This window comes from Saccharopolyspora phatthalungensis (assembly GCF_014203395.1).
GTDB classification, from domain to species: domain Bacteria; phylum Actinomycetota; class Actinomycetes; order Mycobacteriales; family Pseudonocardiaceae; genus Saccharopolyspora; species Saccharopolyspora phatthalungensis.
In genome coordinates this window covers 3,530,273-3,587,751 of the sequence record NZ_JACHIW010000001.1, presented here as the reverse complement: position 1 = coordinate 3,587,751, position 57,479 = coordinate 3,530,273, and the positions used below count along the sequence as shown (strand labels likewise).

Genomic DNA, 57,479 nt, shown 5'->3' with positions numbered 1-57,479 from the left:
GTCGCGGGTCCCGCGGATACCGGGTAGACCGGGGAGTTCGCCCACCGAACGGCCCCGGATTGCGCCGGTCCTGATGGTGGTTCGCGTGCAGTTCCAGCAGTAGGACGTCCGGGTTCTCCCCAGCGTGGCTGCGCCACAGCATCCGCAACAGCTCGTCCTCGGCGAGCGCCCAGCGACGGCCGAACACGTCATCGTCACTCATCGCGACTCCAGCATCCCCGCGTTTGATTACGCAGCGTGCATGTGTGTTCTCCCCCTGTACACCATACCCCGGACCCGGCCCGCGCCGGCGGAAACTTCCGGGGCTGTGGCTGACCACCCCCAGAAGGTCAGCCACAGCACCGAGGCGCGGTGGTCGCCCGGGCCCGAACCGGCGCGGATAACTGCGGCCGAGCCAGTTCGGAACTCCGGGCTTCCACCGCATCGCTGGGACGCAGTGCGGGACGGTTTCGCTCCCGTTTCCTGAATCTTTTCGCGGCCGCACCCATTCGGGCCCGGCGGCCGCACCCATTCGGGCGCATGAAAAAGGCCCCTTCCGCGAGAGTCGGGGTCGTCGCGGAAGGGGCCTGGTCACCGATCGTCAGGCGATGATGCGGATCGGGTCCTCCAGCAGGCCGGTCAGCTGCTGGAGGAACGCCGCGCCGACCGCGCCGTCCACCGCCCGGTGATCCGCCGACAGCGTCACGCGCAGGATCTTGCGCGCCACGAACTCGCCATCGCGCACCTGCACCTCGTCGCGGGCCGCGCCGACCGCCAGGATCGCCGCCTCCGGCGGGTTGATCACCGCACTGAACTGCTCGATGCCGAACATGCCCAGGTTGGAGATCGAGAAGGTGCCGCCGGACATCTCGTCCAGCTTCAGCTTGCCCTCGCGGGCCCGCCCGGCCTTCTCCCGGCTCTCGGCCGCGATCTCCGAGACGCTCTTGCGGTCGGCGTCGCGGATCACCGGCACCACCAGGCCGTTCTCGATCGCCACCGCGACCCCGAGGTGAATGCGCTTGTGCTGGAGCATCTTGTCGCCGGCGAACGAGACGTTCACCGCCGGGTTCGCGCGCAGCGCGGTGGCCACCGCCTTGACGATCAGGTCGTTGATGCTGACCTTCGGACCGCCCGCGGCCTGCAGCCGCTCGTTGAGGTTCGCCCGGAACGCCACCAGCTCGGTGACGTCGATGGCGCTGGTCAGGTAGAAGTGCGGGGCCTGCTGCTTGCTCTCCGTCAGGCGCTTGGCGGTCACCTTGCGGATGTTGCTGAGCGGGACCTCTTCGACGTCCTCATTGGACACCACCGGGGCGGCGGCGGGGGCCGCCGGAGCCGCCGGAGCGCTGGGGGCGGCCGCAGCGGCGGCCTCGATGTCGGCGCGGATGATCCGGCCACCGGGGCCGGTGCCCTGCACCGTCGCCAGGTCCACGCCCTTCTCCCGGGCGACCGCCTTGGCCAGCGGCGACGCCTTCGGCTTCGCGCCCTGCTCGGCAGGAGCAACCGGCGCGGACGGCGCGGGAGTCGAAGCGGCGGGCTCAGCGGGCGCGGCCGGAGCGGCCGGAGCCGGAGCGGCTTGCGCCGCGGCACCGGAGCCATCGCCGAGGACCGCGATCGGGGTGCCGATCGGCACCGTCGCGCCGGCCTCGACGAGGATCTTCTCCAGCACCCCGTCGTCGTATGCCTCCAGCTCCATGATGGCCTTGTCGGTCTCGATCTCGGCCATCACTTCGCCGCGACTGACCTGATCGCCGACGTTCTTACGCCAGGTCGAGATGACGCCCTCCTCCATCGTGTCGGAGAGCCTCGGCATCTGAATCTCAGTCATGGTCTTCCTCGGGTGAGCGCAGGCCTCAGCGGCGGCGGCCGACCGCCTCCAGCGTCTGGTGGACGGCAGTGGTCAGGGATTCGGCGGAGGGCAACGCGGCGCGCTCCAGCGGTTTTGCGTAGGGCAACGGCACCTCGGCCGCCGCGACCCGGCGCACCGGGGCGTCCAGGTAGTCGAATGCGCCGTCGGAGATCGACGCCGCGATCTCCGCGCCGATGCCGTAGGTCAGCCAGTCGTCCTCGGCGATCACGGCACAGCCGGTCTTGCGCACGGATTCAACCACGGTCTCGCGGTCCAGTGGCCGCAGGCTGCGCAGGTCCACGACCTCGGCGTTGATGCCCTCGTCGGCCTGCAACTGCTCGGCGACCTGCTGGGCGACCATCGCCATCCGCGAGTAGCCGATGATGGTGATGTCGGTGCCCGGCTTGGACACCTTCGCCTTGCCGATCTCGGCGGGCTCGACGACGTCCGGAACCTCGCCCTTGGTGTTGTACAGCGCGAGATTCTCCAGGAACAGCACCGGGTCGTTGTCCCGGATGGACGCCAGCAGCAGGGCCTTGGCGTCGGCCGGGGTGCTCGGCGCGACGACCTTCAGACCCGGCACGAACGCGTAGTACAGCTCGATGTTCTGCGAGTGCGTGGCACCCAGCTGCTGGCCACCGCCGCCCGGGGTGCGCAGCACCATCGGCACGCTGGTCTGCCCGCCGAACATGCCGTAGATCTTGGCGGCGTGGTTGACGATCTGATCCAGCGCGATCAACGAGAAGTTGATCGTCATCAGCTCCACGACCGGTCGCAGGCCGAGCATGGCCGCGCCGACCGCGGCGCCGACGAAGCCCTCCTCGGCGATCGGGGTGTCGCGCACCCGCTTCTCGCCGAATTCCTTGAGCAACCCGGCGGTGATCTTGTAGGAGCCTTCGAAGACCCCGATTTCCTCGCCGATGAGGAACACGTCCTCATCGCGGAGCATTTCCTCGCGAAGCGTGTCGTGCAACGCTTGGCGATAGGTGATGACGGCCAAGAGTGTTTCTCCTGCACAAAGGCATCGGGGAGCCCGTGGATCCGTCCATTGGCGTCGGGAAAGATCCACGGCTCGGTGTGGCGGGGTGTCGCGAAAAGCGCGGCGGGTACCTCAGAAAACCGGGTCGGCCGGCAGGCGCCGCGAGTCGTTGGCCACCGGGGTGGCGTAGGTGTAGTCGAACAGCGTCGAGGGGTCCGGGTGCGGGCTGTCGTCGGCGAAGGCGACCGCCGCGTCGGCCTCGGCCTGGGCCTTGCGCTCGATCTCCACCGCGGCGTCCTCGTCCAGGATGCCCGCCTCGATCAGCTCGGCCCGGAAGTTCGCCACCGGATCGGCCTGCTTGGCCTGCTCCACCGATTCCTCGCTGCGGTACTTCGCCGGGTCGACCACCGAGTGGCCCTTCAGCCGCTCGCTGACCGCTTCGAGCAACGCCGGACGGCCGGTCTCGCGGGCCTGCTCGACGAGTCGGCTCGCCGCGTCGCGGACGGCCAGCACGTCGTTGCCGTCCACCCGCTCGCCGTGCATCCGGTAAGCCGAGGCGCGCTTGTACAGCTCCGACTCGGCGGAGGACTTGTCGACCGTGGTGCCCATCCCGAGCTTGTTGTTGATCACCACGAACACCACCGGCAGGTTCCACAGCGCGGCGATGTTCAGCGCCTCGTGGAAGGCCCCGATGTTGGTGGTGCCGTCGCCCATCTGGCACATCACGACCTGGTCGCCGCCGCGGTAGTCGATGGCCAGCGCGGCGCCGGTGGCCAGCGGGATCTGGCCGCCGACGATGCCGTAGCCGCCGAGCAGCCCCGCCTCCACGTCGAACATGTGCATCGAGCCGCCCCAGCCCTTGGAGGTGCCGGTGGTGCGGCCGTACAGCTCGGCCATCACCCGGCCGGGCTCGATGCCCTTGGCGATCGCGTAGCCGTGCTCGCGGTAGTTGGTGAACAGCAGGTCGGTCTTGCGCAGCGCGCGCATCAGGCCGACGACGGTGGCCTCCTCACCGAGGTTGAGGTGGCAGTAGCCGCCGATCTTGGCCTGCGTGTAGCCCTGGGCCGCGCGCTCCTCGAAGCGGCGGATCAGGGTCATCTCGTAGAAATAGTCCTGCAGGAGCTCGGGCGATTCGCCGGCGAACCGGCCGCCGCGGCGTACCGAGCCGCGGCGCGGCTTGGTGGTGCCGCGGGTGGCCGGTTTGGTGCGGGTGGCAGTCTGTGCCATCACAGATCCCCTTCTCGTTCGCTCAGCGCTTCTTCGGCGGCGCGACGTGGATCGGCAGGCCCAGCGCGGCCATCGCCGCCTCCATGCCGATCTCACCCAGGGTCGGGTGCGCGTGGATGGTCTCGGCGAGTTCGTCGAGGGTGGCTTCCAGAGCCATGGCGAGGGCGCCCTCGGTGATCAGGTCGCTGGCCGACGGGCCGATGATGTGCACGCCCAGCACCTCGCCGTACTTCTTGCCGGCGACGATCTTCAGGAAGCCCTCGGTGTCGCCGTAGCTCTGCGCCCGGCCGAGCGCGGCGAACGGGAACTTGGCGGCGACCACCTCGTGGCCCGCCTCGACCGCCTGGGCCTCGGTGAGGCCGACGCTGGCGATCTCCGGGTGGGTGAAGGTGGCGGCCGGGATGACGTTGTAGTCGATCGCGGCGTGGTGCCCGGCGATGGTCTCGGCGGCGACCACGCCCTGGTGCGATGCGACGTGCGCGAGCAGCGCCTTGCCGGTGACGTCGCCGATCGCGTAGACGTGCTCGACGTTGGTGCGCAGCTTGTCGTCCACGGCGATGAAGCCACGCTCGCTGGTGGCGACGCCGGCCTTGTCCAGGTCCAGGTTCGCGGTGTTCGGCTTGCGGCCGACGCCGACCAGGACCACGTCCGCGTCGATCCGCTGCGGCTTGGCACCGTCCACGGTGACCTGCAGGCCGTCGGCACCCTGGTCGATCCGGGACACGGTCGCGTCGGTGAGCACCTTGATGCCGCGCTTGCCGAACGAGCGGCCCAGCGCCTTGCCGACCTCGACGTCCTCGGCGGGCACCAGGGTCTTCTGCATCTCGATGATGCTGACCTCGCTGCCGAGGGTGGCGAACAGGGTCGCCCACTCCGCGCCGACCGCGCTGCCCCCGATGATCGCGATGCGCTTGGGCACCTCGGTAAGCCCGAAGGCGCCGTCGGAGGTGATCACGCCGGGCAGGTCCGCGCCGGGCAGCGGCAGCTGCACGGGGACCGAGCCGGTGGCGATGATGACGTCGCGAGCCTTGGCCTGCTCGATCGGCTGCGCGCCGGCCGGTTCGGCGGCGTAGCGCGGGCCGTCGGCGCCCAGCGGCGACTCGCCGGTGGCGTACACGTCCACCGTGGTCGGGCCGGTGAACCGGGCGTGGCCGTTGAGCACGGTGACGCCGTTGGTCTTCAGCAGGCCCGCGACCCCGTCGGTCAGGCCCTTGACGACGCTGTTCTTCCGGCGCGTGATCGCGTCGTAGTCGAGGCTGACGTTCTCCACGTTCACCCCGAAATCGGCCGCGTGCAGCACGGTTTCGTACACGTGGGCCGAGCGCAGCATCGCCTTGGTCGGGATGCAGCCCCAGTTCAGGCAGACCCCGCCGGGCCGCTCCTTTTCCACCACGCCGACCGAAAGGCCACGCTGTGCGGCCCGGATCGCGGCGACGTATCCGCCGGGACCGCCGCCCACCACGAGAAGGTCGAACTCCTGCACTTCGCTGTGCTCCTTTGACTGCACGCGCCGGTTACGACAAGGCCCGGAATGAGCGGGCGATTCTCACAGTGAGTGTCGTGAGCGCGACCACTTCCGCGCTATGCCCGCTCGCCCAGACTTGGGTCAGCGCAAATGTGCAGAGCGCACATTTCCCAACGTGGCTAGTACCGCGCGTAACAAGATCATCACCGAATGTGTCGGAGACGGCGATCACGCCCGAAGATCCGGCCGGGCACAAAAGGGCAAGAGGCGGGGCCGATCGCACACCGTGACCAGCCCCGGGAATCCGAAAAGACTGAGTTGTCCGACTGCTGTCGTTGCACAGTCGACACCGGTGCCCGACACCTCAAGCGCGGTTCTAGTCGCGGAGGCCGTCGCGAAGGCGCAGCGCCGACAAGGCCAGCGAAAGCGACACGTAGGCCGTGCGGCCGTAGAGCGGCTGGCCGATCAGGGACGTGATCCGGTGCAGGCGGTTGAGGACCGTGTTCCGGTGGCAGTGCAGGCGGACCGCGGCGTTGGCCGTCGAGCAGTTCTCCTCCAGCCAGGCCGTCAGGGTGTCGAGCAGCATTTCGCGCTCCTTGACCGGTAACTCCAGCACCGGGCCCAACTGCGACTCCAGCATTCGCTGCGCCAGATCCGGGGACTGCACCAACAATGCCTCGGGGAAGCGTTCCTCCAAGGTCACCAGTTCCGCCGCCCCGTACGACGAAGTGCCCATCGTGGTGAGGGCGAGTTGGTGGGCCAACCCCACCTCCGCGAGGCCGCGGACCGACGGCGACACGGCGACGCGGCCCCGCGCCAGCGGTCGCAGCGCGTCCAACGCGACGTTCTTGTTCCGCTGCTCCAGCGCCACTAGTCCCACCAGCGAGTCAGCGCGCACCTGCCAGACCGAGCGGAAGTGCAAGGCGCTCAAGGCATCCTGCTGCCCGCGCAGCGCGAAACCGCCGTCGCTGGTCGTGTCGGCGACGATCACCAGGTACAGCCCGCCGGTGGGCAGGTCGAGTTCCTTCGCGGTGCGCTGCGCGAACGCGATGTCCCGCGCGCGACCCGAGAGCAGGTCCTCCACCAGTGCGTGGCGCCGCTGGTCGTCGCGGCGCAGTCGCTCCAACTCGGTGTTGCGATAGGACGTCGACAGCGTCGAGGACAACCCGTCGATGACCGTCCAGATCGACGTCGCAACGCCCAGCACCGAGTCGGGGTCGGCACCGTCCTGGTGGGCCTGATCGACCAGCGCCTCCCAGGCAATCCGGCCGCCCAGCCGGAACGTCCGCAGCATCACCTCCAGCGGCACGCCCTGCTCGGCGCGGCGGCGGCCGATCGCGGCCGCCACGTCGTCGCCGTCCGGCCCGGCCACCGCGCCGCTGAGGATCTGCAGGATGCGTTCGAGGTACTGCCGGCAGCCCTCCCAGAGGTCTTCCTTCTGGACCGGGCTGTAGTCGGTCCATTCCGGGTTGTCGGTGAAGATGGCCGCCATCAGCCGCTCGGTGAGGGCGGGAACGTCATCGAGCCGCGCCCTGGCCAGCGCGGCGGCGGAATCGGCAGGATCAGCTACCACAACCTGAAACGATACCGCTCGACCCCAAGCGCCCTTGCTCACCTGGGAGTTCCGCGTCACACCGGGAACACGGCCCGGTCGGCTAACGTTGTTGCTCCCCGTGGCGACACCCCATGCGGGACGCCAAGCTCGGCGTTCGCCGAAATCGTCTTATCCCTACGCAGGAAATTCGGGGGCAACAGCCATGCAGAGCAACAGCCGCACCATCGTGTCGGTTGTCGGAACGGTACTGATGGTCATGACGACCGTTCTGCTCGCGACGTGGAACCCCCCGCAGACGGAGACATCGGTGCTACCGGCCGCCAACGAGGTGCCGGTCCTCCTCGACCGCTAGGCCTCCCGGACCACGTCCTGTGGGCGTTTGTCGTTGCGCAGTCCCGAGAACCTCGGGTGGCGCAGCTTGCCGTCGTCGGTCCATTCGGTGAATCCGATCTCCGCGACCAGCTCCGGCTCCACCCAGTGCGCGCCGCGTTCGGGCACCGGGTCGGCGAACGGCGAGCCGTGGCGGCTCAGCTCGTCCAGCCGATCGCGCAGCTCTCGCAGCGTCCGCTCGTCGTACCCGGTGCCGACCTTGCCGGCGTAGCGCAGCTTCGATTCCCGGTAGTAGCCCACCAGCAACGCGCCGAAACCGAACCGCGATCCCTTGGGGTCGGTGTAGCCGCCGATGACGAATTCCTGGTCGGCGACGCATTTGAACTTAAGCCAATCGCGGGTGCGCCCGCTGCGGTAGGGCTGGTCGGCGCGCTTGGCGATCAGCCCTTCCCAACCGCGCCGGCAGGCTTCGCGGTAGAACTCTTCGCCGTTTCCGGTACGGTGCGCGCTGAACCGCAGCGGATCGGTGAAGTCAAAGCAATCGCGCAGCAGGCGTTTGCGGGTTCGCAGCGACAGCCTCGTCAGGTCCACGCCGCCGAAGGCGATCAGGTCGAACACGTAGTAGTAGACCGGCACCCCGGTCCGCCGGGCCGCCCGCGGATCGGTCAGGTGGATGCGCTTTTGCAGCCGCGCGAAACTCGTCTGGTCGCCTTCGAAGGCGACCATCTCGCCGTCCAGCACGAACCGGTCGGTGCCCTGGGCGGCGAGCGCGTCGATGATCTCCGGGTAGGCCGCGTCGACCCGCTTGTGGTTGCGTGACCACAGCACCGGCCGGTCCCCATCGCAACCGGCGATCACCCGCGCCCCGTCCAGCTTGCGCTCGAAGACCCAGTCCGGGTCGGAGAACCGGCGGTGCGTCAGCGTCGCCAGGGCGGGCTCCTGCCAGGTCCCGCCGGGCCAGGATCGCAGCCGGCCGCGTTCGGCATCGTCGAGCAGGCGCAACGGATCGTTCATCGATCGTTGAATACCCGGCGAATTCGGCGCGGCAAACCAGCCCAGCTGAGAGCCGGCTGTGAACGGGCTGTGAGTTCGACCCCGGGAGAAATCCCTATCGGGTTAATGCGAGAAAATAGACCCGTCGTCCTCCCGCCGCACGAGCGGACCCGACCGCCGAAGGTGAAAGCACGCCATGCCGAAGAACAATAATCCGCTGACCAGGAAAAGCTGGCTGTCCACGAACCTCATTCTCACCATCACGGTGATCATCGTCGCCGTCCTGGTGTTCGGCGGCGTGCTGTTGTTCAGCCGGAGCGGCAACAACAACACCAGTTCGGGAGGCCAGACGGTGGCGGCCGAGGTGCTACGCAAGCCGGACAGCCACGTGCTGCTCGAGTCGCCCGGCAACAAGGTCACGGTGGTGGAATTCCTCGACTACCAGTGCCCGGCCTGCCACCAGTACTACGAGGCGTTGACCAAGCAGGTCGAGAAGGACTACGCGGGCAAGATCACGTTCATCACCCGCAACTTCCCGCTGAGCATTCACCCGCTGGCCCGGCCCGCCGCGCAGGCCGCCGAAGCCGCCGGGGTGCAGGGCAAGTTCAAGGAGATGTATCACGCCCTGTACGACAACTACGCGGCCTGGGCACTGACGCCCGACGGGCAGAGCACCAGCAGCGACGAAGCCAGGGCGCGCGGGGCGTTCGACCAGTACGCCCGGCAGCTCGGCCTGGACGTCGCGAAGTTCCACCAGGACATGAACTCGCCGCAGGTCAACGCCAAGATCGACGGCGACAGCGCGGACGCGCAGCGGGCTGGCGCGGAGGGCACGCCGACGATCTTCATCAACGGCAAGCAGTTCAACCCGGGCAACGTGCAGACCGTCCAGCAGCTCAACGACGCCTTCCGCGCCAGGGTCGACGAGGAGCAGGCGAAGTGACGGCCGTCCAGGAGGCAGATCCGGCCCCGGTCGACGTACCGGCCCCGACCGCCGCGCCGCGCGGCCTGGGCTGGCTGTGCGTCGTGGGCGGCGCGATCGGGTTGGCCAGCTCATTCGCGCTGACCATGGAGAAACTGCTGAAGCTGGCCAATCCCGGCTACGTGCCGACCTGCAGCATCAACCCGATCATCTCGTGTGGTTCGGTCATGGACAGCGCCCAGGCCGCGGTGTTCGGCTTCCCGAATCCGCTGATCGGGGTGGCGGCGTTCCCGGTGGTGGTCACCGTCGGCGCGGCGGTGCTGGCCGGGTTCCGGCCGCCGCGCTGGTTCTGGCTGGGGATGCAGGCCGGGACCACCCTCGCCGTCGCCTTCATCCACTGGCTGATCGTGCAGAGCCTCTACGAGATCGGCGCGCTGTGCCCGTACTGCATGATCGTGTGGGTCGTGACGATCTCGCTGTTTTGGTACACGACCCTGCACAACCTCACGATGGGCCGCTTCGGCGGCGGGCGATCCGTCGGCGTGGCGCTGGGCCGGTTCCACAGCCTCGTGCTCGCGGTGTGGTATCTGGTGATCGTGGCCCTGATCCTGCAGGCGTTCTGGGACTACTGGACCAGTCTGGTGTAGCTGCCGGGCGTCCGTTTGTTCGGTGCGGGCCTCGGGTATCAGGTGACTGTGAGTAAGGTGTGCGCCGCACCGACCGAGAGGAGGCGGCCCGGGATGAGCGTGGAACGCGAGCTCGCGCACGTCGAGCCGGAGACAGCCGCGGCGAATCTGGTCGAGGTCCGCATCGCGGCCGAACCAGCCCAGCTGGCTGTGATGCGGGCGGTGGTCGGCGACCTCGCGATGCGCGCCGATTACGACGTCGACTCGATCGCCGACCTGCGACTGGCCGTCGACGAGGCGTGCTCGTCGCTGGTCCGGCTGGCCGCGCCGGAGGCGACCCTGGTCTGCCGGTTCCGCACCGGCGACGACCGGCTGTCGGTCACCGCGGAGGTGCTCAGCGACGATGCGTTCGGCCCGCGCAAGGACACCTTCAGCTGGCGTGTGCTCAGCGCATTGGCCGACGTTGTGTCAACCTCGGTCGAGTCGGATGCTGCTACTAACGGCAGCCACCTGGTGCGGATCGAGTTGACCAAGGGACGGACGGCCCACGTGTGAAACGAGCGGATTCCAAGCCGACGACGCATTCGCGCAACGAGCGCTACGACCGGCTGGCGCCGCTGTTCGGTGAGCTTGCGAAGTTGAACAAGCAGGATCCGCGCCATTCCGAACTCCGCGAGACCCTGGTCACCGAGCACCTGCCGGTGGCCGAGCACATCGCCCGCCGCTTCAGCCACCGCGGCGAATCGCAGGAAGACCTGACCCAGGTCGCGACGCTGGGGCTGATCAACGCGGTGGACCGGTTCGACCCGGAGCGCGGCGTGGATTTTCTGTCCTACGCGGTGCCGACGATCATGGGCGAGGTGCGCAGGCACTTCCGGGACACCGGTTGGGCGGTGCGGATGCCGCGCCGCCTGCAAGAACTGCACCTGTCGGTATCGGCGGCGATCGCCCGGCTGTCGCAGGAATTGGGTCGGGCGCCGACGCCGAGCGAGCTGGCCAAGCATCTGGGGATCAGCACCGATGATGTCTACCGCGGCCTGGAGGCGGGCAACGCCTATCGCAGTGCCTCGCTCGACGAACTGCTCACCGACACCGACGAGATCCCGCTCGGCGATGCCATCGGCTCCGATGACGCCGAGCTGGTCGAGGTCGAGAACCGGGAGATGGTGCGGCCGCTGCTCGATGAGTTGCCGGACCGGGAGCGCCGCATCCTGGTGATGCGGTTTTTCCGCGGCATGACCCAGACCCAGATCGCCGAGCAGATCGGCATCTCCCAGATGCACGTGTCCCGGCTGCTCGCCCGCACCCTCGGCTGGCTGCGCCAGCGCCTGGAGGAAGACCGACCCGCGCAGACGATGAGCGAGCAGTAGCGGAGAGAGCCGCCCGGGACCTGTCGGGGGTTGCAGGTCCCGGGCGGCAGCTTCGGGGGTTGGCGCGCTTACTACACCGAGATGCCGCGCGCCTGTAGCCACGGCAACGGGTTGATCTTGACGCCGTCCTGGATCACCTCGAAGTGCAGGTGCGGTCCGGTGGACTGGCCGCGGTTGCCCATCGTCGCGATCTTGTCGCCAGCCCCGACCTGCTCGCCGACGCTGACGTCGATCGTGTTGATGTGGCCGTAGACGGTGATCGTGCCGTCGTTGTGCTGTACCCGGATCCACAGGCCGAAGCCGCTGGCCGGTCCGGCGTCGATGATCGTGCCTGCGGCCACGGCGCGGATCGGGGTACCGATGTTGTTGGCGATGTCGATGCCGAGGTGGCTGGTGCCCCAGCGGGCACCGAAGCCCGAGGTGAAGGTGCCCTCGGCGGGCTTGACGAAGCCGTTCGCCCGCTTCTCCTGCTCCTCCGCCGCGCGCTTGGCCTCGGCGGCCCGCTCGGCCTCCGCGCGAGCCTGGGCCTCGGCCGCTTCGCGGGCCTGCTCGATCGCCTTGCTCTTGTCAAGCTTCTGCGACTCGGCCAGCGAGTTGGTCTCGACCTCGGCCGCGAGCAGCCGAACCGCCGCCGGGCTCTTGGCCGTGCCGGTCACGGCCAGGCTCAGGTCCTCGTTTCCGGCCACCGGCTGCACGGCGCGCCCGGACTGGGGTTCGGCGTTGGCGGCCAGCGGCTGTCCGACTGCGGCGAAGGCACCACCGGCGACGACCGCCGCGACGACCTTGTTCCGGAGCGGGAGGGCGGCCTTCGGGGTATGGCCGCCCTCCTTGCGGTGCTTGCCCATCTCCACCTTCCGTCTCGGGGAGATCCGGTCGTCGCCCGCCGGGGGAGCGCGGGGAACACCTCTCGGGGGAGCGAGGCATTACCGAGACCGAACCGTGACGTACGAGGAGCGAAGGTAGCTGAGGGTTATCGGCACCTGCAAGGGTTAACCCGATTGACTGGTAAAAAGGGCACAGTTCACACCCTATTGATCACTCTAGGTGTTCGCGTCCGCGCTGAGCCGTCCCGCTCTATGAGAACACGTGCCGCTCATTCGGGTGATCTGTTTGACTATTCCGTATGACGCCTGGTGATCAGTGGCGGCTGCTGGTGCAGCGCCTCCACGTCGACTTGCGCCGCGTCACCTCCGCAGGGTGTCGGCTCACGCGGTAGGCCCGCTTTTACCGCTGCCTGACCTCTTCTGCCTCCGCACACCTCCGGAGACATCGTGCAAGCTTTCCTGATCTTCGCGATCGGTGGTTTCGTCGCGCAGTTGGTCGACGGCTCATTGGGCATGGCTTACGGGGTGACCTCGACGACGATCCTGCTCACCGCGGGACTGACCCCGGCCCTGGCCTCGGCCTCGGTGCACCTCGCCGAGCTCGGCACGTCGCTGGCTTCCGGGCTGTCGCACTGGAAGTTCGGCAACGTGGACTGGAAGATGGTGCTCACCCTGGGCGTACCGGGCGCCACCGGCGCGTTCCTGGGCGCCACCGCGCTGAGCAACATCTCCACCGAGGCCGCCGAGCCGTGGATGTCCGCGGTCCTGCTCGCCCTCGGCGGCTACGTGCTGCTGCGGTTCGCCATCCGCCCGCTGCGCCGCCGCCAGCTCAGTGGCGTCAGCCCGAAGCTGCTCGCGCCTCTCGGCCTGGTGGCCGGGTTCGTGGACGCCACCGGAGGCGGCGGCTGGGGTCCGGTGGCGACGCCGACGCTGCTGAGCACCGGCAAGGTAGAGCCGCGCAAGGTGATCGGCTCGGTGGACACCAGCGAGTTCCTGATCGCCGCCGCGGCGAGCCTGGGTTTCCTGGCCTCGCTGTCGCACCAGCAACTGTCCTGGGCCACCGTCGGCGCGTTGCTGCTGGGCGGCGTGGTCGCCGCGCCGCTGGCGGCCTACCTGGTGCGCGTCGTGCCGATGCGGCTGATCGGGGTCGGCGCCGGCGGGTTGATCGTGCTGACCAACGCCCGGACGCTGATCAAGAACTTCGACGTGCCCGGCCCGTCGCCGGCCATCATCTACGCGGCGATCGTCGTGGCCTGGGCGGTCGCGCTCGCCTACACGATCCGAGTGATCTTGGCGGAACGCCGGGAACTGGACGAGGTGGACCAAAACGCCACCGAGCCGGTCCGGCACTGAGGCATCGGAAAGATTTACCCACGTGCCGTATCGCCGAGATCAACCGAAGGAGTTACTGTTCGGTATACCGTGTGGAAGCCCCCCGACACACGGCGTAGGCGCCCCGGGAGCGGAGTGCGAACTCCGCGCCCGGGGCACCGCTCCCCGTACCACGGCTGATCGGACCGACCGCGCCGTTCGTGACCAAGTGTGCCCCGCCTCGTTGGAATATTCCAGCCGCCACGCGGCTGAAGCCATGGGCACAGTTGCAGCACATTCGACCGTCGGTTCAGCGCAGCGGGCTGGCTGCTTCACGCCAGTTGACGGTGGGCCGCATCGCGGCGACGTCGACCCGGTCCTTGTGCTTGTCCGCCACCCGGAACAGCGACTCGATGAGCGTGTTCGACAGCAGGTGCGGCTGCAGCCCGAGTTCGAGCAGCCCCGTGTGCTTGACGTTGTAGTAGTGCTCGCCCTGCTCGACCCGCGGGTTGTCCAGGTACTCGATCTCGACCGGGCCCTCGTAGTTGTTGGCCACGATCTTGGCGATCTCGCCCACCGAGTATCGCTCGGTCATCTGGTTGAACACCCGGAACTCGCCGCGGTCGGCCGGGTTCTCCGCGGCCAGCCTGATGCACTCCACGGTGTCCCGGATGTCGATCACGCCGCGGGTCTGCCCGCCGGTGCCGTAGACCGTCAGCGGGTGACCGAGCACGGCCTGGATGACGAACCGGTTGAGCACGGTGCCGAAGATCGCGTCGTAGTCGAACCGGGTCGCTAACCGGGTGTCGAGCGAGGTCTGCGGGGTTTCCTGGCCGTAGACGACGCCCTGGTTGAGGTCGGTGGCCCGCAGTCCCCAGATCCGGCAGGCGAACTCGATGTTGTGGCTGTCGTGCACCTTGCTCAGGTGGTAGAAGGAGCCGGGCTTCTTCGGGTACAGCATCCGGTCGGTCCGCCCGTTGTGGGTGACCTCCAGCCAGCCTTCCTCGATGTCGATGTTAGGCGTGCCGTACTCGCCCATCGTGCCGAGCTTGACCAGGTGGATCTCCGGGTCCACCTGCTGGATCGCGAACAGCACGTTGAGGTTGCCGATCACGTTGTTCTGCTGGGTGTACACCGCATGCTGGCGGTCGATCATCGAGTACGGTGCGGCGCGCTGCTCGGCGAAGTGGACGATCGCGTCCGGGCGGTAGTCGGCCACCATCGCCATGGTGAACTCGCCGTCGACTAGGTCGCCGTAGTACGACTTGATCGATTTGCCCGAAACCTCTCGCCAGGCGTCGAGGCGGACCTGCATGGGCTCGATCGGCACCAGGCTCTCCACCCCCATCTCGTGGTCGTAGCCCCGGCGGGCGTAGTTGTCGGCGACCGCGACCTCGTGGCCACAGTCGGACAGGTGCAGGGCGGTCGGCCAACCGAGGTAGCCGTCCCCTCCGAGGACGAGGATTCGCACGCCTAAATCTCCTCTTTTTCAGCTGATAACGGCCCTTAACCGTGCGCATGCAACATGAGGCATGCTCTCATTACTCGCCACCGACCGGCGAAGTGCTCCTTTCCCACTGAATACACGGGTCCGGACGCCTGGGTATGGTCGCCGGACGAGCAGTGGCGGATTTTCCACGGAGGCGACATGACGCAGCAAGCCACCGAGGCCCGGCGCGCGAGCACCCGGCGGGGCCGGTATTGGCTGTTGCTCGGCCGTTTTGCCGCCGCTTCGGTGGTGGCGACCGGAATCAGCCAAGTGGTTTTTCTGTTGTCTTACTCACTCGGCGCGACTCCCGTGGTGGCCACCGTGTCGGCATGGCTGGCCGGCGCGATTCCGAACTTCGTGCTCAACCGGCGCAGCTGGGGCGGTGGCGGCCGGACCGCGCTGCGCGGCGAGATCCTGCGCTACGGCGCGATCTCGGTCGGCACCGCGCTGCTGGCCGCACTGGCCACGCACAACGCCGAAACCCTGGCGCAGGCACTGTTCCCGGGCACCCGGACGGCGCAGGTCGCTGTGGTCTGGGGCGCTTTCGTCGGCACCTACGCGGTGATGTTCGTGGTCAAGTTCTTCCTGATCGACCGGCTGGTGTTCACCGCTCGCCCACGGCAACAGGCTCGTTGATCGGCTCCTGCGCCCAGTGCGGCGGGCTCGCCCGGCGCTCCCGCCACCAGGTGCCCAGCACGACCCGGGCATACCGGTAGCCGTAGGCGAAGTTGTTGCCCTTCTTGCTGACCCCGGCGGTTCGCGCCAGCATCCGCATCGGCTGCTCGCACACCCGGTAGCCGTGGCTGAGCACGCCGACCAGCAGCTCCGAGGACTGGTACTGCGGTTGCTCCAGGGTCACCGAGTTCGGCACCTCGGCTCGCATGCCGCGGAATCCGAACGAAGTGTCCGTGATGCGCTGCCCGGTCAACGCGCTGACCAGCCAGGCGAACACGTAGGTGCCGGCGCGGCGAATCAGCGCCGGGCGCTCGCTGCTGCCGAGGCGGCGAGACCCGGTGACGAAGTCGGCGCGGCCATCGACCAGCGGGGTGAGCAGTTTGGGCAGCTCGTCGATGTCGTACTGGCCGTCGGCGTCGGTGGTGACGATGTAGCGCGCCCCGCGCTCGGCCGCCAGCCGGTAACCGAGCCGCAGCGCAGCGCCTTGGCCCCGGTTGGTGGGGACGATGCAGGTCTGCGCGCCGTGCTTTAACGCGACCTCGGCGGTGTCGTCGGTCGCGCCGTCGACCACCACCAGCTTGTCGACTTCCAGGTCGCAGCTGCGGGCCGGGATCGCATCGAGCACGTTGCCGAGCGACTCTTCCTCGTTGTAGGCGGCGATCAGGACGACCACCGGGGCGAACCGCTGATCGCCGTAGCGGGCGCTGTAGTCCTGTAACGCGGCCCGGTCCACCTCGTTCGGGAAGGTCGTGGGCATGTCGCTCTCCTTCGGGGGTGTTGGTCGGGGGCGGTTCGGGCGAACGCCGCTCACGGGGGTGCGGCGATCAATCAACGCGGTCACGCCGAGGGCGCCCGCGATCGGGATCAGGACCAGGCCGGGCAACTGGTAGCGCCACGAGAACTCCATCGCCGCGGCGGTGCCCAGGACGGTGGTCGCCAGCCCGGTCGGCAGCAGGCACACCGCGCGCAGCCCGGAGCCGCGGGCCCGGCCGACGCCGAACACCGCCAGCGCGGCGACCACCAGCGCGCCGCCGAGAGCGATGCCCGGTGTGTAGCCGCCGCCGAGTTGGTAGGCGCGCAGGAACCCGGCGAGCGCCGGATCGACGGAGAACGTGCCGTCGTCGTATACCTCGGTCCACTCCGCGACGTACCAATCGACCGCGTACATCGGGTAGGTCGTCTGGAACTGCCAGCGGTCCAACGGCACGTCACCGGGGGTTTGGGTGCGCGTCGGGGCGAAGCCCTTGAGGAAGTCCTCGACCATCCCCCCGACCACGTCCAGCGGCTGGTGCAACAGCACCTTGCGGGTGAAGGAGCCCTGCGCGGCGTCGACGTCCATGCCCTTCGGCAGGAACTTCTCGACGTTGTCCTGGACATGCCAGAAGTGGATGTAGAAGTCGATGCCGTTGGCGGCGCGGCGCTCGCGTGGTTCCGCCGGGCAGACCAGCTTCTCCTGCGGCGTCAGGTCCAGCTGCGCACAGTCGGCGACGACGGCCGCGCGCCCGTAGAGGGCACCGCCGTTGGAACCGCCGATGCCCAGCGAGCCGGTCCAGTGCAGGTGGTACAGCGAGTAGCCGAACAGGCCGAAGGCGAACCCGCCGACCAGCGCGCCGGTGGCGATCAGCCGGCGCCGCCAGCCGGCGCGCGGCCGCCAACCCGTTGCCAGCAGCACGAACGCCGCAGCCGGAATGACCAGCGTCACGCCGACGATGCGCACCATTACCGCCGCGGCCAGCACGATCCCGGCCAGCGCGGCGAGCTTCGGGCCCGGCGCGCCCCGCCAGGTCAGCACGTAGATCGCGGCCAGCAGCAGCACCTGGAACAGCAGATCGGACATGATGTGGTGCTCGATCTGCACTTGATAGGCGTCCAGCATAACCGGTGCGCTGGCCAGCGCCGCGATCCAGGTCCGGACGCCGAAACGCCGCAGCAATGCGTAGATCCCGAGGCCGAGGGCGAGGCCGAGCAGGTGCTGCACCGCCGCCACGAAGGTCAGGCTGCCGACCGCGAGCAGCGGCCACAGGAACAGCTCGTAGCCGATCGGGTTGATGCCGCCGGGGAAGAACGCACCGACGTCGTCGAGGTAGCGGAAGGAGTCGATGTAGAGCAGCGCGGGCCGGTAGGCCAGCTGCACGACGATCCGCAGTGCCAGTCCGACGAGCAGAAACAGCGCCAGCAACCAGTGCCGGCGGAGGACGCGCCCGAGCGCGGCGATCATCGCACGCCGTGGCGGAAGTCCGCCCAAACGGTCCGAAGTCCCTCGGTGAGCTCGACGTTCGGGGTGTAGCCGAGTTCCTGCTGGGCCTTGGCCACGTCCACGATCACGGCGGGCATCTCGCCGTTCTTGGCCGGCACGTGGGTGACGGGCACCTCTTCGCCGGTGGCCGCGCGGACGGCGTCGATGAGCTCCAGAACCGAGATCGAGCGACCGGAGCCGATCACCGCGGTGCCGGTGTATTGCTTGTCCCACGCGGCGAGCACACCCTGCACGACGTCGTCGACGTGCACGAAGTCGCGGCACTGCGCGCCGTCGCCGTAAACCTCGACACCGCTGCCGGCCAGCGCCGCGCGCATCAGCCGGGGGATGAAGCTGTCCTTGTGGCCCATGCCGGGCCCGTAAATGTTGGTGAAGCGCAACGCGCAGGTGGTCAAGCCGTACGCCCCGGCGTAGCCGGAGAGCAGCATCTCGCACGCCGCCTTGGTGGCCCCGTACGGGGTGAGCGGGCGCAGGGATAACGACTCGGAGATCGTGCCGTGGCCGATGTCACCGACCACCGCGTTGGTGGAGGCCAGCAGGAATCGGTCGATCTCGCGGGTGCGGGCCAGCTCCAGGAGTTCCTGGGTGACCGCCACGTTGTTGGCGTAGGTCTCGGCGGGCTGGCCCACCGAGCGCAGCACCGAGGTGATCGCGGCCAAGTGAATGATCCCGGCCGCGCCCGACGAGACGGCGGCCTCCCGCACCGCGGCGTCCCGCAGGTCGCCTGCCAGGTAGGTCACCAGGTCGTTGCGCAACTCGGCGGGTGGGGCCTGCAAGTCGACGATGGTGACCGGGGTGCCGCGTGCCACGAAGGCACGCACCACGGCGCTACCGACGAAACCGGAGCCGCCGGTGACGATGACACGATTAACGCTGCTTGGCACGCGCCAGACTCTAACCGCCGCCGAATTCGCTCCGGTTCACGCCTATCCCGAATTGCCGACGGGCATTACCTGCCGAGATATTCGCTAAGTCCGTTCAGCCCAGTTCGATAGACCCCGTGGGCGAAGGTCTCGTCCAGGCTTTCCTCGTCGGCCGCTTCGGCGTCGTAGTGCGAGTACCACTCGACGAAGCTGTGCTCGGTGCCGGTGATCGACGCGATCCTGATTGTGGAGCGGTAGCTGCGGACCGGGAACGGGCTTTCCAGGAAGTCGTAGGTATAGCTGCGCTCGATGTCGTCCAGCACCATCAGCCGTTCCCGGACCACGCCACCGTCGGCCAGGGTCAGGCGCCGGACGCAGCCCACCGCGTCGGCGACCCCGCCGCCCTCGATCTCGCTGGTCTCGATCGCCGGATGCCACGTCGGCAATCCGTTGAAGTCGCGCACCACCCGCCACACCTGCTCGGCCGGCGCTTCGATCACCGCACTCAGATAGGACTTCGCCAAGGTCGGCCTCCTCAGAACTTCAGTCTCGTGAACGCTCTGGTCTGTTCGGTCAGTGCCCGCTCGGTCGGCAACCGCTCCATGCTGCTCGCGCCGTAGAAACCGTGGCAGCGCTTGGTCCGGGAAAGCACGTACGCGGCGTCTTCGGGCATCGAGATCGGCCCGCCGTGGCAGAGCACCAGGACATCATCGCGCACCTCGGTCGCGGCCTGCGCCCACTCGTCGATCAGCGCCACGCAGTCGTCCAGCGACTTCGCGGTCTCGGCACCGATGGCGCCACCGGCGGTAAGGCCCAGGTGGCACACGATGATGTCCGCACCCGCCTCGGTCATCGCCCGCGCATCGGCGCTGGAGAACACGTACGGCGTGGTCAGCAGGTCGGCTTCGCGCGCGGCGGCGACGAGTTCGACCTCCAGGCCGTAGCCCATGCCGGTCTCCTCCAGGTTTGCCCGGAAGGTGCCGTCGATGAGCCCGACTGTCGGGAAGTTCTGGATCCCGGCGAACCCGAGGTCGCGCAGTTCGCCGAGGAACCGGTCGCGCAGCAGGAACGGGTCGGTGCCGTTGACGCCCGCCAGCACCGGGGTGTGGCGCACCACCGGCAGCACCTCGCGGGCCATTTCCACCACGATGTCGTTGGCGTTGCCGTAGGCCAGCAGCCCGGCCAGCGAACCGCGCCCGGCCATCCGGTAGCGGCCCGAGTTGTAGATGACGATCAGGTCGATCCCACCGGCCTCCTCGCACTTGGCGGAAAGCCCGGTGCCCGCGCCGCCGCCGACGATCGGTTCGCCCCGCTCGGCCTTGGCGCGCAACCGCGCCATCAGTTCCGCGCGGTCGAATCGGCTCATCGTGCCTCCTGCCCGGTTTTCTCCCCAGATCCGGCGACTTCCCGGAACGCCGCGACCAGCGCGGCGGCGAACTCCGGATCGTTGACGTTGTGCGGCACCCGTTCGACCCGTCGGTCCGCGGTCTGCCGTACCCGGCTTTCCACCACGTCGAAGAGCACCGCGTCCGCCTCGGGATCGTAGAAGGGCTGCCCCGGTGCGTCCAGCATGGACACTCCACCGATCGGGAGCAGAAACCGCACCGGACCGGAGCAGGCATTGAGCTTGGCGGCGATGAACTCGGCGATCCGCCGGCACTCTCCAACGGACGTGCGCATCAGCGTGACCTGTGGGTTGTGCACATACAAGTTTCGGTCCCGGTACTGCGGCGGAACCGTGTCGAGCGCGCCAAAGTTCACCATGTCCAGGGCACCGCACGAGCCGACGTATGGCACCCCGGTCCGGGCGATGGCGTCCAGCCGCTGCTCCCCCGCGCTCATCACACCACCGGCGATCAGGTCGCAGACCTCGGTGGTGGTGATGTCCAGGACGGCGCGGACCAGGCCGTCGTCGACGAGTTTTTCCATGGCACGGCCGCCGGTTCCGGTCGCGTGGAACACCAGCGGGTCGTAGCCGGCGGACAGCTGCCGGGCGACCTCCGTCACGCACGGCGTGGTGACGCCGAACATGGACAGCGCGACCGCGGGCTTGTCCTCGGTCGCCGGCACCGGGCAGGTCACGGCACCGAGCAGCGCGTGCGCGGCATTGGCGAGCACCCGCCGGGAAATCCGGTTCAGCCCGGCGACATCGGTCACCGACGGGAACATGGCGATGTCCGTGGCATCCACATAGGACGAAACGTCGCCGGAGGCCACCGTCGACACCATCACCTTCGGCACGCCGACCGGCAGCACGCGCATCCCGGGCGTGATCAGCGCGGTGCCACCCGAACCGCCGAGCCCGATGATCCCGTCGACGTCCCGCGCGGTCAGGAAACGCTCGAACGCCAGGGCCATCGCAGTGACGGCCGAGCCCCGGTCGCCGGTGAACACCGCATCGGGCCCGTCCGGATGATGCGCGGCAACGGCGGCGGCCGACACGTCGGCGTCGGAAACCTCGCCCGTGGTGGACAGATCCACGGTGACAACGGAGTGCCCGCGGGCGATCAGCCCGGCGACGTAACGCAGTTCCGCACCCTTGGTGTCGAACGTTCCGACGACGTACGCACTGCCCATCGCCGCCATGCCGCCCTCCCCGTATTTCGGCCCTGCGCTATTGAAGCTCGACGACCCAGAACCGGAGAACCTCCGCGAGGCGATCCGCATCGTGCTTTCCCTCCGCGACTTCACGAACCAGCGTGTCGGCGGTTCGCGCATCCGAGGCACGGAGGTCATGATCGTTGTAGACGTAGAACATCCTCGCCGCCAGCCACGCAAGCCGTTTGTTTCCGTCGAGCAGCGGATGGTTGCGCGCTAGAGCGTGCAGCAACGACGCGGCCTTCTCATCCAGCGTCACATATGCATCCACGCCGAATACCGTGGAGCGCGGTCGATGAAGCGCCGATTCCAACGCGCCCCAGTCGCGCACGATCGACTTGGGTTCCTGCCGCAAGGCTGCCGAGATCAGGTAGAGGAGATCGTCCAGTTCCAGGTACTGGGTCACCGGGACAGTAGCTCCAGCAACTCGGCATCTTCCGCGAGGAACCGGCGCACCTGGTCGGCCCGGAACTCTTCCTGCCGTGCGAAGTACTGGCGCAGCGCCGCCACAGCGATCTCATGCATCGAACGACCTTCGCGTTGGGCCACTTCGCGGAGCTTCGCGTTGTCGTCGTCATTGAGCCGCAGAGTCATAGCCATGCGACGATGGTATCGCTTGGTAGCAAGCGATACCACCGCCCCCGAGGTGTCGACAACGGCCCCCAACTTCTTTCGCCGGGGGCCGTTGCTGGGGGTCGATCAGTGGCTCTTGCCGCCCTTGCCGAAGAACTTGTTCTTGACCTGGTCGATCTTCTCCTTGTTCTTCGGGCCGGAGGCGTACTTCTTGGCCTGGTCGATCACCTTGCGGCCCTGCGGGCTGTTGGCGAAGTCGGCGACCTTCTTGAACAGAGACATCGTCGCTCCCGGCGGATCGGAGTCACGGCTGTCACCAGGCTACCGACAAAACGGGCACGAATCAGCCGAGCACTCCGCAAGCTCACTCCGTCCGCTTCGGTCTCCGCGCTTCGGCGTCACTCGTCGACCCCTTCCGGCGGAGGCACCGGGCCATAGTCACCCTCTATCGGCCCACTTAGGCGCTTGACCAGTTCGGGATCGGTGTAGACGAGTGCTGTCGCCTTCCATTCATGCACGGTCTGGCTGAGCGGAGCCCAGCTTCCGAGTTCCGCGGACGCGCGGAAGGTTTGCGCGAAATCCAGGGCGAATTCGGAGCGTTCACCGGATGGCAGCAGGGCCACCCAGGGGAACTCCTCGGAGAGCATGTCGATCAGCTCGTCCGGCGACAAGTGTTTGAACGCGGCGCGAACCGCGCGCGCCGCCGTCGCGGCACCTTCCGAAGCGCCGACGGTCCGGTCCTCGCGGGTGAGGATGAGCGGCGCACCGTCCCGACGGCGGATCCGCACATCGCCTTGATCGACTAATTCGGCGACTCCCTTAGGGTCGCGCTGCACTTCGCTCCACTGCACCTCACGCATGACCCCATTCTGAACTTTTTCAGAACTTCGCCGCAAGTCGGTTCGAGATCACTCGCCCGTCCGGTTGACTGGGTCACGTTCGGTTCGTAGCGTCCTGTTCGCACAATCGAATACCGCGCCGATGACGTCGTGCGGGAGAGACTCCGACTCCTCCGGGGGCGGAGCGCCGAAGGAGCAATACTCCCCAGCAAACTCTCAGGCACCGGCACCGCACGGCACCAGGCGACACGGAGAAAAGCAGAAGCGCACGCTTCTCGCCCACGGTGCAAACCACCCCCTGGAGGGTGGTGAAACTCTCAGGCCAATGACTCCGGGGAGACCGCCCGACCAGCGCAAGCCCGCGCAGGCCGGGGTCGAGGCGCCCCCGATAAGGTTGGGCGCAGTGAGCTGACCGGCCCTCGACTGCCGACCGGCGCCCACCAGGAGGAGTCTCACCCATGTCGTCGCCACGACAGACGCCCTTGCACCACGTGCACGAAGCCCTCGGGGCGACGTTCACCGAATTCGCCGGCTGGCGGATGCCCTTGCGCTACTCCGGTGACACCGCCGAGCACAACGCGGTGCGCAACGGCGCCGGCCTGTTCGACCTGACCCACATGGGTGAGATCCGGATCAGCGGGCCGCAGGCCGCCGAGGCGATGGATTACGCACTGGTCGCGAACGCGTCCGCGATCAAGCCCGGCCGCGCCCGCTACACGATGATGTGCAACGCCGCCGGGGGCGTGCTCGACGACCTGATCGTCTACCGGCTCGGCGAGCAGGAGTTCCTGGTGGTGGCCAACGCGGCGAACGCCGCCGTGGTCTCCGCCGAACTGGCCGAGCGGGTCAGCGGCTTCGACGCCGAGCACCACGACGTCTCCGCCGACTACGCGCTGATCGCGGTGCAGGGCCCCAACGCGGTCGCCATCCTCGCGCCGCTGACTGACACCGACCTCGCCGAGGTCAAGTACTACGCGGGCTACCGCAGCCAGGTCGCGGGCAAGGACGTGCTGCTGGCGCGCACCGGTTACACCGGCGAGGACGGCTTCGAGCTGTTCACCGCGCCCGGCGACGCCGAGGCGGTCTGGCAGGCCCTGACCGAGTCCGGCGCGCCGCACGGCCTGCGGCCCGCCGGGTTGTCCTGCCGCGACACGCTGCGGCTGGAGGCGGGCATGCCGCTGTACGGCAACGAGCTCTCCGCCGACCTGACGCCGTTCCACGCCAACCTCGGCCGGGTAGTCAAACTCGACAAGCCCGGCGACTTCGTCGGCAAGGCCGCGCTGGCCGGCGCCGCCGAGAAGCCCACCGAACGCACGCTGGTCGGGCTGAGCACTCAGCAGCGCCGAGCGCCCCGGCACGGTTACCGCGTGCTGGACGCCGAGGGCGCCGAGATCGGCGTCGTGACCAGCGGCGCCCCGTCCCCGACCCTCGGCCATCCGATCGGGATGGCCTACGTCGACCGAGACCACAGCGAACCCGGCACCCAATTGCAGGTCGACATCCGCGGCACGAACGTCGCGGTGCGGGTCGTCGAGCTGCCGTTCTACCGCCGCAATGCCTGACGAGATCGAACCAGGAGGCAACACCATGTCGACACCGGACCTGTTCAACGACCAGCTGGCCGCGGTGGATCCCGAGGTGGCGGCGGCGGTCGGCGCCGAACTCAACCGCCAGCAGACCACGCTGGAGATGATCGCGTCGGAGAACTTCGCACCGCAGGCCGTCCTGGAGGCGCAGGGCTCGGTGCTGACCAACAAGTACGCCGAGGGCTACCCGGGCCGCCGCTACTACGGCGGCTGCGAGCACGTCGATGTCGTCGAGCAGCTGGCCATCGACCGGGTCAAGGAGCTCTTCGGCGCCTCCTTCGCCAACGTCCAGCCGCACTCCGGCGCACAGGCCAACGCGGCGGCGATGTTCGCGCTGCTCAAGCCCGGCGACACCATCATGGGCCTGGACCTGGCGCACGGCGGCCACCTCACCCACGGCATGCGGATCAACTTCTCCGGCAAGCTCTACAACGTGGTGCCCTACCACGTGCGGGCGGACGACCACCGCGTCGACATGGAGGAGGTCGCCCGGCTGGCGCGGGAGACCAAGCCGCAGCTGATCATCGCGGGGTGGTCGGCGTACCCGCGGCAACTGGACTTCAAGCGGTTCCGGGAGATCGCCGACGAGGTGGGCGCCTACCTGATGGTCGACATGGCGCACTTCGCCGGGCTGGTCGCCGCCGGGCTGCACCCCAACCCGGTGCCGCACGCCCACGTCGTCACCACCACCACCCACAAGACCCTCGGCGGCCCGCGCGGTGGCGTGATCCTGTCCTCGGACAAGGAGTTCGCCAAGAAGTTCAATTCCGCGGTGTTCCCGGGGCAGCAGGGCGGGCCGCTGGAGCACGTGATCGCCGGCAAGGCGGTGTCGTTCAAGGTCGCCGCCTCGCCGGAGTTCGCCGACCGGCAGCGCCGCACCGTGGAGGGCGCTCAGATCCTGGCCGAACGGCTGCTGGCCGCCGACGCCAGCAAGGCCGGGGTGCAGCTGGTCTCCGGCGGCACCGATGTGCACCTGGTGCTGGTGGACCTGCGCGACTCCGAACTGGACGGCAAGCAGGCCGAGGACCGGTTGCACGAGATCGGCATCACGGTCAACCGCAACGCGGTGCCCAACGACCCCAGGCCGCCGATGGTGACCTCCGGGCTGCGGATCGGCACCCCGGCGCTGGCCACCCGCGGCTTCGGCAAGGAGGACTTCACCGACGTCGCCGACATCATCGCCGAGGCGCTCAAGCCCGGCTTCGACGAGACCACCAGCGCCAAGCTGCGTGCCCGCGTCGAAGCACTCGCCGCGAAACACCCGCTGTACCCCAACCTCTGAAGTGAGGACTTGTCCCGACAAAGCACGGATGTGGATCTTGTAGGGCGGGGGCGTTGTCGCCCCATCGCGGGTCGGCGAGGCTCTTGGCATGACGATCTCGCTGGACGAGCTGGTCGCGAAGGCACTCGACCGGAGTGCGCCGACCCGCGATGAGGCACTCGCCCTGCTCACCGAAGACCTCGACGTGCTGGACGTGGTGGCCGCCGCCGGGCGAGTGCGTCGGCACTTCTTCGGCCGTCGCGTGAAGCTCAACACGATCATCAACCTGAAAAGCGGGCTGTGCCCCGAGGACTGCAACTACTGCTCGCAGCGGCTGGGGTCTTCCTCGGACATCTTGAAATATTCGTGGATCAAGCCCGATGAGGCCGCCGAGGCCGCCGACCGGGCGGCGCAGGCCGGTGCGAAGCGGATCTGCCTGGTGGCCAGCGGTCGCGGACCCGGGCAGCGCGACATCGGCCGGGTCGCCGAGATGATCGAGGCGATCAAGACTCGGCAACCGGACGTGGAGATCTGCGCCTGCCTGGGTCTGCTCGGGGAAGGCCAGGCCGACCGGCTGCGCCAGGCCGGGGTGCACGCCTACAGCCACAACCTCAACACCAATGAGGCCCGCTACGCCGACATCTGCTCGACGCACACCTTCGCCGACCGGGTCGACACCGTGCGGCAGGCGACCGGCGCGGGCCTCTCCCCCTGCTCCGGGGCGATCTTCGGCATGGGCGAGTCCGATGCGGACATCGTGGACATGGCCTTCGAGCTGCGCCAACTAGACCCGGACTCGGTGCCGATCAACTTCCTCATCCCGATGGAGGGCACCCCGTTGGGCACCGACTGGCACCTCACCCCGATCCGCTGCCTGCGGATCCTGGCGCTGTTCCGGTTCTTCTTCCCGGACGTCGAGGTCCGCCTGGCCGGTGGCCGCGAGATCCACCTGCGCGGCATGCAACCCCTGGCGCTGCAAGTCGCGAACTCGATCTTCCTGGGCGACTACCTGACCAGCGAGGGACAGTCCGGTGTGGACGATCGGGACATGATCGCCGACGCGGGGTTCATCGTCGAAGGCACCGACGAGCAGACCCTTCCGGCGGCCCGCCACGACCTAGTCGCGATCCGCCGCCGCGGCGTCGGCACCGACCAACCGGCCAACGCTTGACTCAGGGCTCCAACTGGGCACGCAGCCAGTCGTGGAACTCGCCGATGTGGTGTTCGGAGGGCACCAGCACGCCGCCGTCGGCGTAGGCGCGGGAACTCATCGCCGGTTGACAGCGTTCGCAGGCGTCGAAGTCCTGCTGGTTGACCCGGTGGAACAGCTCGACCGAATGCGACACGTCGTGCCCCGCTTCCACGACCTCTGGCGCGTAGAGCCAGTCGCACTCGACGATCGTGCGGTCGGCGGCCAGCGGGAACATCCGGTGCACGATCACGTGGTCCGGCACCAGGTTCAGGAACACCTGGGGCCGGACAGTGATCGCGTAGTACCGGCGGTCGTGCTCGTCGCCAACGCCTTCCAGCCGCCCGAACCCGCCGCTGCCGTCCACCGTGAACCCGTCGACGTCCTCGCCGAACTCGGCGCCGTGGCCGACGTAGTACTGGGCGGCGTAGCCGTCGGCGAATTCCGGCAGGACCTCGGTGAGTTCCGGATGGATCGTGGCGCAGTGGTAGCACTCCATGAAGTTCTCGATGATCAGCTTCCAGTTGGCCCGCACGTCATAGCTGATCCGGCGGCCCAGGGCGAGCCCGTCCACGCCGTAGCCGCCGATCACGTCGTCGCCGCCGAGCCGTCCGGAGACGGCCGCGATCACGGTGTCGTCGAAGGACGGCGGCTCGTCGGCCAGGCACACCCACGCGTAGCCGAGCCATTCCCGTAGGGCGACGGGGATCAGCCCGTATTTCGTCCGGTCGACGTCCGGCATCGAAGTGAGGTTCGGTGCCGCGATCAGCTTGCCGTCGGTACCGTAAGTCCAGGCGTGGTAAGGGCATTGGAACGCGCGCTTGACCTGCCCGGTGTCCGCTACGCACAGCCGCGCGCCGCGGTGCCGGCAGATGTTCAGGAACGCTCGCAGGCCGCCGTCGCGTCCCCTGGCGATCAGCACGCTCTCCCGCCCCACCTGGACGGTCCGGAACTGCCCGGCCTCGGCCAGGTCGGCGGTGCGCACGGCGCAGAACCACATCGCGCCGAAGATCCGGTCCTGTTCCAGGGAGAACAGCTCGGGATCGGTGTAGTAATGACCGGGCAACGTCGAGATCAGGCTGGACGCCTGGTCCGTGGTCGTCATGGTGTCCCTTTCAACTGCGCAAACGCTTCATCTCGGGGTCGAACAGCGGCTCCTCGGCGACCACCGCGGGCACCTTCTCGCCGAAGTACTCGATCTCCACGGGGGTGCCGGGCACTGCGTGCGAAGAGGGCAACCAGGCGTACGCGATGCTTTCGCCGATGCTGTAGCCGTATGCCGCGCTGGTGACGTAACCGACCGGTGCCCCGCCCGCGTGCACGGGTTCGGATCCCATGACCACGGACGTCCGGTCCTTGATCAACAGTGGGCTCAGCTTGCGCCGGGCCTCCCGCCCCTCCAGCGCCGCCCGGCCCAGGAAGTCCTTGTCCATCCGGACCGCGAAGCCGACACCGGCCTCGAACGGATCGTGCTCGGTGGTCATGTCCGCGCCCCACGACCGATAGCCTTTCTCCAGCCGCAGGCTGTTGAAGGCGCTCCGACCGGCGGCGATGACGCCGTGCTCCTGCCCGGCGTCCCACAGCACGTCCCACAGCTTGCGCCCCTGGTCTGCCTCGGCGTAGAGCTCCCAGCCAAGTTCGCCCACATAGGACAGTCGCATCGCGGTCACCGGGACGCCGCCGATGAACGCGGCCTTGTTCCGGAAGAAGCGGAAGCCTTCGTGGGAGAAGTCGGTGCTGGTCAGGGACTGCACGAGCGCACGCGCCAGCGGGCCCCAGACACCGACGCAGCAGGTTGCGCCGGTGATGTCCCGGACCTGGACGCGGCCGTCTTCGGGCAGCTGCCGCCGCATCCAGTCCAGGTCGAGGTTCCCGTTGGCGCCGACCTGGAAGCGCTGCTCGGACAATCGCGCCACGGTCAGATCGCTGCGCACGCCACCGGCGGCGTTCAGCGACAGCGTGTAGGTGACCGAACCGGGTTTCTTCGCGAGCTGGTTGGTGGTCAGCCACTGCAGGAATTCCAGCGCGCCGGGCCCGGTGACTTCCAGCCGTTTGAGCGGGGTCATGTCGAACAGCGCGACCCGCTTGCGGGTGACCAGCGCTTCGGCCCCGGCGATCGGCGACCAGAACCGCGAGGCCCAGGCACCGCGGGCGGGCACTTCCTCGACCTCCGGCAGCCCGGCGTTGGCCGCGTACCAGTGCGGGCGCTCCCAACCCGCGGCTTCGAGGAATTCCGCGCCGAGTTCTTGCTGCTGCTCGTAGAACGGGCTCGTCCGCATCGGCCGCGGCTCCTGCCCGGGTTCGAGCGGGTGCAGGATGTCGTAGACCTCGATGAAGCTTCGGCTGCTGCGCGCATGCACGTACTCGGGGCTGCGCTGGGCGGACTCGAACCGGTTGAGATCGCACGAATGCAGGGACTCTTCCGGCTGCCCGTCGACGAGCCACTGCGCCATCGCCCGAGCCACCCCGGCCGAGTGCGTGATCCACACGGCCTCGGCAACCCAGAATCCGCGCAGGTCGGGATGTTCGCCGAGCAGCGGCATCCCGTCCGAGGTGAAGGAGAACAGCCCGTTGATTCCTTCGACGACCTCGGTTTGGGCGAGTGCCGGCAGCAGCGAAACGGCTTCCTCCCACCCCGGCCGGAAGTCTTCGGCGGTGAACGGCTCGATCGACGGCATCACCGAGGTCTGTCCCGGGGCGCGGATCTCGGCGGGGTCCACCGTCATTGGTCGGTGCCCGTAGTAACCGATGCCGATGCGGTCGACGTGTTCCCGGAAGTACAGGTCGCCGTCCTGGTGTCGCAGGATCGGCAGTCCGGCCTCGGCGCGCTCATCGTTGCGCCCGGCGATGTCGGCCAGCGTCCCGGTCTTGGCGTACTGGTGCGCCATCGGCACCAGCGGTATGTCCAGGTCCACCAGCGCACCGATGCGCGGCCCCCACATGCCGACGCAGGAGATGACGATGTCGGCGGGGAACCGGTCCTGCTCGGTCACGACCGCGGACACTCGCCCGTCGCCGCGCGCGATGGAGACAACGCGCTGCCCGGGCAGGAACCGCGCGCCCCGCGCCATCGCGCGCCGCGCCTGCGCCTCGGCGGCGCGCACCGGCTTGGCCAGCCCATCGGTAGGAATGTGCAGCCCCCCGTGGATTCGCGCGACATCCACCAGCGGGTGCATTTCGACGCACTCGGCGGGGCCGAGCAGGTGGCTTTCGACGCCCCACGAGGTGAGCCAACCGTGCCGCCGCTTGACCTCGTCCCACCGCGCCGCCGAACCGGCCACCTCAAGCCCGCCAAGCTGGCGGAAACACCACTCGCCGTCGAGGTCGAGGTTGCGGTACTTGGCCGCGGTGTAAGCCGCGAACCGGGTCATGGTCTTGCACGGGTTGGCCTGGAAAACCAGGCCCGGCGCGTGGGAGGTGGAGCCGCCGGTGGCGAACAGCGGCCCCTGTTCGAGGACGGTGACGTCGGTCCAGCCGCGTTCGGTGAGCTCGTCGGCGAGAGCACAGCCGACGATTCCGGCTCCGATGACGACCACGCGGGGTTGGTTGCCCATGAGGCCTCCTGGGTGGGTGCGTCGACGCCGGCAGCACGAGGACACCGGCTCCAGAAGCAGCAGGGGGATGTTGCGCGATGCGCGCCAAGTTTCGTTACGAGCAACACGGTCGCCGGAAGCCCCCGGGCCCGTCAAGAGCGCGCGGCCGGATTTTTGGCCGTGTAACACGGATGGACGCCTCGGCGGCGTGTCCGTGCCAACACGCGGCTAACGCTGAAGGGTGTGTCGCGCGAAACATCAAAAAAGTACCGCGATCCTCTTGACGCGCCCGGGACCCGAGCCGCACATTGTTGCGCATTGCACTCCGTGTTCTGGATAGCGCAACGGAGGTCCTTGATGTTTCAAGCCTGCCCCCTGTCCGAATTGCCGCCCGGCGAGTCCGTTCGCATCGAGGCGCATGTCCCCATAGCGGTGTTCAACGTGGATGGCGATCTCTACGCCATCGACGACACCTGCAGCCATCAGGACGCTTCGCTGTCCGAGGGCTGGGTGGAGGACTGCCGGGTGGAGTGCCCGCTGCACGCGGCGGCATTCGACCTGCGCACGGGCCTACCGTGCGGGCTGCCGGCGAAGCGTCCGGTGCAGACCTACCCGGTCGCGGTCGCGGACGGGATGATCTACGTCGAGACCGAAGCGCAGGAAGTCGCATGAGGGCGGTCGCGATCGTCGGCGCGTCGCTGGCCGGCTGGCGAGCGGCGCAAGAGCTGCGCGCGCAGGGTTTCGAAGGCCGGATCGAGCTGATCGGCGAAGAAACCCACCGCCCTTACGACCGACCGCCGCTGTCGAAGGATTTCTTGTCCGGCGGCCTCGGCGCGAAAGACCTTGCACTGGCTGAGGAAACCGATCTCGCGGAGGTAGCCGCGACTTGGCGCCTGGGCCGACGAGCGGTCGCACTGGCGCCAAGCGACGGTGTGATCGAACTTGACGACAGCACGCGTTGCCAGGCCGACGGCGTGGTGATCGCGACCGGCGCGACCCCGAAGACGCTGCCAGCCATCCCGCCGGGGGTACACACCCTGCGCACGCTCGACGACGCGCTGGCGTTGCGCGACGATCTGCGCCCGGGAGCGAAGGCGGTGATCGTCGGCGCCGGTTTCGTCGGCGCCGAGGTCGCATCGACGTGCCGGAACCTCGGCCTCGACGTCACCGTGGTGGAGGCGCTGGAAGTGCCGCTCGCGCCCGTCGTCGGCCCCAAGCTCGGCGCGGTGTGCGCGGCCCTGCACGCGGACCACGGCGTGCGGCTGCTCTGCGGAACGGGGGTTGAGCGACTGCACGGAGAACAGCGGGTCACGGCGGTGGAGCTGACCGACGGCACCGTCCTGCCGGCCGACGTGGTGGTGGTCGGCATCGGCGCGCGCCCGAACACCGACTGGCTGCACGGCTCGGGCCTGACGGTGTCGAACGGCGTGCAGTGCGACGCCGGGGGCGTCACCGACCTGCCGAACGTGGTAGCCGTGGGGGACGTGGCCAGCTACCGCACCCCTAACGGAGCTCAGCGGTTCGAGCACTGGACGACGGCGATGGAACAACCGGCGACGGCGGTCCGCAACCTCCTCGCCGGACGCACAACGGCGAACTTCACGTCGGTGCCGTACTTCTGGTCGGAGCAGTACGGAGTCCGAATTCAGTTCGCCGGACACGCGCGCCCGACCGACCGGATCGCGATCGTCGACGGAGCCCCGGACGATCGCCGCTTCGTAGCGACGTTCCACCGCGAGGACGAGACCACCGGTGTCCTGGCGATGAACAACCCCAAGCTGTTCACCAAGCATCGCAGACAACTGATCGCAAAGCCCACGGCACCGGTCAGCTGACCGCCGCCTCGGGACGCGAGCGGCGCGTTTCGCCCGCCGGGTCCCGCTGGGAGGGGATAAGGTCCCGGAGGTGTTCGCGATGCTGGGCGGGCAGCGCCTTGCCACCTGGTCGCGGTCTTCGGTCGATGTCCACGGTGGACGGTGGGATGAAGACGGGTCTGCCCTCGCGCATCTGGATCTCCCACCGCTGACTGTGCACGGTCCGGTGATGGGAGCCGCACAGCATTGTCATGTTGGCCAGTTCGGTGGGGCCACCATCGATCCAGCTCACGACGTGATGCGCGTCGGGGGTCCCCGGCGGCCGGTCGCAGCCGGGAAACGAACAGACGCCGTCGCGTTGGAGTAGCGCGGCGCGCAGGTGTGCGGGTGCGGTTCGCCTGGCCCGGCCGAGGTCCAGGGGCAGGCCAGCTCCGTCGAGGACCATGGGCAGTACTTCGCTGTCGCAGGCGATGCGCCGCGCGTTCTCGGCGGTGATGGCACGCCCGGTGTTCAGCGTGCCGGGCATGCCCTGCTCATCGGGGAAACCCAGCCCGCGTTTGAGGTCTTCGAAGTCGATGGTGATCGTCAGGTGCGGCCGTTGCCCACCGGCGCGCGGCATCCCGTCGGAGTCGGTGGCCAGATCGAGCAGCGCGGCGAAGCCGTCGGCATTGCGCTGCCCGGCACTGCGAGGGTCCTTCTCCCCGCCGGCGGTTTGCGGGCAGGGCGCGGCCAGCGGCTCGATGAGGGCAACGAATTTCGCTCCGGTCTCGCGGTCCAGCCGGGCCTTGATGACCGTCATCCCGTCCCGGCCGGTCCCGTAATGCAGCTCCCGAGCCTCGTGCTGGTCGGCTTCGTCCTGGTAGGCCCCGTCCTGATCCAGCAGATACCTGATCCGTTCGGCGATTTTCTCCAGCTCACGCGGCGGCACCTGGCGGGCGTAGCCGACCAGGGTCGCCTCGACCTCCCCCACCCGGTGACAACGGGCGTACTCCGGCAGCCGGCGAATGCCCGCCACGATCACCCGCGCATGCTCAACACTGATCGCGCCTTGCGACAAGGCGGCAGCGGTCTGGGGAAGCTCGGCGGGCATCGTCTCGCCATACAACGAGGCCCGGTCCTCGACGTTGCGGGCGACCGTCACCCGAGTCTTGGCGTCTCTCTGGTCGATGTTGAGCAGTTCCCGCAACCACACCTGCATCGACCTCGCGCCACGCTCGGCATGCAGCCCCCGCCGGTCGGCCTCGGCGATAACCTGCAACTGCTCCATCATCACCACCCGCATGGCCTGCTCACAGCGCTGAATCCGGGCGATGAGTTCGGCATCCGAGCACGACACCACAGACGACCGTGAAGACATCATCTCCACGCTCGCGTCCCGGGTGTCCGTCAACGGTGCCATGCCTCCATTCTCCCAGATTCGAACACCCATTCGCACGCTTTTCGGCATCGCTTGATCAGGTGAAAACCCCACCAAAACCACGAAAACCCCCACCCAGCAACAAAAACCCTCCACCACACGCCGAAGGCGCCCCTCACCACGACCGATCAAACCCCTTACGAAACAACCCCAAGCCGACCGGCACCAGCCCCAGCCACGACCGAATCCGCCACCCCGCAACGCAACCCGCCCCGCAACGCAACCCACCCCGCGACGCAACCCGCCTGATGCGCCAGCCCAGTCCGGGGCCATCCCCGCGATACAAAGCCAAACCGGGGCTGTGGGCCGGATGTCAAGCCTGAAACCTCGAAGAGGCGGCCGCCAGGCCGGGCTTGACCTCCGGAACACAGCCCCCACACTCCACCGATCGCGGGGATGGCCCATCCAACACGGAACCTCCCACAGCCCCAACCCCCTCGAAAAGGCGCCAATTCCCCCGAAAACGCGCCCCCCAAACCATGCCAACACCGAACCTCCAACGGCCCCAACCCCTCGAAAAGCGCCCATTCCCCGAAAACGCGCCCGCGAACCAGTCAACACGGAACCTCCCACAGCCCCAACCCCCTCGAAACGCGCGCGAAAAGCCCCTCAGGCCGCCGACTCCACATCCTCCGACTCAGCGCCTCCTGCGCTCTCCCCAACAACCGCCTGCCGCCCACGGCTCCGCCGCAGCAACCAAACCCCCACCCCGGCAACCACCAAAACCACGGCCAGGATCCAACTGGCCCGCCCCAACGTCTCCTCGATGTACTTCGCCGACGCCCCGGCCGCCCAGCCGATGCTCACGTGCGTCGCCGACCACCCGACCGCCCCCGCCAGCGACGACACGAAGAACCGCACGTACGACATCCCGCTCGCTCCGGCCGCAGCGGGCATCAGCGTCCGCACCACCGGCAGGAACCGCGCCACCAGCACCGCTCCGACGCCCCACCGGCACAGCAGCCGACCCGCCCGATCCCAGTGCTGCTGGCCGAGTTTCCGCACCACCTTGGTCTCGCGCATCTTCAGCCGGTACCGGCGTCCCAACCAGAACCCGATGTTGTCGCCGATGGCCGCGCACAACGCGACCACGCTTGCCAGCACGAAGAAAAACCCGACGTCGGTCACCGCCGCCGACGCGACGAGCAGTCCGCTTTCGCCGGGCACCAGAAAGCCGAGGCCGATCGTGCATTCACCGAGCACCAATGCGCCGGTCACCAGTACCAGGAGCGGCTTCGGCAAGCCTGCGACGACTGCCAGAATGTCGCTGATGAAGGTCACGGGACGGGCTCCTCGGCATTCATGCTGGCTGGACACCGTCACGCTACCGGCGTAACCGCGCGCCGGTCCCCGGAAGGCCCCCTATGCCTCCCAGAGACCGGGAGAATACGAACCCGTAGGGGTCAGCATGCCTTCACCCACGAGCACTCCAGCGTGCTTTCGTTTTCCCGCGTGGCCGGGTCGTCGACCGGCGTGCGCGATTGCGGCGTCTGCGCCCGGCCGCGCGTCTGGTCTTCGGCGCCCTTGTACTCGGCCAGCCGGATCGCGATCGCGTCTTCCAGGTCATCCGCCGAGTTCGCGAGGAAATCGTTGAACACCACCGAGAAGACCAGTTGGCGGCCGTCTGCCGCGGTGACGTAACCGGACAACGACGCGACACCGGTCATCGACCCGGTCTTGGCGTGCACGTTGTTCGCCGCTTGGGTTCCGGCCATCCGGTTGCGGAGCGTGCCGCCGACCATGCGGTCCGCGGCCCCGGCCACCGGCAGCGAGTCGTACCAGGAGCGGAACCAGGGCCGCTGGCGCGCGTTGTCGAGCAGCACCGCGAGTTGTTCCGGCGTCACATTGTCCATCGTGGACATTCCCGAGCCGTCAACCATGCGCAGTACCTTCGGGTCCACCCCCAGGCCGCTCAGTTTCGCGGACAGCACTTCGAGCCCGGCCGGCCAGCTGCCGTCGCCGCGGACCTCCCGCCCCATCGCCTTGACCAGGGCTTCGGCATGCCCGTTGTTGCTGAGTTTCAGGAACGGAACGAGCAGTTCCCGCAGCGGCATTGACTGCCGTGAGGCCAGCGCCCGCGCGCCTGCCGGGGCCGCGCCCTTCCCGGTTCCCTGGATCGTCACGCCGTGCGCGGCGAGCGCACGGGCGAAGACGTCGGCGGCGTACTCGGCCGGGTCCGGCACCGTGGCGAAGTCCTCGAACGGCTGTGAGCCGACCGGCACGGTCCCGCTCACGACCACTCGCGAACCGCCGTGGTCGCGCCGCACGGTCACGTCGGGCTGGCCGCCGGCCGCGGAGGTGGTCGTCCGGTTGTCGATCTGCACGACGCCGGTCGCGGGTTCCAGCTGCGCCGCTGCCGGTCGGCCTTCGGCGGTCGGGGTGACCCGCACGATCGCGGTTCCGGCGTCGAAATCGGTGTTCGGCGCGACCGTCAGCGCCGACACCGGGGCGGCGAAGTAGTACGGCTCGTCATCCCACGCCCAACCGGTGCCCAGCGGCACGTCGTCGAACCAGGTGGCGTCGGCGAGCAACCGGCCGCGCACCTCCCGGATACCGGACGCCGCGACCTGCTCCGCGAATCGGTCGTAGTCGGCCGCGAGCATGGTCGGGTCGCCGGTGCCACGCAGGTAGAGGTCGCCGAGCAACGCCGAACCCTGTTGCCGCGCACCGGCCACGACGTCGGTGCGGAACCGGTAGTCCGGCCCCAGCGCCTCCAGCGCCGCGGCGGAGGTGAACAGTTTCGCGTTCGACGCCGGAATCGCACGATCGGCGGCCTGCCTGCTGTAGAGCACCTGGTCGGTGGCCGGGTCGCGCACCACGACGCCGGCGTGGGAACCGTTCAACCGCTGGTCGGCAAGGATGTCGTCGAGGTCGACGCGCAGGGCGTCCGGCCCGCTGGGCGCGGCACCGGACGGTGCGACGAGGGCGAATGGCGCACCCAGCGCCACGACCAACCCGAACGCCAATGCCCATCGTCGGTGCATGGCACAGCTCCCTCGACTCGCCCGGACTGACCGTGCAGCGTAAACACGTCATCACGGACGGTCAACGGTACTGCTCAGCCAACGGCGATCGAGGTCGCCATCGCCAGCAAAGCGCCGCCGCAGCACCGTTCGAAGACCTTGCGCCGACGCGGGGCCGCCAGCAGCGCGGACAGCCACCGCACCGACGGCACCACGATCAGCCACCAGATCGCGAACGCGGCCACAGCCACGCCGCTGAGCAGCGCGGCCTGCGTCATCGGCTCCGCCGCCGGGTCCATGGCCTGCGGCAACAGCGTCAGGAAGGTCAACATCACCTTGGGGTTGAGCACGTCGGTCAGCAGCCCGCGCAGGAAGATCGCGCCGCCGGAGCGTGGCGCGTCCACGGTGGGTGCCTCCGACGGCGACCCGGATTTGCGCAGGATCTGCAACCCCATCCAGGCCAGGTAGGCGACGCCGATCGCCTTGACCACCAACAGGGCTGCGGGCACCGTCATCACCAATGCGGACAACCCCAGGGTGGCCGCCGTCGCGTGCAGCAGCAGTCCGCAGGTCACGCCCGCTGCCGCGAGCCAGCCCCAGCGCGCGCCGTTGGCGGCGTTGCGGGTCACCAGCACGAAATCCGGTCCTGGTACCAGGACGATCACCAGCAGCGCCAGCAGGAAAGACCCCCAGGCGATGTGCACGACGGCTCCTTCGAATCGAAACGGTGGAATACCCAGATTCTCCGATGTTCGTTCGCCATCACGCCACCAGCGCCATAGAATGTTCGGTTATGCAGGAATCTGTAGAACTTGATTCGGTCGACTGGCGGATTCTGGAGGAGTTGCAGAACGACGCGACCCTGCCGAACCGGGTGCTCGCCGAGCGAGTGGGGCTGGCGGCCTCCAGCTGCCTGCAACGGGTTCGGCGGCTGCGGGAACAAGGGGTGATCACCGGATCACACATCGACGTCAACCCGGCGGCGATGGGGCTGGCGCTGGAAGCAGTGGTGGCGATCAACGTCCGCCCGCACACCCGCGAGGTCGTCGACCGGTTCCGGGAATTCGTCATGGCGCAGCCGGAAACCCGCTCGCTGCTACACGTCAGCGGTCAGGCCGATTTCCTGTTGCACGTGGCGGTCGCCGACACCAAACACCTGCAGGAATTCCTGGTGGACAAGCTCGCGTCCCGCACCGAGGTCCGCCACTTCACCAGCTCGATCGTGCTGGAACAGCTGCACACCAGGGCCCTGACCCCGCCGCGGCACCTGCGCCCGAAGCGCCGCCGCCGATCGGGCGAGGCGTGATGACCGCGATTTCGATTGCAATCGCCGAAGATCAGTCGCGGAGGCGCAGCACGCCCTCTTGGACGACGGTAGCGACGAGGCGCCCGTCCCGGGAGAAGAACCTGCCGGTGCCCAGGCCGCGACCGCCGGAGGCGCTGGGCGAGGCGCAGTCGTAGAGCAGCCACTCGTCGGCGCGGAAGCGGCGGTGGAACCACATCGCGTGGTCCAGGCTCACACCCTTGATCTTGTCCAGGCCCCAGTAGATGCCGTGCCGGGCCAGCACCGCGTCGAGCAGCGTCATGTCCGAGGCGAAGGCCGCGGTGCACACGTGCAGCAGGTCGTTGTCGGGCAGCACGCCGTCGGCGCGCATCCACACCTGGCTGCGAGCCTCGCGCGGACCGTGTTCGCGGCTCACCCACGGCGGCTCGGTCACGTAGCGCACGTCGATCGGCCGTGGCTGGACGGGCCCCAGCTTTTCGAACAGCGGACCGATCTGCTCGCCGAAGGTCGGCAGCGTCTCGGGATCCGGCACATCGGGCATCGCCTCGGCATGGTCGATGCCCTCCTCCTCAACCTGGAAGGACGCCGACAGCGAGAAGATCGCCTTGCCGTGCTGCACCGCGACGACGCGGCGGGTCGTGAACGATCGACCATCGCGGGTGCGGTCGACCTCGTAGACGATCGGGATGCTCGGGTCGCCGCTCCGGATGAAGTAGGCGTGCAGCGAGTGCACCTTCCGCTCCGGCGGCACGGTGCGACCCGCGGCCACCAGCGCCTGGCCGGCGACCTGCCCGCCGAAAACCCGGACCGTCGAGGAGGCCGGGCTGACGCCGCGGAAGATGTTCTCTTCGATGCGCTCCAGGTCCAGCAGGGCCACCAGGCTGTCCAGCACCGGTTGGCCGTGCGGCGTGCCGTTCACGTCGAGCGGCACCGCGCTTTCCAGACGGGTTCCGGCCGGATCGGCGGCTGCGGCTCGGGCGGCTTCGGTCACTGCGCGCTCCTAGTGCTCTGGCTCCCGTCCGGTGACCGGACGGGAGCGCGACTGGCTCCCGTCCGAGTACGCGGATCAGACGTGATCTTCCTCGCCCAGCCGATGCACACGGATGAGGTTGGTCGAACCGACCGTGCCGGGCGGCGAGCCGGCGACCACGACCACCATGTCGCCGCGCTGCGACCGGCCCAGGGACAACATCGCCTGGTCGACCTGTCGCACCATCTGGTCGGTCGTGTCCACCTTAGGCACCAAGAACGTCTCCGTCCCCCAAGTGAGAGCCAACTGACTCCGCACGGATTCCTCGGGGGTGAACGCCAGCAGCGGCAGCCTGGTGTGCAGCCGGGCCAGCCGGCGCACGGTGTCGCCGGATTGCGTGAAGGCGACCAGTGCCTTGGCGTTGAGGCGTTCGCCGATGTCGCGCGCCGCATAGGAAATGACGCCGCGCTTGGTGCGCGGGACGTGGCTCAGCGGCGGCGGTTCCGTCGAGCCCGCCTCGACCGCTTCGACGATGCGTGACATCGTCTGCACGGTCTCGATCGGGTAGCGGCCGACGCTGGTCTCGCCGGAGAGCATCACCGCGTCGGTGCCGTCCAGCACCGCGTTGGCGACATCGGAGGTCTCCGCCCGCGTCGGACGCGAATTGTTGATCATGGAATCGAGCATCTGGGTGGCGACGATGACCGGCTTCGCGTTCTCCCGCGCGATCCGGATCGCCTTCTTCTGCACCAGCGGCACGTGCTCCAACGGCAGCTCGACGCCGAGGTCACCCCGGGCGACCATGACGCCGTCGAAGGCCAGCACGATGGCCTCCAGGTTGTCGACCGCCTCCGGCTTTTCCAGCTTGGCGATCACCGGGATGCGGCGGCCGACGCGGTCCATCACCTGGTGCACCAGGTCGATGTCGGCCGGACTGCGGACGAAGGACAGCGCGATGAAGTCCACGCCCAGTTCGAGCGCGAACTCCAGGTCCTCAATGTCCTTTTCGGACAGTGCGGGCACCGAAACATCCATGCCCGGCAGGGAAAGCCCCTTGTTGTCCGAGACCGGACCACCCTCCGTCACCTCGCACACGACGTCGTTGTCCTCGACGCCGATGACGGTCAGCCCCACCTTGCCGTCGTCGACCAGCAATCGGTCGCCGATCTTGGCATCGGTGGCGAGGCCCTCGTAGGTGGTGGACACCCGGTCGTGGGTGCCTTGGACGTCGTCGACCGTGATGCGCACGGTGTCGCCGGTTCGCCACTCGACCGGCCCGGCGGCGAACTTGCCGAGGCGGATCTTCGGTCCCTGCAGATCACCGAGGATGCCGACGGCGCGACCGGATTCCTTGGCCGCGGCCCGGACCATCTCGTAAACCTGCTGGTGATCGGCGTGGCTGCCGTGGCTGAAGTTCAGCCGGGCGACGTCCATTCCGCTGCTGACGAGCTCGGCCACCTTGTCTGGGTTCGCGGTGGCGGGGCCCATGGTACAAACGATCTTGGCTCGTCGACTCACGTTATGCCAGCGTAGTCTGTTGACCGGCGCACGCAGCAATCAGCCATGCCTGTCGACGCCGATCGGGGAAATCGTTGCTGGATCATTACAGAACACGGCGCACCCGGATACCGTTCGGGATCGCGGCGCTGGCCAGTCTGGTCATTCTGTTCATGCCGGAATCGGGGGTGCCGACCGCGCCGCCCGGCACCGACAAAGTGGTGCATTTCGTGCTGTTTGCGACGTTGGCCGGCACCGGCCGGATCGCCGGGTTCCCGACGTCGAGGCTGCTGCCCGGCCTGGTCGGCTACGCGGCGGCGTCGGAGGTGCTGCAGGGGCTGCTGCCGCTGGGCCGCAGCTGCGAATTGACCGACGGGCTGGTCGACATGGCGGGCGCAGCGGTTGGCTGGGCGATCATCGCCGCCGTGCGGCGGTTCAGCGGCGCTTCTTCTCGGTGACGCCGATGTGATCGGCGCACCATTGGTTGAGTTCGCGCACCGCGACCCAGGATTGCCGAACCCGCTCCAGGCAAGCGCGTTCGTACAGGGTGTCGTCGGCCTCCCAACTGCGGGACACGTACAGCGTGCGGTGCCGCAACAGATCCAGCCTGGGATGCTCGGCGGCGAAACCGCGCGGTCGGCTCTTGAGCGTCTCCCCCGCGATCTCCCACTCCTGGCCGACGAGCTCATCCAGCAGCGCCCGAAGCCGTTCGCCGTGGATGTCGGTGTCCACCGCGGCGCGCAATCGCGCGAGTTGGTCGGATTCGGTGTGGAAGCAGCCGCCGGCGACGAGCATCCCGTCCGCGCTGATCTCGACGTAGTAGGCGCCGCCACCGCGCCCCTGCTCGATCACGGCGCCGCAGTGCGTCTTGTAGGGCGACTTGTCGGCGCTGAACCGCACATCCCGATGCGGACGGAAAACCTTGCCGGTCCCGAATCCCGGGGCGAACTCGGGCTCCAGCTCGGCGAGCAAAGCCTCCATCGGCCCGCGGACGTGCTCCCGGTAGAACACGAGGTTCTCGCTCCAATACGCCTTGGCGCTGCCCACCTCTTGGCGCGAATCCAGCAGGCCCGCCTGGACTCGTTCGAGTCCTGCATAGAACTCGACCGCTCCCCTGCCGAAGCCCGCAAACCTCGGCTCCACGGTGTCGCGCACTGCTCCTCCCAACATCCGCATGTTCCTAGCAGGCCGCGCCAGCCGGCGGTGCCCGGTGCCCGGGGCCCGGGGTCCGGAACAAGATCCCAGGTCAGCGGCCCGCGGAGCGGGTTAAGCTCGGGGCGTGGTCTCCACTGTTCGGGCCCGTGTGCGAGAGTCAACGGGCAACCTCCCGGCCGACGTCACGAGCTTCGTCGGTCGACGCCGCGAGATCACCCTTACCAAGCGCCTGCTCGCGGAATCCCGGGTGGTCACCCTCACGGGCCCCGGTGGTGTCGGCAAGACGCGGCTGGCGATGCGGGTCGCCGGCAACATGCGCCGCTCGTTCCGGGACAAGGCCTGGTGCGTCGAACTGGAGGACGTCCGGGACGGGTCGCTCGTGGTCGACGCGGTCATCGAACAGCTGGGCATCGGCGGCCCGTCGACCGGTCAGGACGTCGACACCGTCATCGAACAGCTCAGGTCCCGCGAGATGCTGCTCGTGCTGGACAACTGCGAGCACGTGGTCGAGGACGTCGCGCTGCTGGTGGACTCCGTGGTGCGCTGGTGCCCCGGGGTGCGGGTGCTGGCCACCAGTCGGCAGTCCCTCGGGGCCGCCGGCGAGGCCACCATGGTCGTCCCGCCGCTCCAGGTTCCCGACATCGAGCACCTGCCGCCGCCGGAGGCCTACGAGCAGTTCGCCTCGGTCCGGCTGTTCGTCGAACGGGCCAAGGCCGCGGTACCCGAATTCGAAATCACCAGCGACAACGCCACCGCGCTCATGCGGCTGTGCTATCGCCTGGACGGCAACCCGCTCGCGATAGAGCTGGCGGCGGTCCGGCTGCGTTCGCTGTCGCTGCAGCAGCTGGAGCAGCGCATCTCCGAGCGCTACGACCTGCTCACCGAGGGCCGCCGCGGCGCCCCGCCCCGGCAGCAGACGCTGCGCGCGCTGATCGACTGGAGCTACGAGCTCGTTTCCGACCAGGACCGCCTGACGTGGGCGCGCGTGTCGGTGTTCTCCGGCTCCTTCGACTTGGCGGCGGCCGAGCACGTGATCGGAACCGAACTCTCCGATGCCGACGTGCTGGGCGCGATGCACTCGCTGGTGGACAAGTCGGTGCTGATGCGCGAGGAAGAAGGCGGGGAGGTCCGCTTCCGGCTACCGCACATCCTGCGCGAATACGGCCAGGACAAGCTCGTCGAGTTCGGCGAGCTGGAGACCATGCTGCAGCGGCACTGCGCCTGGTACGCCGACCTGGCCGCCCGGTTCGCCGCGGAATGGATCGGCCCGGACCAGATCGCCTGGGTCGGCCGGCTGCGCAGCGACCAGGGCAATCTGCGGGTCGCGTTGGGCACGGCCGCGGCGAGCCCCAGAACGGCCGGGATGGCGCTGCGGATTTCCACCGACCTCTGGCAGTACTGGGGCATCCGCGGTCTCAACGGTGAAGCCCGGCACTGGCTCGACGAGGTGCTGGCCAGCACGCCGCCCGAGATGCCCGAGCGGGTGCGCGCGCTGCGGGTTAGCGCCTGGTTCGCTCTGCTGCAGGGCGATCTCGACACCGTGACGCCGATGCTGGAGCAGGCCACGGTGCTGGCCACTCAGCGCGGCGAGGAGACCGAGAAGGCATACCTGGCACTGGTGCGCGGGCTGGCGGCGTTCTTCCTGAACGACTCGCCGCGCGCGGCCGGGCTGGTGGAGGAAGCGCTGAGCTATTTCCGCAAGCGCGAAGTGCTCGTCGGCGAGCTGTTCGCCCTGTACGGGCTCGGCCTCATCAAGGGCCTGAGCGGGGATCACGAGACCGGATTGAGCCTGCTGTCGGAGGGCATCCGGCTGACGGCCGAACGCGGCGAGCTGTACTGGCGCTCCTACGAGTTGTGGGCGTCGGCGCAGGTGGAGGTGCGGCGGGGCGAGCCGGAGCGGGCCGAGGCCGCGGCGAAGGAAGCGCTCCGCCTGCAGCGCCAGCTGGACAACCGGCTGGGCATCGCCTTCAACCTCGACACACTCGCCTGGATCGCGCAGCGCCAGGGCAGGAACGACCGCGCGGCCCGGCTGTTCGGCGCGGCCTCGGCTCTGTGGGAGGCCGTGCGTGCGGCGCCTGGATTCTGGGCGAGGTTCGCCGCCGCCCACGACGAGCACGAGGCGCAGACCCGGGCCGCGCTCGGGGACGAGGCGTTCCAGGAGGCGTTCGACCGGGGCCGCCAGCTGTCGTTGACGCACACCATCGACTTCGCGCTGGAGGTCAAGCGAAACACGCGGGCGCGCACCGAGGACAACGTGCATCCGATGCCGTTGACGCGGCGGGAGCGGCAGATCGCTGAGCTGGTCGCGCAGGGACACACCAACAAGGAGATCGCCGAGAACCTGGTGATCGCGCAGCGCACCGTCGAGGGGCACGTGCAGAACATCCTGACCAAGCTGGACTTTACGTCCCGCGCGCAGATCGGCGGTTGGGTGGCGGCGCTGAAGTCCGGTGACGAGAACGACACCAGCCCCAACGAACCTCACTTTCCGTAGTTAAGCACCTCCTTTTTCGTCATCCATTTGGCGTAATCTAGGTACGCATCTAGGTACAAACCTCGGTGCATGCGCACGCTCCGTGCCGGAGCCTAGGTTGTCGTGACCCCCGACAAACTTCATTCCCCCGACCGAAATATCCCCGACCGAAGTCCCCGGCCGTCCGGGTGGCGCCGCTGGGAGCGGGCGGTGCCGCAGACGGCACGCTGGCTCCGCGCCGCGTTCCTCGGCGACTCGGCCAACCGGCAGCACCGCGTCCCCCCGAAGATGCGGTCCGTCCAGCTCGGTGCCGCCGTGGCCGCGTTTGGCGTGATCGGCATCGTCACCGGCGCGGCCAGCGCGAAAACCGAACAGCCAGCGGTGCAGGACGCCGCGCACGTCGCTCCGCTGGCCAAGGCCGAACCACCGCCCGCGCTTGCGGCGGCCGTTCCGCAAGCCCCCGCACCCGCCGACGTTCCCGCACCGGCTCCGGCCGCCGCCCCCGCCCCGGCCCAGCCGCCCGCCCCCGAGGCCGCCCCCGCCCCCGAGGCCGCGCCGGAGAAACAGGAGCAGCCCGCTCCGCAGGTGATCGAGAAGCCGAAGGACCAGATCGGCACCTGGATCGACCAGGCGATCGACGTTCTGCAGAAGAACGGCATCTCGCGCGACCAGGTCGACCCCGAGGCCATCCGCATGATCATCATGCACGAGTCCAACGGCGATCCGAATGCCACCAACAACTGGGACTCCAACGCCGCGGCGGGTACTCCGTCGATCGGCCTGATGCAGACCATCCAGCCGACCTTCGAGTCCTTCGCGCTGCCTGGGCACGGGGACATCTACAACCCGGTGGACAACATCATCGCGGCCTCCAGGTACGCGATCTCGACCTACGGTTCGGTCAGCGACGTGCCCGGCGTTGCCGGCATGCGCTCGGGCGGCGGCTACCAGGGCTACTGAGCCGCGCGCCTACTGGACGGCCGCCAACCCCGACAGGGTTGGCGTCCAACGCTTAGGCGGCGAGGGTTCGGGCTCCCCTTCGCGTTCCCGGACCACGCACTGGGCGCGGTATATTGGCAGGTCGGGTCCGCGCGTCGACCGCGGGCCGTTCCGACCCCGCCCAGGCACGAGGTGGCGAATTGTCCAACGCCCGAGTTGATCGGGAAACCGTCCGCGACCAAGAAATCGCAGCCGAGCAGCAGTACCTCTCGATGCTGTACGCGAAGCTGGACGCACTGCGGCAGGAAACGACGCAGCGGCTGAAGGAGACGCTGCGCAACAGCGGCGGTCCGCCGCAGGCCCGCACCGAGCGCGACATCTCCACCCGGATGTACACCGACAAGCTCACCCAGCTGAGCGCGGTGGAGCACGGGATGTGCTTCGGGCGGCTGGACCTCGACAGCGACGAGACGTTCCGCGTGGGGCGGCTCGGGTTGTTCGACGAAGACAACGAGTACGAACCGCTGCTGCTGGACTGGCGGGCCCCCGCGGCCCGGCCGTTCTACCTGGCCACCGCCGCCGCGCGGGACGGCGTATGGCGCCGACGCCACCTGCGCACCAGCTGGCGCAAGGTGCTGGACTACGAAGACGAGGTGCTCGACCTCGACGCCGCCGAACAGGGCAGCAACCTCGGGCTGGCCGGGGAGGCCACGCTGCTGGCCCGGCTCGACGCCCGCCGCACCGGGCAGATGCAGGACATCGTCGCCACCATCCAGGGCGAGCAGGACCGCATCATCCGCGCCGGGATGAACGGCGTGCTGGTGGTGCAGGGCGGCCCAGGCACCGGCAAGACCGCCGTGGCGCTGCACCGCGCGGCCTACCTGCTGTACACATTCCGCGATCAGCTGTCCAAGCGCGGCGTGCTGGTCGTCGGCCCGAACCCGACGTTTCTGCGCTACATCGGACAGGTGCTGCCGTCGCTCGGCGAGACCGGCGTGCTGCTGTCCACTGTGGGCGGACTGTACCCGGGGATCACGGCCACCGGCGAGGAATCCGCGCGGGCGGCGGAGATCAAGGGCCGCGCGAGCATGGTCGCCGTGCTCGCCGCCGCGGTCCGCGACCGGCAGCAGGTGCCCAAGGACTACACCGAGATCACCTTCGATCGCGAGGCGCTGCGCATCGACCGGCGCACCGCGACCCAGGCACGTACCCGCGCCCGCCGGTCCCGCAAGCCGCACAACCTGGCGCGGCGGATCTTCCGCAACGAGATGTTCTCGGCGCTGACCCTCCAGGTCGCCGACCGGCTCGGCCGCGACCTGCTGGACCGCCGCGACCTCGACGACATCAACCGCGAGCTGCGCGCCGACGCGGTGGTGGGCAGGACGCTGGACCAGCTGTGGCCGGAGCTCACCCCGCAGGAACTCCTGGACGACCTGCTGGGCACACCGGAGCGGTTGGCTACCGCGACCCGCAAGCACCTCGACGACGCCGAACGCGACGAACTGCTGCGCCTGCCGGGCACGCCTTGGACGCCCGGCGACGTGCCGCTGCTGGACGAACTCGCCGAGCTGCTCGGCAAGGACGACGCCCAGGCACGAGCCGAGCGCGAACGCCAGGAACGCGAGGAACTCGCCTACGCACAAGGCGTTCTGCACATCATGGAGCAGGACGAGGAGCTCGCCGACGAGGAGCGGCTGCGCGTCTCCGACGTGCTCGACGCCGAACTGCTGGCCGAGCGGTTCCGCGCCAGCAGCGACCTGACCGCCGCCGAACGCGCGGCCGAAGACCGCACCTGGACCTTCGGGCACGTCATCGTCGACGAAGCACAAGAGCTGTCCGCGATGGCGTGGCGGGTGCTGATGCGGCGCTGCCCCAGCCGGTCGATGACGCTGGTCGGCGACATCGCCCAGACCGGCGCGCTGGCCGGGGCCCGCTCCTGGCACGACGTGCTACACCCGTACGTCCAGGACCGCTGGAAACTGGCCGAGCTGACCGTCAACTACCGCACCCCGGCGGAGATCATGACCATCGCGACCGACGTACTGTCCGAAATGGACACCGAACTGGCGGCACCGCGATCGGTGCGCACCAGCGGGCACCAGCCGTGGACCCGCCGGATCCCGGCCGCGGACCTGGCCGCCGAGCTGCCGGCCGCGATCACCGACGAGTTGCGCGAGGTCGACGAAGGCCGCCTCGCGGTGCTGATGCCGCCGCGGTCGCTGGCCGAACTCGGACCGCGGCTGGCGGAATCCCTGCCGGACGCGGTGATCGGCACGCAGCCCGACGACCTGGAATCCCCGGCCGTGCTGCTGACGGTCGACCAGGCCAAGGGCCTGGAGTTCGACTCGGTCCTGGTGGTGGATCCGGCAACGATCGTGGCCGGCTCCGAGCGCGGTCTCAACGACCTCTACGTGGCCCTGACCCGCGCGACGCAGCGGCTCGGCGTCGTCCACCCCGGCGAGCTCCCCCCGGTGCTACGCGGGATGTGAGCCCAAGGCGCCGCAAACACGAATCCGCTGGAATGCAACACTGCACGAATGGCGTTCACTCTTGTCCAGTGGCTTCGCTCGCTCGGTCCCGACAGGCTTGCCGAGCTCCTGCGAGTGCGCTCCGAAATCCTGGTGCCGGGTCCGCGATCGCTTTCCGAGCTGGCGAACATGCTCAGTTCGCCCTTATCGGTAGGCGCCGCACTGCACCGGCTGGACACCGGATGTCACGACGCGCTCGCGGTGATCTGCACGCTCGGTGACGGTTGCACCCGTGACGCGATCGAACGTTTCCTGGGTGTCGCCGAAGAGCAGAGCGGCACCGAACTGGACCGAGTGCTTCGCGTGCTCCAGGACAACGCCATGATCTGGCCGACGGCGAAGGACAACACGTACCGGTTGGTCGGGCCGTTGCGCAACGCCAACCCGATGGAGTTGGGTGATCCAGCCGAGAAGCTACTCCAACCGCACACCGCCACCACGCTCCGTGCGATCGCCGATGCCCTCGACCTGCCACCGACCAAACGCAAGGCAGACTCACTGCGGTTGATCAAGGATTTCCTGAGCGACCCCGAGAAGGTGCGCGCGGAGCTGGCGAAGGCACCGGCGAAGGCGCAGGAAGTCGCGACCGAAGTGGCCTGGCACGGCCCGAAGATCAGACCGTCCTGGGGCCCCACCCCGGCGGCGAAGAGCCCGGAGATGCGCTGGCTGACCGACCGGGGCTTTTTCGTGGAAGAGAAACCTCCCGTTTACGGTCTGCTGGAAATGCCGGTCGAGGTCGGACTGGCGCTGCGCGGACCCGACTACCACCCGCCGCTGACTGCCCGCCCGCCGGCACCGCCGACCACCGCGCTGGACAGCGCCGAGGTCGACCAGGCAGCGGCGCTGGCGGCGACCAGACTCGTCGACGGCGTGGCGCGGTTGCTCGAACGCTGCGCGACGAATCCCATGGCGCAGCTGCAAAACGGCGGTATCGGGGTCCGGGTGCTCAAGCAGGTCGCCAAGGCGTTCAAGGCCGACCAGCACGACGTCCGGCTCTGGTTGGAAACCGCCGCCGCGGCCGGGCTGTTGAGTTGCGACGACGCGGGCAACATCGTGCCGGCCGATGGAGCCGAGCAGTGGCGGGAAGAACCGCCCGCGCAGCAATACGTTTCGTTGCTGCGCGGGTGGTGGGAGCTACCCTACGCACCCACGGCCGACCGGATGGCGGAAAAGCCCGGCCCGGCGCTTCTCGGTGCCTCCGATGGGATCGACCGCGAGTTGCGCCAAGATCTGCTCGGCGAGCTGGCGGAGTGGGACCGCGGGCAGGCCCTCACCGAGCAGGCTCAGATCGGCGCGGTGCTGGCCTGGAAACGGCCTACGATCCACGGCTCTGTCACCGACATCGCCGATCCGCTGCTGTTCACCTGGGCCGAATCCGACGCCGTCGGCGCAACCGCGCGGGGCGCGCTGTCGGCATTCGGCCTGCACTGCTGCAAAGGCGACGATGAAGCGCTCCGTTCGGCGGCCGAGAAGCTCATGCCCGGTGCGCGGAAAACCGCACTGCTGCAAGCGGATCTCACCGCCGTGGTAGCCGGTACGCCAAGCGGTGCGCTCAGCGCCATGCTCAACCTGATGGCAGATCCGGAAAACCGGGATACCGCGTCCACCTGGCGGTTCAGCCCCGCGTCGGTCCGCCGGGCGATGGATCAGGGGCACTCGACCGAAGACCTGCTGCGCAGCCTCGCCGAGATCTCCGACTCCGGGATTCCGCAAACGCTGGAATACCTGATCAACGATGTCGGCCGGCGGTTCGGCGAGCTGAAGGTGCGTCCGGTGCAGTGCTGCGTGCTCGGCGACGAAGCACTCCTGTTGGAGGTAAGCCGGAACCGATCCCTGCGCGACCTCGCGCTGCGCGAGCTCGCGCCCACCGTGCTCGCATCGCGAAAATCGGCGAAGGAAACCCTGGCGGCGTTGCGGAAAGCCGGATACTCCCCGATCCAGCAGACCGCCGACGGGACGGTCGCCGTCGAACGTGTCAAGAAAAGCAACGACCGCGCCCCGATCCAGCTGCGCGACGAGCCCTACTGGTCGGTGCCCGAAGCGCCGGACGCCGACGAAATCCGGGAAATCGCCGAGCGGCTGCTGGCCCAGCCCGACGAGGTTCAGCAGCAACGGACCCATGATGACGGCATCCAGATCGAGCTCCTGTCAGCGGGCATGATCAGCGCCGAGTTACTCATCACCGAACACGCTGTGCGGCTGGCGGACCACGAAATCCGGCTTCTCGTGGATGCGGTGGACAACGAGACACCGGTGCACATCGAGTACCTGGACCAGAACGGCCGATCGTCGTCGCGGATCGTCACACCATTCGACGTGAACCTGAATGCGCTGGAGGCCTACTGCCACCTGCGCGAGGACAACCGCAACTTCCGCCTGGAACGAATCCGCGCCGTCTCCCCAGCCAACTTGCCCAACGGCACGGCATCGTGACTGGCTGGCACGAACGACTCGCCGTGCCGCGTGCGCCGTTCATCCCGTCCGTAGTGTGGGTTGACGACCCCGCCACGGACGGGTTCGTCTCGGCGCGCGGGATGATGACGAAACACGCTGGCGTGAGCTGGTAGCAGCCGACGAGCCGATCATCACGCAGGTGGACGACGGAACCTGGGCTTGCGGCCGGCCACGGCAAGCAGTGACGGCAGGCACTTGCGGGGGTCGCCAAGCGCATTCAGACCGTGGGCCACTGCGGCGTCGAGTTCTCCGTTTCGGGCGGCGACCGTGCCAAGGGTCATCAGCGCTTCGCTTCGGCGCATGTTCTGGCACCCGAAGCGCGGGGAAAGGCCCTGGCGTTGTTGCGGAAAGCCGGATACCACTTCCGAAGAATCCGCAGAACGAATTGAACGCGAAGTGGCCAACATGATCGCAAACGGCATCGAGCCTGAAATGGGGGATGCGTGCCCCGAAATACGAGGAAGGTTCGTGTTGTGCCGACGCGGTAGACGCGGAATAATCCATAACCGCGTGCGGACAATGTGAATAATCCGCGGTGCGATGGCATCACGACGATTGTATGGATGTTCGCTCGGATTGGTGATGACATTTTCTGTGTCTACCTGGACGATCAGTGCAGGGTGTGTAGAACCCCGGGGGCGCTGACGACGGCGCTCGGCCACTGTCACCGTATTGACGACCAGTGCTGATATTTCCGCGCCAAAAGCGCGGCACAGCACAGGAAACAACAGGAGGTAGGAAGGTGGGCAAAAGGGACGCCGATCGCGACGGTCGGGGAGAGCCCCAGCCGGAAAAGTGGGAGAACTGGGGCAGCAAGGGCGACCCGAACAAGCATGAGGACGACGACGAGAAGTAGGGCGGCACAACATCGTGACTGGCTGGCACGAACGACTCGCCGTGCCGCGTGCGCCGTTCATCCCGTCCGTAGTGTGGGTTGACGACCCCGCCACGGACGGGTTCGTCTCGGTCTCGCGGGATGATGACGAAACACGCTGGCGTGAGCTGGTAGCAGCCGACGAGCCGATCATCACGCAGGTGGACGACGGCACGACCACGCCGGGGAACCTGGGCTTGCGGCCGTCCAGCTCGTGCAGTCAGCCGTCCTTGGTCGCGGCCATGCTCACCGCACTTGAGGTACACGACGGATACCGCGTCTTGGAGATCGGAACCGGGACCGGGTGGAACGCCGCTCTGCTCTCCGCGCGGGTTGGCAAGCGAGGGCACGTCGTCTCGGTCGAGGTGGACCCGGCCCTGGCCGAGGACGCCCGCCGTTGCCTTGCCGATGCCGGCTACGCGCCGTTGGTGGTGACCGGAGATGGCGCCGAGGGATACGCACCAGAAGCCCCGTACGACCGGATCACGTGCACCGCGTCCGTCCGCGCGATCCCCCGGCCGTGGATCGACCAGACACGGCCCGGTGGCGTGATACTCACGCCGTGGGGCACCGACTACGGGGACGACGCGCTGACCCGGTTGGAAGTCCACGAGGACCGCTCGGCGTCGGGCCGGTGCGGAATCAACGTGGCGTTCATGCGCGTGCGCCACCAACGCCGGGACTTCCTCGAACCGGCCGCGGACGAACTGGACATAGCCGAAACGACGCAAACCACGCGCGACGGACACGAACTGTTCGAGATGGTCACCTTCACTCGTGCGGCCTTCACGATCGGCCTCCGGGTGCCGTCGTGCTACTTCACCGTGGAAGACCTCGACCACGATCACCGCAGGATCGAACTACACGATGTGCGTTCACACTCGTGGTCCCGGGTCACCCTCGTGCGAGGACAAGACCCGTGGACTGTTCACCAATACGGCCCCCGTCGTCTATGGGACGAGGTCGACGCGGCCTACATCTGGTGGCGTGACGCGGGCAAGCCGACCCCGGACCGTTATGGGCTGACCGTGACACCAGACGGCACGCACACTGTGTGGATCGACGCACCGGACAGCGAACACCGCTGGCCCCTGTAGGGACTCCTGGTCAGGACTCCAGGGTGAGCGGTGCCCGTATAGCATCGAGTGCTTCGCGCCACTGCCCCACGACGGGTTCGTGGTTGTGTTGCCGTAGCTCGGTGTTCAGATCAGCGGCCACGGCAAGCAGTGACGGCAGGCACTTGCGGGAGTCGCCAAGCGCATTCAGACCGTGGGCCACTGCGGCGTCGAGTTCTCCGTTTCGGGCGGCGACCGTGCCAAGGGTCATCAGCGCTTCGCTTCGGCGCATGGGCGAGCGAATCGAGCCATCGGGGCGTTCGCAGTAATCGAGAACGCGGTGGGCATACTCGCTAGCCGCCTCCCGCATGTCCAGCATGCGGTACACATCGACTGCATAGAAGTCTGCTTTGGCGGGGTCGATCACGAAGTGGTGATCGGGGTCTGCCGGTGCGGGTAGATGAGCCAGAGTTGCGCGGCCCCGTGCCATCGCGGCTTCGGCACCGACACGGTCCCCGGCCAACGCGAGAGCGCGCGCCCGTTGGGCGGCGAGTTGCACGCTGACGCACGAGGTTCCGTCGATTTCTTCGCCAACGGTGGCGTATTCGGCGGCATCGGCGGGGCGACCAGAGGTGAGCGCCATCCATGCGGCGATTTCGTAGGACCAGCCGATCAGTTCGGAGTGCCCCGTTTCGTTCCCGAGCTGGGCGGTAGCCTCGCGCCACGTTTCAGCGCCGGACGCGTCGCCCAGGTCGTAGGTGAGGCACGCGACCAACGCCGACAACCATCCGGCTTGCACGAGCGTTTCGCGATGCTGCGTCAACGTAAGGCGCCGGTCGGTCATGGCCAGCGTCCGGTCCAGCCAGCGGCGCGACTCGGCGAGCAGTTCGTCAGCCCTGCGCACCGGGTATTCGCGACAGAGCAGATCCACCCGCCGGGCAAGCATCGCCAGCGTCGCGTCCGAGGCATCAGAACGAGTCAGACGAGCGACCAGTTCGAACGCATCAACCGCGTCCGGTTCGGGAGCAGCGAAACCGTCACCGAGGCCGAGCCCGCTGGCAACGGCCACTTCCGGCGCCGGGGCGGGAAATCCCAATTCTTCCGGAGTAGTCTCGAATACTGCCGCAATGACTCGTTGCGCGGGCAGAGAAGGAGTGTCGCCGCCTTCCCACCGACTAATCGTGCGCTCCGTGACACTCAGCGTCTCGTTCAGCACGCGCCGGGACATCACCTCCACCTGGTCGGCAAGGTCACGCTGACGCCAGCGTCGGGCGTGGCGGAACGCACGGAGCTTGTTTCCCACGAGCCCAGTCTGTCCATGCGCACCGGTTCTGTCACCCCGCTGCCACCGGACATCGCCCGGACATCTCCCAGAAGACCAAAGACAACCGCCTGGTGACCTTATGTAATTAGTTGATTACAGACGATTGTCTAATCATGCCCGAACACGTGCTTGTCCTGCTCGCGCTGTGCAACCGATGCCCGGCCAAGCTTGTCCGACTGCGGAAAAAGGCGGTGTCCGCCGGATGACCATCACCGCAGCGCCGTGGTTCGCCGACACCGCTACCGCCTCCGGCGAACACGCCGAGACCTGGCTTGATCATCACCGTGTTGCGCACGAATGCAATCCCCGCCGCGACGGCCGGACGTGGTGCGGTTCCCGAATCATCGGCAGCGATGCACCGGCGCACGCGCGGATCAGCGTGGTGGGCTGCCGCGCCTGCGCTAATGCCCGCATCCGCGCCCTGGAGGGTCTACAGCGCGCCAAACCGGCTGATCGTCTCCTGGGGCATTGCGGGACGATGCAAAACCCAAGGAATGATCGGAGTACTGCTGAACATGACCGCTCCTTCCGACATCATGACTGACGATCTCCGGGAACGGTTCGCGGATGCGCCTCTTCGCATCGGCACCCGCACCACTCCCTTGGCGAAAGCCCAGACTCAGCGCGTGGTGAGCAGCATCGAACAACGCGTGCCGGGCCTAGCGATCGAAACGGTTGGAATTGAAACCTCTGCCGATCTCTGGACAGGTGACCTTTCCTTGCTGGGCGGGAAGGGGAACTTCACGAAGGAGATCGATCGGGCGTTGATCTGCGGCAAGATCGATATCGCTGTGCACTCTATGAAGGACGTGCCCGGAGACGTCCCGCTACCGAAAGGGACCGAGTTCGGCGCAAATCTGCCGCGCGGCGACGTGCACGACGTTCTACGCGCGGATGAACTCGCGCAGCAAATCCACCTGCAACAAAGCGAATTAGCAGACTGGCAATGGTCCCAACCCGACCACGCCACCATCCTCCTGCACCGCGACATTGCCGAACGACTCAATCACGCCCGCGCAACCCACCCCAGCGCCCTTTACCACGAAGCGACTTCAGTTTGGTTCGCGGAGTCCTCAGCGGACTGAGCGGGCGCTAGACGCGGACCGGTGTCGTTGTCATGCCCCCGACCGGCATTGGGTCCGTTTTCCGGCCGGTTGGTGCCAGTTTCACGCTCGCACCAACCGGCCTTCCAACCAGCAGTGTCGCGGATCAGGCCACCGCGAGGGGTAGTGCCGTGGGGTTGACCGGGGACGGGAGCTGGGAGTCGCCGGTGAGGTAGGCGTCGACCGCGTTGGCCACCGAGCGGCCCTCCGCGATCGCCCACACCACCAGCGACGCGCCGCGGTGGGCGTCGCCGCAGACGAACACGCCGGGCGCGGTGGTCTCCCAGTTCGAGCCGCAGCCGATGGTGCCGCGCTTGGTCAGCTCGATGCCGAGGCCGTCCAGCAACGCCATGTGCTCGACACCGTCGAAACCGATGGCCAGCAGCGCCAGATCGCAGGGCAATTCCTGGACCTCGTCGGACACCGGCACGATCTGCCGGCTGCCCTCGGCGTCGCGCTGCACCCTCACCTCGCGCAGCCGCACCGCGCGGACGTTGCCTTCGTCATCACCGACGAAGGACTCGATCGCCACGGCGAACTTGCGCTTTCCGGCCTCCTCGTGCGCCGGATAGGTGCGCAGGATGTACGGCCAAGTCGGCCACGGCGACCGATCGTCGTCGCGGGTCGTCGGCGGCTGCGGATAGTTGTCCAGCTGCGTCACCGAAAGCGCGCCCTGCCGGGTCGCGGTGCCATAGCAGTCCGCGCCCGTGTCGCCGCCGCCGAGGATGATGACGTGCTTGCCCTTGGCCGAAATCGGCGTCGGACCGTCGCCCTCGCACTCCTTGTTCGCCGGCACCAGGTGCTCCATGGCCAGGTGCACGCCCTTGAGCTCGCGGCCCGGCACCGTGGTGTCGTCGCGGCCGCGCAGCGCGCCCACCGCGAGCACCACGGCGTCATAACCGGCACGCAGTTCCTCGACGGTGAGGTCGACGCCGACCTCGCAGCCGGTGATGAACTTCGTGCCCTCGGCGCGCATCTGCGCCAACCGCCGGTCGAGGACGGACTTTTCCATCTTGAACTCGGGGATGCCGTAGCGCAGCAGCCCGCCGATACGGTCGTCGCGCTCGAACACGGTCACCTCGTGCCCCGCCCGGGTCAGCTGCTGCGCCGCCGCCAGCCCACCCGGCCCGGAGCCGACCACGGCCACGCGCTTTCCGGTGTGCGCATCGGTCACCTGGGCGGTGACGTAGTCGTTTGCCCAGCTGACTTCGGCGATGGTCTCCTCGACCCGTTTGATGGCCACCGCGCCGCCGGCCTCCGGCGAGATCGCGAGCACGCAGCCCGCCTCGCACGGCGCGGGGCACAACTTGCCGGTGAACTCCGGGAAGTTGTTGGTGGCGTGCAGTCGTTCGCTGGCCTCCTGCCACTGGCCACGGCGCACCATGTTGTTCCACTCCGGAATCAGGTTGCCCAGCGGACAACCTGCCGAACCGGAGTGGCAGAACGGGATACCGCAGTCCATGCACCGCGCGGCTTGCTTCCCCGTCTCCGCCTTGCAGTCCTCAGTGGACAGCGCCGCGTAGACCTCGTGCCAGTCGCCCAGCCGGTCGTCGATGGGGCGCTTGGGGGCGTCGGCCCGCCCGTACTTCAGAAAACCCCTCGGGTCAGCCACGGGAAGCCTCCATGATCGCCTCGTCCACGTCCCGGCCTTCGATCTTGGCCATCCGCATGGCATCCAGGACACGCTGGTAGTCGCGCGGCATCACCTTGGTGAACGCCGCCGACCGCCGTGGCCAGTCGCCGAGCAACGAGGCCGCCACCGCCGAACCCGTCAGTTGGTGGTGCCGCTGCACGATCTCGTGCAGCCACTTCAGTTCCTTCGCGCTGGGCCGCTGCAGGTCCACCATCGCGGTGTTCACCCGCACCGGGTCCAGGTCCAGCACGTAGGCGATGCCGCCGGACATTCCGGCACCCACGTTGCGGCCGGTGCCGCCGAGCACCACCGCGCGACCGCCGGTCATGTACTCGAAGGCGTGGTCACCGGCTCCCTCGGCGACCGCGATCACCCCGGAGTTGCGCACACAGAACCGCTCGCCGACCTTGCCCCGCAAGAAGATCTCGCCGCTGGTCGCGCCGTAGCCGATCACGTTGCCGGCGATCACTTGGTCCTCGGCGGCGAACGCCGAATCCGGGTGCGGGCGAACGATGATCCGGCCGCCGGAAAGCCCCTTGCCGACGTAGTCGTTGGCGTCGCCGACCATGTCCAGCGTGACTCCGGCCGGCAGGAACGCGCCCAGCGACTGCCCGGCCGAGCCGTCCAGCTCGACGTGGATGGTGTCCGGCGGCAGGCCGTCGCCGCCGTAGCGGCGGCTCACCTCGGCGCCCAGCAGCGTGCCGACGGTGCGGTTGACGTTGCGCACCGGCAGCTGCAACCGGACCGGTCGCGCGTCCTCCAGCGCCGCCTCGGCGAGCTGGATGAGCGTGCGGTCCAGCGCGTGGTCCAAGCCGTGGTCCTGCTCGCGGACCCGGCGCCGCACCGGCGAGTACGGGGTCTGCGGCTCCGCGAACACCGGGGTCAAGTCCAGGCCGCGCGCCTTCCAGTGCCGCATCGCCTCGGCCTTGCCGAGCGCGGAGACCTGGCCGATGGCCTCGTCCAGGGTGCGGAAACCGAGCTGCGCCAGGTATTCGCGCACCTCTTGGGCGATGAACTCGAAGAAGTTCACCACGTGGTCGACCTGGCCGGTGTAGCGCTTGCGCAGCTCCGGGTTCTGGGTGGCGACGCCGACCGGGCAGGTGTCGAGGTGGCACACGCGCATCATCACGCAGCCCTCGACCACCAGCGGCGCGGTGGCAAAGCCGTACTCCTCGGCGCCTAGCAGCGCGGCGACGATCACGTCCCGGCCGGTCTTGAAGCCGCCGTCGACCTGCACCGTGATCCGGTCGCGCAGGCCGTTGAGCAGCAGCGTCTGCTGCGTCTCGGCGAGCCCGACCTCCCACGGCGTGCCGGCGTGCTTCAGCGACGTCAGCGGCGCGGCACCGGTGCCACCGTCGTGGCCGGAGATCAGCACCACGTCCGCATGCGCCTTGGACACACCCGCGGCGACGGTGCCGACGCCGATCTCGGATACCAGCTTGACGTGCACGCGGGCGTGCTCATTGGCGTTCTTCAGGTCGTGGATCAGCTGCGCCAGGTCCTCGATCGAGTAGATGTCGTGGTGCGGCGGCGGGGAAATCAGCCCCACGCCCGGCGTGGAGTGCCGGGTCTTGGCGATCCACGGATACACCTTGTGGCCGGGCAGCTGGCCGCCCTCGCCGGGCTTGGCGCCCTGCGCCATCTTGATCTGGATGTCGGTGGCGTTGACCAGGTATTCGCTGGTCACCCCGAACCGGCCGCTGGC

General features: G+C 68.4%; 52 protein-coding genes and 1 riboswitch (2 of these 53 running past the window's edge). Of the genes, 21 read left to right on the top strand and 31 right to left on the bottom strand.

The features are described 5' to 3' along the window. The 6 genes from BJ970_RS16600 to BJ970_RS16575 form a co-directional block, all read right to left on the bottom strand. Window positions 1-202 carry the 5' portion of a hypothetical protein gene (locus BJ970_RS16600; RefSeq protein WP_184729414.1) on the bottom strand. The gene continues 26 nt to the left of window position 1, outside the view, so 202 of the gene's 228 nt are visible here — the first part of the coding sequence; its start codon is at window positions 200-202; its stop codon lies beyond the left edge, outside the window. 378 nt (window positions 203-580) lie between these two features. Next, window positions 581-1,804, bottom strand: a complete 1,224-nt coding sequence (locus tag BJ970_RS16595; protein ID WP_184727100.1) for a dihydrolipoamide acetyltransferase family protein — start codon at window positions 1,802-1,804, stop codon at window positions 581-583. Window positions 1,805-1,829: 25 nt separating this feature from the next. After that, on the bottom strand, window positions 1,830-2,825 hold the full coding sequence (locus BJ970_RS16590; RefSeq protein WP_184727099.1) for an alpha-ketoacid dehydrogenase subunit beta: 996 nt from the start codon (window positions 2,823-2,825) through the stop codon (window positions 1,830-1,832). A gap of 111 nt (window positions 2,826-2,936) precedes the next feature. Next, a complete protein-coding gene (gene pdhA / locus BJ970_RS16585) occupies window positions 2,937-4,031 on the bottom strand; it encodes a pyruvate dehydrogenase (acetyl-transferring) E1 component subunit alpha (RefSeq protein ID WP_184727098.1) in 1,095 nt (364 codons plus the stop codon). 22 nt (window positions 4,032-4,053) lie between these two features. Then, on the bottom strand, window positions 4,054-5,514 hold the full coding sequence (gene lpdA / locus BJ970_RS16580) for a dihydrolipoyl dehydrogenase (protein ID WP_184727097.1): 1,461 nt from the start codon (window positions 5,512-5,514) through the stop codon (window positions 4,054-4,056). A 358-nt stretch (window positions 5,515-5,872) separates the two neighbouring features. Next, window positions 5,873-7,111, bottom strand: coding sequence for a PucR family transcriptional regulator (locus BJ970_RS16575; RefSeq protein ID WP_312864278.1), 1,239 nt, complete (start codon window positions 7,109-7,111; stop codon window positions 5,873-5,875). A gap of 142 nt (window positions 7,112-7,253) precedes the next feature. Between BJ970_RS16575 and BJ970_RS16570 the strand changes: the two genes are divergently transcribed. Beyond that, window positions 7,254-7,403, top strand: coding sequence for a hypothetical protein (locus BJ970_RS16570; RefSeq protein ID WP_184727096.1), 150 nt, complete (start codon window positions 7,254-7,256; stop codon window positions 7,401-7,403). Here the strand turns inward: BJ970_RS16570 and ligD are convergent. Beyond that, window positions 7,400-8,395, bottom strand: coding sequence for a non-homologous end-joining DNA ligase (ligD, locus tag BJ970_RS16565; RefSeq protein WP_184727095.1), 996 nt, complete (start codon window positions 8,393-8,395; stop codon window positions 7,400-7,402). The genes BJ970_RS16570 and ligD overlap by 4 nt on opposite strands. 175 nt (window positions 8,396-8,570) lie before the next feature. Between ligD and BJ970_RS16560 the strand changes: the two genes are divergently transcribed. The 4 genes from BJ970_RS16560 to BJ970_RS16545 all read left to right on the top strand — a co-directional run bounded on the left by BJ970_RS16560 (window position 8,571) and on the right by BJ970_RS16545 (window position 11,292). Continuing rightward, a complete protein-coding gene (locus tag BJ970_RS16560; RefSeq protein ID WP_184727094.1) occupies window positions 8,571-9,317 on the top strand; it encodes a DsbA family protein in 747 nt (248 codons plus the stop codon). After that, window positions 9,314-9,943, top strand: coding sequence for a vitamin K epoxide reductase family protein (locus BJ970_RS16555; protein ID WP_184727093.1), 630 nt, complete (start codon window positions 9,314-9,316; stop codon window positions 9,941-9,943). Before BJ970_RS16560 ends, BJ970_RS16555 begins: the two co-directional genes overlap by 4 nt. 93 nt (window positions 9,944-10,036) lie before the next feature. Continuing rightward, window positions 10,037-10,477, top strand: a complete 441-nt coding sequence (locus BJ970_RS16550) for an ATP-binding protein (protein ID WP_184727092.1) — start codon at window positions 10,037-10,039, stop codon at window positions 10,475-10,477. Beyond that, a complete protein-coding gene (locus tag BJ970_RS16545) occupies window positions 10,474-11,292 on the top strand; it encodes an RNA polymerase sigma factor SigF (RefSeq protein WP_184727091.1) in 819 nt (272 codons plus the stop codon). Before BJ970_RS16550 ends, BJ970_RS16545 begins: the two co-directional genes overlap by 4 nt. Window positions 11,293-11,363: 71 nt before the next feature. Here BJ970_RS16545 and BJ970_RS16540 read toward each other — a convergent pair whose 3' ends face one another. Next, window positions 11,364-12,137, bottom strand: coding sequence for a M23 family metallopeptidase (locus BJ970_RS16540; protein ID WP_184727090.1), 774 nt, complete (start codon window positions 12,135-12,137; stop codon window positions 11,364-11,366). A 278-nt stretch (window positions 12,138-12,415) separates the two neighbouring features. Between BJ970_RS16540 and BJ970_RS39985 the strand changes: the two genes are divergently transcribed. Beyond that, window positions 12,416-12,508, top strand: a complete 93-nt coding sequence (locus tag BJ970_RS39985) for a putative leader peptide (protein WP_376775049.1) — start codon at window positions 12,416-12,418, stop codon at window positions 12,506-12,508. A 55-nt stretch (window positions 12,509-12,563) separates the two neighbouring features. Next, the gene (locus BJ970_RS16535) at window positions 12,564-13,469 is read left to right on the top strand and encodes a sulfite exporter TauE/SafE family protein (protein WP_184727089.1); all 906 of its coding nucleotides are present in this window, start codon (window positions 12,564-12,566) and stop codon (window positions 13,467-13,469) included. Between the two features lie 268 nt (window positions 13,470-13,737). Here the strand turns inward: BJ970_RS16535 and BJ970_RS16530 are convergent, their stop codons facing one another. After that, the gene (locus BJ970_RS16530; protein ID WP_184727088.1) at window positions 13,738-14,898 is read right to left on the bottom strand and encodes an NAD-dependent epimerase/dehydratase family protein; all 1,161 of its coding nucleotides are present in this window, start codon (window positions 14,896-14,898) and stop codon (window positions 13,738-13,740) included. Window positions 14,899-15,075: 177 nt separating this feature from the next. On the opposite strand from BJ970_RS16530, the gene BJ970_RS16525 reads away from it, so the two are divergent. After that, on the top strand, window positions 15,076-15,552 hold the full coding sequence (locus BJ970_RS16525) for a GtrA family protein (protein WP_184727087.1): 477 nt from the start codon (window positions 15,076-15,078) through the stop codon (window positions 15,550-15,552). Here the strand turns inward: BJ970_RS16525 and BJ970_RS16520 are convergent. The 9 genes from BJ970_RS16520 to BJ970_RS16480 all read right to left on the bottom strand — a co-directional run bounded on the left by BJ970_RS16520 (window position 15,521) and on the right by BJ970_RS16480 (window position 22,742). Continuing rightward, the gene (locus BJ970_RS16520) at window positions 15,521-17,809 is read right to left on the bottom strand and encodes a glycosyltransferase family 2 protein (protein WP_184727086.1); all 2,289 of its coding nucleotides are present in this window, start codon (window positions 17,807-17,809) and stop codon (window positions 15,521-15,523) included. The genes BJ970_RS16525 and BJ970_RS16520 overlap by 32 nt on opposite strands. Next, window positions 17,806-18,732: an NAD-dependent epimerase/dehydratase family protein gene (locus tag BJ970_RS16515; protein ID WP_312864277.1), complete on the bottom strand. Its 927-nt coding sequence runs from the start codon at window positions 18,730-18,732 to the stop codon at window positions 17,806-17,808. The genes BJ970_RS16520 and BJ970_RS16515 overlap by 4 nt, the downstream gene beginning before the upstream one ends. 65 nt (window positions 18,733-18,797) lie before the next feature. Next, window positions 18,798-19,235 carry an SRPBCC family protein gene (locus BJ970_RS16510; RefSeq protein WP_184727085.1) on the bottom strand — a complete coding sequence of 146 codons (438 nt, stop codon included), beginning with the start codon at window positions 19,233-19,235 and terminating at the stop codon, window positions 18,798-18,800. An 11-nt stretch (window positions 19,236-19,246) separates the two neighbouring features. Beyond that, window positions 19,247-20,077, bottom strand: coding sequence for a phosphoenolpyruvate hydrolase family protein (locus BJ970_RS16505; protein ID WP_184727084.1), 831 nt, complete (start codon window positions 20,075-20,077; stop codon window positions 19,247-19,249). After that, a complete protein-coding gene (locus BJ970_RS16500) occupies window positions 20,074-21,288 on the bottom strand; it encodes a Tm-1-like ATP-binding domain-containing protein (protein WP_184729151.1) in 1,215 nt (404 codons plus the stop codon). Before BJ970_RS16500 ends, BJ970_RS16505 begins: the two co-directional genes overlap by 4 nt. A 37-nt stretch (window positions 21,289-21,325) precedes the next feature. Further along, window positions 21,326-21,715: a type II toxin-antitoxin system death-on-curing family toxin gene (locus tag BJ970_RS16495; protein ID WP_184727083.1), complete on the bottom strand. Its 390-nt coding sequence runs from the start codon at window positions 21,713-21,715 to the stop codon at window positions 21,326-21,328. After that, window positions 21,712-21,909: a ribbon-helix-helix domain-containing protein gene (locus tag BJ970_RS16490; protein WP_184727082.1), complete on the bottom strand. Its 198-nt coding sequence runs from the start codon at window positions 21,907-21,909 to the stop codon at window positions 21,712-21,714. The genes BJ970_RS16495 and BJ970_RS16490 overlap by 4 nt, the downstream gene beginning before the upstream one ends. Window positions 21,910-22,008: 99 nt before the next feature. Then, window positions 22,009-22,164, bottom strand: a complete 156-nt coding sequence (locus BJ970_RS16485) for a hypothetical protein (protein ID WP_184727081.1) — start codon at window positions 22,162-22,164, stop codon at window positions 22,009-22,011. A gap of 116 nt (window positions 22,165-22,280) precedes the next feature. Then, on the bottom strand, window positions 22,281-22,742 hold the full coding sequence (locus tag BJ970_RS16480) for a hypothetical protein (RefSeq protein ID WP_184727080.1): 462 nt from the start codon (window positions 22,740-22,742) through the stop codon (window positions 22,281-22,283). A gap of 122 nt (window positions 22,743-22,864) precedes the next feature. Next, a riboswitch (glycine riboswitch) is annotated at window positions 22,865-22,963 on the top strand. A 216-nt stretch (window positions 22,964-23,179) separates the two neighbouring features. Between BJ970_RS16480 and gcvT the strand changes: the two genes are divergently transcribed. From gcvT to bioB, 3 genes are all read left to right on the top strand, one after another. Beyond that, complete coding sequence (gene gcvT, locus BJ970_RS16475; RefSeq protein ID WP_184727079.1) at window positions 23,180-24,283, top strand: glycine cleavage system aminomethyltransferase GcvT; 1,104 nt, start codon at window positions 23,180-23,182, stop codon at window positions 24,281-24,283. Window positions 24,284-24,308: 25 nt separating this feature from the next. Then, window positions 24,309-25,589, top strand: coding sequence for a serine hydroxymethyltransferase (gene glyA, locus BJ970_RS16470; protein ID WP_184727078.1), 1,281 nt, complete (start codon window positions 24,309-24,311; stop codon window positions 25,587-25,589). A gap of 88 nt (window positions 25,590-25,677) precedes the next feature. After that, window positions 25,678-26,739 carry a biotin synthase BioB gene (gene bioB / locus BJ970_RS16465; RefSeq protein WP_184727077.1) on the top strand — a complete coding sequence of 354 codons (1,062 nt, stop codon included), beginning with the start codon at window positions 25,678-25,680 and terminating at the stop codon, window positions 26,737-26,739. Between the two features lies 1 nt (window position 26,740). On the opposite strand, the gene BJ970_RS16460 is transcribed toward bioB, so the two are convergent. Then, on the bottom strand, window positions 26,741-27,862 hold the full coding sequence (locus tag BJ970_RS16460) for an aromatic ring-hydroxylating oxygenase subunit alpha (protein ID WP_184727076.1): 1,122 nt from the start codon (window positions 27,860-27,862) through the stop codon (window positions 26,741-26,743). A 10-nt stretch (window positions 27,863-27,872) separates the two neighbouring features. After that, the gene (locus BJ970_RS16455) at window positions 27,873-30,311 is read right to left on the bottom strand and encodes a GcvT family protein (RefSeq protein WP_184727075.1); all 2,439 of its coding nucleotides are present in this window, start codon (window positions 30,309-30,311) and stop codon (window positions 27,873-27,875) included. A 336-nt stretch (window positions 30,312-30,647) separates the two neighbouring features. Here BJ970_RS16455 and BJ970_RS16450 point away from each other — a divergent pair, with 336 nt between their 5' ends. After that, window positions 30,648-30,962, top strand: a complete 315-nt coding sequence (locus BJ970_RS16450) for a bifunctional 3-phenylpropionate/cinnamic acid dioxygenase ferredoxin subunit (RefSeq protein ID WP_184727074.1) — start codon at window positions 30,648-30,650, stop codon at window positions 30,960-30,962. Further along, entirely contained in the window at window positions 30,959-32,125 is a 1,167-nt protein-coding gene (locus BJ970_RS16445; protein WP_184727073.1) for an NAD(P)/FAD-dependent oxidoreductase, read from the top strand. Before BJ970_RS16450 ends, BJ970_RS16445 begins: the two co-directional genes overlap by 4 nt. Here the strand turns inward: BJ970_RS16445 and BJ970_RS16440 are convergent. The 4 genes from BJ970_RS16440 to BJ970_RS16425 form a co-directional block, all read right to left on the bottom strand. Continuing rightward, a complete protein-coding gene (locus BJ970_RS16440) occupies window positions 32,118-33,503 on the bottom strand; it encodes an HNH endonuclease signature motif containing protein (protein ID WP_184727072.1) in 1,386 nt (461 codons plus the stop codon). The two genes, BJ970_RS16445 and BJ970_RS16440, sit on opposite strands and share 8 nt — an antisense overlap. Before the next feature lie 627 nt (window positions 33,504-34,130). Then, on the bottom strand, window positions 34,131-34,802 hold the full coding sequence (locus BJ970_RS16435; protein ID WP_184727071.1) for a DedA family protein: 672 nt from the start codon (window positions 34,800-34,802) through the stop codon (window positions 34,131-34,133). A gap of 122 nt (window positions 34,803-34,924) precedes the next feature. Beyond that, entirely contained in the window at window positions 34,925-36,505 is a 1,581-nt protein-coding gene (gene dacB / locus BJ970_RS16430; protein WP_184727070.1) for a D-alanyl-D-alanine carboxypeptidase/D-alanyl-D-alanine endopeptidase, read from the bottom strand. 74 nt (window positions 36,506-36,579) lie between these two features. Next, the gene (locus BJ970_RS16425) at window positions 36,580-37,188 is read right to left on the bottom strand and encodes a LysE family translocator (protein WP_184727069.1); all 609 of its coding nucleotides are present in this window, start codon (window positions 37,186-37,188) and stop codon (window positions 36,580-36,582) included. Window positions 37,189-37,277: 89 nt separating this feature from the next. Between BJ970_RS16425 and BJ970_RS16420 the strand changes: the two genes are divergently transcribed. Next, the gene (locus tag BJ970_RS16420) at window positions 37,278-37,790 is read left to right on the top strand and encodes an Lrp/AsnC family transcriptional regulator (protein WP_184727068.1); all 513 of its coding nucleotides are present in this window, start codon (window positions 37,278-37,280) and stop codon (window positions 37,788-37,790) included. A 31-nt stretch (window positions 37,791-37,821) separates the two neighbouring features. Here the strand turns inward: BJ970_RS16420 and tesB are convergent, their stop codons facing one another. Continuing rightward, window positions 37,822-38,760: an acyl-CoA thioesterase II gene (tesB, locus tag BJ970_RS16415; RefSeq protein ID WP_184727067.1), complete on the bottom strand. Its 939-nt coding sequence runs from the start codon at window positions 38,758-38,760 to the stop codon at window positions 37,822-37,824. A gap of 75 nt (window positions 38,761-38,835) precedes the next feature. Beyond that, window positions 38,836-40,257, bottom strand: coding sequence for a pyruvate kinase (gene pyk / locus BJ970_RS16410; RefSeq protein ID WP_184727066.1), 1,422 nt, complete (start codon window positions 40,255-40,257; stop codon window positions 38,836-38,838). 74 nt (window positions 40,258-40,331) lie between these two features. On the opposite strand from pyk, the gene BJ970_RS16405 reads away from it, so the two are divergent. Continuing rightward, window positions 40,332-40,694: a VanZ family protein gene (locus BJ970_RS16405; RefSeq protein WP_184727065.1), complete on the top strand. Its 363-nt coding sequence runs from the start codon at window positions 40,332-40,334 to the stop codon at window positions 40,692-40,694. On the opposite strand, the gene BJ970_RS16400 is transcribed toward BJ970_RS16405, so the two are convergent. Beyond that, window positions 40,672-41,391, bottom strand: a complete 720-nt coding sequence (locus tag BJ970_RS16400) for a DUF2461 domain-containing protein (RefSeq protein WP_312864276.1) — start codon at window positions 41,389-41,391, stop codon at window positions 40,672-40,674. The two genes, BJ970_RS16405 and BJ970_RS16400, sit on opposite strands and share 23 nt — an antisense overlap. A 124-nt stretch (window positions 41,392-41,515) precedes the next feature. Between BJ970_RS16400 and BJ970_RS16395 the strand changes: the two genes are divergently transcribed. The 4 genes from BJ970_RS16395 (at window position 41,516) to BJ970_RS16380 (ending at window position 49,764) form a co-directional block, all read left to right on the top strand. Beyond that, window positions 41,516-43,885 carry a LuxR C-terminal-related transcriptional regulator gene (locus BJ970_RS16395; protein WP_184727063.1) on the top strand — a complete coding sequence of 790 codons (2,370 nt, stop codon included), beginning with the start codon at window positions 41,516-41,518 and terminating at the stop codon, window positions 43,883-43,885. A gap of 189 nt (window positions 43,886-44,074) precedes the next feature. Then, window positions 44,075-44,824 carry a transglycosylase SLT domain-containing protein gene (locus tag BJ970_RS16390; protein ID WP_312864275.1) on the top strand — a complete coding sequence of 250 codons (750 nt, stop codon included), beginning with the start codon at window positions 44,075-44,077 and terminating at the stop codon, window positions 44,822-44,824. Window positions 44,825-45,003: 179 nt separating this feature from the next. Then, complete coding sequence (locus BJ970_RS16385) at window positions 45,004-47,292, top strand: HelD family protein (RefSeq protein WP_184727062.1); 2,289 nt, start codon at window positions 45,004-45,006, stop codon at window positions 47,290-47,292. A gap of 48 nt (window positions 47,293-47,340) precedes the next feature. Beyond that, a complete protein-coding gene (locus tag BJ970_RS16380; protein ID WP_246470864.1) occupies window positions 47,341-49,764 on the top strand; it encodes a helicase-associated domain-containing protein in 2,424 nt (807 codons plus the stop codon). Between the two features lie 152 nt (window positions 49,765-49,916). Here the strand turns inward: BJ970_RS16380 and BJ970_RS16375 are convergent, their stop codons facing one another. Then, window positions 49,917-50,513, bottom strand: a complete 597-nt coding sequence (locus BJ970_RS16375) for a hypothetical protein (protein ID WP_184727061.1) — start codon at window positions 50,511-50,513, stop codon at window positions 49,917-49,919. Window positions 50,514-50,655: 142 nt separating this feature from the next. Between BJ970_RS16375 and BJ970_RS16370 the strand changes: the two genes are divergently transcribed. After that, on the top strand, window positions 50,656-51,756 hold the full coding sequence (locus BJ970_RS16370; protein ID WP_184727060.1) for a methyltransferase domain-containing protein: 1,101 nt from the start codon (window positions 50,656-50,658) through the stop codon (window positions 51,754-51,756). Between the two features lie 10 nt (window positions 51,757-51,766). On the opposite strand, the gene BJ970_RS16365 is transcribed toward BJ970_RS16370, so the two are convergent. Continuing rightward, entirely contained in the window at window positions 51,767-53,017 is a 1,251-nt protein-coding gene (locus BJ970_RS16365) for a helix-turn-helix transcriptional regulator (RefSeq protein ID WP_184727059.1), read from the bottom strand. 293 nt (window positions 53,018-53,310) lie between these two features. Here BJ970_RS16365 and BJ970_RS16360 point away from each other — a divergent pair, with 293 nt between their 5' ends. After that, the gene (locus BJ970_RS16360; protein ID WP_221467189.1) at window positions 53,311-54,123 is read left to right on the top strand and encodes a hypothetical protein; all 813 of its coding nucleotides are present in this window, start codon (window positions 53,311-53,313) and stop codon (window positions 54,121-54,123) included. Window positions 54,124-54,247: 124 nt separating this feature from the next. On the opposite strand, the gene BJ970_RS16355 is transcribed toward BJ970_RS16360, so the two are convergent. Together BJ970_RS16355 and gltB are read right to left on the bottom strand one after the other, a co-directional pair. Further along, window positions 54,248-55,753 (bottom strand): glutamate synthase subunit beta, encoded by a 1,506-nt coding sequence (locus BJ970_RS16355; protein ID WP_184727058.1) that lies wholly within the window; start codon window positions 55,751-55,753, stop codon window positions 54,248-54,250. Next, window positions 55,746-57,479, bottom strand: partial view of a glutamate synthase large subunit gene (gene gltB, locus BJ970_RS16350; protein ID WP_184729147.1) — the final stretch only. The gene runs 2,817 nt beyond the window's last position; the window shows 1,734 of its 4,551 coding nt (coding positions 2,818-4,551); its start codon lies beyond the right edge, outside the window; the stop codon is at window positions 55,746-55,748. The genes BJ970_RS16355 and gltB overlap by 8 nt, the downstream gene beginning before the upstream one ends.

What these genes read in the sequence shown, in the direction of transcription:
- BJ970_RS16595 (WP_184727100.1), bottom strand. Translation starts at nt 1,804, where the DNA reads ATGACTGAGATTCAGATGCCGAGGCTCTCCGACACGATGGAGGAGGGC.
- pdhA (WP_184727098.1), bottom strand. Translation starts at nt 4,031, where the DNA reads ATGGCACAGACTGCCACCCGCACCAAACCGGCCACCCGCGGCACCACC.
- BJ970_RS16460 (WP_184727076.1), bottom strand. Translation starts at nt 27,862, where the DNA reads ATGACGACCACGGACCAGGCGTCCAGCCTGATCTCGACGTTGCCCGGT.
- BJ970_RS16505 (WP_184727084.1), bottom strand. Translation starts at nt 20,077, where the DNA reads ATGAGCCGATTCGACCGCGCGGAACTGATGGCGCGGTTGCGCGCCAAG.
- ligD (WP_184727095.1), bottom strand. Translation starts at nt 8,395, where the DNA reads ATGAACGATCCGTTGCGCCTGCTCGACGATGCCGAACGCGGCCGGCTG.
- BJ970_RS39985 (WP_376775049.1), top strand. Translation starts at nt 12,416, where the DNA reads ATGACGCCTGGTGATCAGTGGCGGCTGCTGGTGCAGCGCCTCCACGTC.
- gcvT (WP_184727079.1), top strand. Translation starts at nt 23,180, where the DNA reads ATGTCGTCGCCACGACAGACGCCCTTGCACCACGTGCACGAAGCCCTC.
- bioB (WP_184727077.1), top strand. Translation starts at nt 25,678, where the DNA reads ATGACGATCTCGCTGGACGAGCTGGTCGCGAAGGCACTCGACCGGAGT.
- glyA (WP_184727078.1), top strand. Translation starts at nt 24,309, where the DNA reads ATGTCGACACCGGACCTGTTCAACGACCAGCTGGCCGCGGTGGATCCC.
- BJ970_RS16445 (WP_184727073.1), top strand. Translation starts at nt 30,959, where the DNA reads ATGAGGGCGGTCGCGATCGTCGGCGCGTCGCTGGCCGGCTGGCGAGCG.
- BJ970_RS16540 (WP_184727090.1), bottom strand. Translation starts at nt 12,137, where the DNA reads ATGGGCAAGCACCGCAAGGAGGGCGGCCATACCCCGAAGGCCGCCCTC.
- BJ970_RS16520 (WP_184727086.1), bottom strand. Translation starts at nt 17,809, where the DNA reads ATGATCGCCGCGCTCGGGCGCGTCCTCCGCCGGCACTGGTTGCTGGCG.
- BJ970_RS16570 (WP_184727096.1), top strand. Translation starts at nt 7,254, where the DNA reads ATGCAGAGCAACAGCCGCACCATCGTGTCGGTTGTCGGAACGGTACTG.
- BJ970_RS16560 (WP_184727094.1), top strand. Translation starts at nt 8,571, where the DNA reads ATGCCGAAGAACAATAATCCGCTGACCAGGAAAAGCTGGCTGTCCACG.
- BJ970_RS16550 (WP_184727092.1), top strand. Translation starts at nt 10,037, where the DNA reads ATGAGCGTGGAACGCGAGCTCGCGCACGTCGAGCCGGAGACAGCCGCG.
- BJ970_RS16455 (WP_184727075.1), bottom strand. Translation starts at nt 30,311, where the DNA reads ATGGGCAACCAACCCCGCGTGGTCGTCATCGGAGCCGGAATCGTCGGC.
- BJ970_RS16485 (WP_184727081.1), bottom strand. Translation starts at nt 22,164, where the DNA reads ATGTCTCTGTTCAAGAAGGTCGCCGACTTCGCCAACAGCCCGCAGGGC.
- BJ970_RS16420 (WP_184727068.1), top strand. Translation starts at nt 37,278, where the DNA reads ATGCAGGAATCTGTAGAACTTGATTCGGTCGACTGGCGGATTCTGGAG.
- BJ970_RS16480 (WP_184727080.1), bottom strand. Translation starts at nt 22,742, where the DNA reads ATGCGTGAGGTGCAGTGGAGCGAAGTGCAGCGCGACCCTAAGGGAGTC.
- BJ970_RS16440 (WP_184727072.1), bottom strand. Translation starts at nt 33,503, where the DNA reads ATGGCACCGTTGACGGACACCCGGGACGCGAGCGTGGAGATGATGTCT.
- BJ970_RS16490 (WP_184727082.1), bottom strand. Translation starts at nt 21,909, where the DNA reads ATGGCTATGACTCTGCGGCTCAATGACGACGACAACGCGAAGCTCCGC.
- BJ970_RS16500 (WP_184729151.1), bottom strand. Translation starts at nt 21,288, where the DNA reads ATGGGCAGTGCGTACGTCGTCGGAACGTTCGACACCAAGGGTGCGGAA.
- dacB (WP_184727070.1), bottom strand. Translation starts at nt 36,505, where the DNA reads ATGCACCGACGATGGGCATTGGCGTTCGGGTTGGTCGTGGCGCTGGGT.
- BJ970_RS16525 (WP_184727087.1), top strand. Translation starts at nt 15,076, where the DNA reads ATGACGCAGCAAGCCACCGAGGCCCGGCGCGCGAGCACCCGGCGGGGC.
- BJ970_RS16380 (WP_246470864.1), top strand. Translation starts at nt 47,341, where the DNA reads ATGGCGTTCACTCTTGTCCAGTGGCTTCGCTCGCTCGGTCCCGACAGG.
- BJ970_RS16450 (WP_184727074.1), top strand. Translation starts at nt 30,648, where the DNA reads ATGTTTCAAGCCTGCCCCCTGTCCGAATTGCCGCCCGGCGAGTCCGTT.